Here is a 57,671-nt window from a genome sequence, read left to right on the forward strand (position 1 = left end):
CTTGTTGATTACGAATTAGTGCCATCAGACCTTTCCAAATTTAATGTGTATTATGATTTTGGCAATACTGGTAAAGATTTGTATGTCGAAAAGGCAGTTACAACTAAATCTGGAGACACTTCAAAACAAACGGTTTGGACACTGTCAAATAAGTATGTCATCAATGGTACCTACACCGTACAAACAATTGGTTATTGGGACAACGTTGATGCTAACCTTATCCCTAAAGACGGTATCGATTTAGGTGTCGTTGAAGGTATCACTGTTACTGCTAAAAACTCAACAACACGAACTGATACTTTCGTCTTACAGGCATCAACATCTTCAGGGGCTTTATCAAAAGTTAAAGGAGATGCTGATAGGCATTATACCTATGCAACGAGTGGCCATCGAATTTGTGATCAAGTCAATTTTGAAATTGACTATACCAATACTTCTGCAACAGACTTGACAAAGGTAGAACTGATTACACAGTTGCCTCGTCTTGGAGATGTCTACAATGATGGTAGTTCACGTAATTCTCAATTTGATGTTTATCTGACTTTTGCATCTACTATAGAACCTACTACTGGATGGCATGCCGTCTACACTACTGCAACCGGAGATGCCCAAAGCATTGACAAAGCCACTTGGCTAACCGCAGATCAGGTAACTGATTGGTCAGCTATTACCAATATCAAATTTATAAACGACATCCCAATACCAGCCAATACAACACTTCAATTTTTCATTAAAAATGCAGTTATCGCAAATAATGCAACGGAAGGCGAAACTGCTTATCTTTCTACAAGTGATTCCGTTGATGGTGGTGTCTATTCTGAATCAAATACTGTTTCCATAAAAATGGCAACAACTATTCCTGATGGTAACCTCTATATCAATTATCTAAACACTGACGGGAATGTCATTAAACAGCAAATTGCTATGTTTAATGACCTAGAATCTGCATATGATGTTTCAGATAAAGATACTTATTATCCAGATATTTTAACTGCTGACGATGGAACCTACTACAAATTAGTTGCGGCAAAGAGTGATAATGCACCTGTTACTGGCGTTTATTCCACAACTGATGCGGTTATGACCTATATTTATCAAAAAATGTATGGTTCTGTAGTTCTTCATTTCTTAGAGGAAGGAACAGAAAAAGAACTAGCATCTACTATTACCTATTTAGGAGAAAATACTCCAGCAGGAACATATTATGATACGGTGGGAATTGTATATTCTGACGGTATTACAAGAGCCGATGGAGTCTTTTATCCAAGTAGATTTAACTTAGTTGATGCTGATGGCACATTATACGCATTCAACTACAATAACCCAGATAATATTTCAGGTTTTGTACAAGAAGGTGTAACTGATGTTTACCTTTACTATGTAGCTCAGGACATGCGTAATAACTTGGTTGTAGAGTATTACACTCCAACTGATGATGGTGGTTTTTACCCTATCAAAGATATGGTTTTTCCTTACTCTGAATTAGGGGTATCTCCTAAAGTCAATGAATCTTACGACTTACACGATATTGGTGGTGTTAATTACCACCCAGAATACATAGTATATAACGGTACGCTTTACAAATATAGTGATTATGGTGAAATGACTTATGGTACTGATACAGGAACCTTTACAATTGACCGAAATTACTTTGATGTCGTATTGATGTACTTACCAACAACTATACAAGTCACTCAAGAAACTGTACTTCAGGATGCTGATGGTTCTGATTTAGGAGTATTATCTGAAAAAGAAGTAGTTGCGACTGATAAAAACTTTGGTGACGACTATTCTACTCTAGCTAAAAACATTCCAGAAAACACTGATGTTACAAGTGACATGGGAGATTACCTCGAGCGTGTTATTACAACATACATATTAAAAGATAATTCTGAAGCAACTGGCACTCTTCAAGATACTGACACTGAGTTAACTGAAGATGGTTCAAAAGATGTCGTATTTGTAGTTGTTAAAAATGTTGAAACTATTAAGACTATGAAACAAGGTTCTGTTACAGTTACTCATCAAATTGAAGGTAAAGAGCCATTCATCAACAATCAACCTGTTGTGTCTGATCAAGATTACGGTACTACCTTTACAACTGAGTCTCAAATTCCAGCAACAACTACTCGTAACGTTGAGGAGGCTAACCGTACTGGTGTTGAAACGACAACTTATGAGCTTGTTTCTGTCACAGGTTTAGACGATTCTTCTACTAACGATAATGGAACTGTAAGTGGTAAAGTAGATTCTACTTTAGAAAGTATTGTTTACACTTACCGTCCAGTAGTCACTACTGACTGGGTAATGAAACAAGGTACAGTTACAGTAACTCATCAAATTGATGGTCAAACACCATTTGTAGACCACGAATCAGTAGTTGACGGTGACTATGGTCAAACATTCGAGACAACAACTCGTATTCCAGAAACAACTACTAGAACAATCGATGAAGCAAACCGTACTGGTGTTGAAACAACTAAATATATCTTGGTAAGTGTAGAAGGGTATTCAACAAGTGCAACAAACACTGAGGGAACAATTGATGGGACAATTGACCAACCTAATCAAGATATTATTTATACCTATAAATCGGTTGTCAATACTAACTGGGTTGATAAAGTTGGTAGCATCACTCAAACCACTATTCTTGTGGATGAAAATGATAACCAACTAGAAGTATTATCTCCGAAAGAAACAACCAGCGAAAATGGTGTTTATGGTTCTGAATATACTACAACAATCAAAGGGGTCCCAAGCAATCCTAAACCTGAGGTGGTAGATAATGGTAATTCTATTACTACAACAATTACTACTTATGAAATCTTAGGGACACCTAGCAATGCAAATGGTACAATTCACTCAGATGTAACTGATGTCGTTTATAAAGTAGTTAAACATGTAACAACAAATACTGTCATGAAAACGGGTGATGTGACTCAAACAACAATATTGGTAGATGAAGAGGGAAATCAATTAGACACACTTTCTGAGAAAGAAACCCTACTTGATGATGCCGTTTATGGAACAACCTATACAACTTCAATTAAAGGAGTTCCCGAAAATAGTACTAAGCAAATTGATAATGGCAATTCCATCACAACAACAACCACTGCTTACACAGTAGAACCTACTCCGGCTAATGCTGAAGGGATTATTCAATCACGTGAAACAAATGTCGTCTATACTGTTGTGAGACATATTACTGTTGAAACAATAATGAAAACGGGATCTGTCACTCAAATGACCCTTTTAGTAGATGAAAATGGCGACCAACTACAAGTGCTATCTGAAAAAGAAATCGTAAAAGATCATGTTGACTATGGTACTGGCTATAAGACTTTTGCTAAAGGAGTCCCAACTAATTCTTCTACGATTGAGGATGTAAGTGATCGCATCATCACGACGACAACGACATACGATTTGCAATATTCACCTTCAAATACAATTGGCTCTGTAACTGCACCAATGACTGACGTTATCTATACCATTATTAAACGAATCACTATCAGCGAAGTCATGAAAACGGGAACAGTTTCACAACAAACGATTTTGGTAGATGATGCAGGCAATTTAGTAGAACTCCTTTCACCTTCTGAAGTCATTGCTACCGGTGATTATGGAACCAATTATTCTTCAACAATTAAAGGCATCCCATCTTCTATTTCTGAAATTAGCCTTGTCGGAAATGATACCATCCAATACACCACTTCATATAAAATCCTTAGCCAAGAAAGTGTAACAGGTAAAATCGATTCTCCGAATAAAGAGATTACCTACAAAGTCATTAAGGTGGTAACACGTGATCTTATTGGACATCAAGGTTCTGTTATTGTGAACTATGTTGACCAAGAAGGTAATAGACTAAAATCACCTGTTCTTGTTACCAATTCAGCAAAAACAGATAGTGACTATGATACTAGCGCTTATAAACTAGCTACTATAACAACTTTTGATGGTAAAGTTTACAGATTAGTTGCTGTTCAAGGCGCCGAAGTTGGAAAAGTTCGTGAAGGCGAAACTCAGGTAACTTATGTCTTTCAAGAAGTTCTGAAAGTCATTACAAAATGGACAGATGAATCTGGTCACTTTCTTAAAAGTTCGGTGACATCAACAGTTACTCTTCCTGCCGGATCAATCAATCACCCAATATCAATTTGTTAAATCAATAACTGATGAAAACGGTAATGTAACGCATATTTTCAAGAAATTATCTCAAGAAAAAACAACTATGCCAATGCCTTTAAGTCAAAATAGAATAAAAGATAGAAAAGTAGAAGGAAAAGACCTATCTCATCAATTACCATCGACAGGTGAAAATGACAATAATAGTGCTTTCCTTACTATAGCTGCCTTATCACTATTATCTGGTATCGGTTTAGCTCTACCAGGAAAAAGAAAGAAAGAAAGAAAAAATCTTAAGTCATTTTTAAGTTTAATAGACTATATTATTCTTATCCTAAAATTTTTTCTTTTTCATAACTCTCTAAAAAGCCAAGTGTTATTCTTGGCTTTTTATGTTTTTCAAAACTTTTCTATCCAAATTTCAACACAAAAAGCCCTAACTAAAGTTAGAGCTTTTTTATCAGATTAATCACTTATACCAAGGTTAAGCAGCTTCAAATTGAGAATTATAAAGGTCTGCATAAAAGCCATTTTGTAACATAAGCGCTTCGTGATTTCCTTGTTCTATAATATTGCCATCTTTCATAACTAAGATTAGATCAGCATTTCGTATAGTTGATAGACGGTGTGCAATGACAAAGGAAGTACGACCCTCCATTAATTTATCCATGGCATTTTGAATTAATTCTTCAGTTCTTGTATCAACTGAAGATGTTGCTTCATCAAGGATTAAGAGTGGGGCATCTTTCAAGAGGGCACGCGCAATAGTTAAGAGTTGTTTTTGACCAACTGACAAGGTTAAGGAATCATTTAAGACGGTATCATAGCCTTTTGGTAAGGTTCTGATGAAATGATCCACTCCAACTGCCTTCGCAGCGGCGACAACTTGTTCATCAGTAATGTGTTCTTGATTATAGATTAAATTTTCTTTGATAGTGCCTTCAAATAACCAGGTATCTTGTAAAACCATAGAGAAAGCATCATGAACTTCTTCACGAGTCATATCTTGAGTGTTGACACCATCAATAGCAATTCTACCTTGATTGATTTCATAGAAACGCATCAGCAAATTGACGATAGTTGTTTTACCAGCACCTGTTGGTCCTACTATGGCAATTTTTTGACCTGCCTCAGCAATGGCAGAAAAGTCATTAATAATCACTTTATCCGCATTATAACCAAAGGTCACATGTTCAAATGAAACATTCCCTTTAATATCTTGTAACTGACGTGTTTTCTTACTTTCTTCAAGCATTTCATCTTCATCAAGAAATTCAAAAACACGATTCATGGCAGCTGTTGCAGATTGTAATTGTGTCCCAGCTTGTGCGATTTGTGATAATGGTTGAGAGAAAATCCGTACATAAGTCATAAATGCGACAATTGTTCCTATTGTGATTTTGTTATCAATAACTAAAGAAGCACCAACGACACAAACCATGACATAACCAAAATTACCAATAAATTGCATCATCGGCATCATAATGCCAGAAAAGAATTGTGATTGCCACATTGACTTGTAAAGTTTATGATTGAGGTCAGTAAATGTTTCTTTAGATTCATTAGCAGCACTATAGGTTGTCACCAAGTTATGACCCGTATACATTTCCTCAACAAAACCATTAAGATTTGCCAAATTTGCTTGTTGCTTTTTGAAGAATGATTGTGATTTTGCCATGATAAAAATTGACAAAATAAAGCCAATTAAAACTGATCCTATCGCAGTCCACGCCATAGTTACATTAGTATGGAACATCATGATAATAGAACCTACTAATAAAATAGTAGCGGAAACAAGTGAACCCAATGATTGGTTCAAAGATTGTGTCATTAAATCCACATCATTGGTGACACGAGACAAGGTATCCCCTTGTGAGTGACTATCAAAGTAGGCTAAAGGTACCTTGTTAATTTTTAGGGCAATCGAATCTCTCATCCGTTGTGAGAAGCGTTGAATAATCGTCGTCACTAAAAAATTAGCTATATAAGCAACAACTGCACCAGTGATATATAAAATCGCTAATGATCCTGCAATTTGACCGATTTTATCTAGATCTAATTGACCGGTTAATCCTTTTGTAATAGCATCAGTAATCTCTTTTAGCTTATCAGGTCCTATCACTGTAATAATGCTAGAAATAACTGTAAAAACAATAGCAACTAAAAAGAAGATCCGGTAACCTTTGACATAAGGCATCATTTTAGAGATTAAGGATTTTTTTGTTTTATTTTCCATTTTCTAATTCCTCCTTAGAAAGTTGTGAATAAGCGATTTCTTGATAAACAGAATTTTCTGCTAACAATTCTTTATGAGTTCCTTGACCCACAACTTTACCTTCATCTAAAACCAAAATTAAATCGGCATCCATAATAGTTGAAATGCGTTGTGCCACAATAATCTTAGTCATTTCTTTCGTTTTTTGACTCAAATCATAACGTAGTTGACGATCCGTTTTATAGTCTAAGGCTGAAAATGAATCATCAAAAATAAGGATTTCTGGTTTACGTGCTAAAGCTCGAGCAATTGCTAAACGTTGCTTTTGACCTCCAGAAAAGTTGTTCCCACCTTGAGAAACTGTAGCATCCAGACCTTTTTCATTCCCTTCAATAAAGTCTTTAGCTTGAGCTAATTCTAGAGCATCCCAAATAGCAGCATCATTTATGTGACCTTGTTGACTTTGACCAAAATTCATATTAGAACGGACTGTACCACTAAAGAGCACTGCTTTTTGTGGAATATATCCGACTTTATTGTTCAATTCTTGATGTGAATAGTCTTTGATATTAATACCATCAACTAAAATGGCACCCTGAGTAACATCATAAAGGCGTGGTATCAAGTTTACAAGTGTTGATTTACCAGAACCAGTTGAGCCAATAAATGCGACAGTCTGACCAGCCTTAGCCTCAAAAGAAACATGTTCTATGACATCTTTCGATTCTTTAACATAACGGAATGAAACGTCTTGGAATGAAATAGAACCTTTTTCTACACTCTCATGAGCTTTTTCTTCTGAAAAGTTGACAGAAGGTTTTAGTGCTAGCACTTCATTGATACGGCCAGCAGAAACCATCGCACGTGGTAAGATAATGAATATGGCCACCATCATCATGAAGCCCATGATAACCTGCATTGCATAAGATGAGAATACAACCATATCACTAAAGATTGAAACACGTTCTTTTACATTAGACATAGCTAAGGCCATGCTTGTTTTTGAAATTGTCACATCATCAATTAAATGAACACCAATCCAATAAATAACAAGTGTTAAACCACTTGAAACCACTGTCATGACAGGATTCATTAATGCCATAATACGATTGACAAATAAGTTGAGGTTCGTTAAAGCAATATTTTCTTTGTTAAATTTGGCATCCTGATAATCCTCAGCATTATAAGCGCGAACTACACGAATCCCACTAAGAATTTCACGTGTTGTTCCATTGAGGTTATCGGTTAAACCTTGAATTTTACGCATCCTAGGAAAGGCTACACTTAGAATAAATAGCAACAAAATCATGACAATTACGACAGCAACACCTACTGCCATTGTCCAATGGTCACTTTTACCCCAAATCTTTGTTAAAGCCCATGCTGCCATAATGGGACCACGAGTGACAACCTGCATCCCCATGACAATCATTATCTGCAATTGCGTCAAGTCATTAGTTGTTCTTGTCAAGAGTGAAGGCACAGAAAATTGTTTAATTTCAGCATCTGAAAAATCAATGACTTGATTGAAAACATCAGAACGTAAACGTGTAGTAAAACTAGCTGCTGTACGAGAAGCTAGAAAACCAACAATAACCGCAGACATAAAAGAACCAAATGAAAATAATAGCATTTTTGAGCCTGGATCCATAATATCAGCAGCAGTTGTACCTTTGGTTTGTAAAAGTGTGGTAATTTTTGACATATAAGAAGGCGATTTTAAATCAGCCCAAACCGCCAAGCAGATAAAAAGCGTACTAAGTGCAATCATACCCCACTCTTTGGCATTTAAACGTTTAATAATCTTAAACATTAGTTTCTCCTTTTCATTTCATTCTTAATATTTGTTTTGAGAGTAAAAAGTACCTTCCTTGTAATTTCAGCATCTTCTTTAGTAATATCTTTAAGAAAAACATCATGAATATGATCTAAATATTGCTTAAGCTGGTCAGCTTTTCCTCTTCCAAAATCCGTTAAACAGATGTGTTTGACACGTTTATCTTTTTTTGAAATCTGAACTTCTACAAAACCATTACGCTCCATACGCCTTATAAGATTTGAAGTAACAGACTTCGAAATTTTCAGATGTGATTCGACATCTTTAAACGATAAATCTTTGTCAGGATTTTCGAGTAAGTACATAATAACAAAACCTTGAGGGCCACCTAGATGTTCAACATCAAAATGTTTTGCCTCTTCATAGATAAATTGTTCAACTTCGTTGATAAAATTTTTTAATTCTCGAAAGCCTGATTCCATAGCATTTGCCATGATCTCCTCCTTAAAAATTGTTATCGTGAGAACTATTATAGTTCTCATGAGAACTATTGTCAAGAAAAAAGTTCGCATGAGAACTTTTTTTATTTCTTTTTAAATACTTCTACATTCATTTATGTAATTGCGAATAATTAAGTTAATTTTAAGTTAGCCAGCTTATAGTATAAACATCCTAAAACTTTTCTTTTTCATAAATCTCTCAAAAAAGCCAAGATTTCTCTTGGCTTTTTTGCTTTTTTAAAGATAGGATTATAACTACACTACTTCTAAGGTGCTCTTATTTATAACCCAGCTCTTTTTTCTTTTTCCGTAATTTTATCCAAATAGAAGGAATTAACACAAGATAAATAAGAATTAGTAATAATAATATAATAAATAAGATGTGATCCACCATAGACTGTCTATTTTGTTGAATAAAGATATTGATGAATAATGAACATAAAATAATAACTAAAGGAATTAATCTTGTTCTACTAATGTTTGAGATCATTTTTAGTTTTGAACTATCATCTGAAAAAATTTCTTTATCTATAGCTGAATGAACTTGGTCAGCTGGCTTTCTAAAATAGTTCCAACCAACACATGAACCACAGTATTCCCATCCATAATCTTGATATAAAGTAAAGTAATCTTCACCTTGTTTTTTATTGACGTATTCTAATTGATAGATATAGTCTTCTTTTTCAGATTTTTCAAAAATAAAGAAACAAGGTAATATCACCTTCTTAAACTTCCAACCTTGTAAATGTTGCTCATGTAAAAAAGCTGTTTCTTCATCATAATCAGCAATTGTAAAGAATCTGGTTATTACTTTTTTAGTTTTTGTCATGGTACTTTTCTCCTTTGCTATTGTGATATAAGCGGTCTATTCGTCTCATTTCAATGGTCAACAATTCCTGACCCAACTGCGTTATTTTATATTTTTTGCGTTTATTTTCCTCTCCTTGGTAAGCTATAAGTCCATCTTTTTCCATTTTTGAAAGGGTTCCATACATAGTCCCAGGACTAATAACAATATCACCTTGCGTCAGATTTTCAACAAATTGTCCAATACCATAGCCATGATTTTCCTCTTGAAGTGTAAATAAGATATAAAAGGCTGTCTCTGACATCGGCATATAAATTCTACTTAATCGTTTGTCCACTATTGTTCCTTTCTATCGTTCTTCGATATATCGAGATTCGTTATATATGTCAAGTTTAATTTTACAAATAAGAAAAAAGCCTTTAATAAGGCTTTTTATTTTCAATGATTTAAATACTTCTCAAATTCCTCTTTGTAATCAGGATGCCATCGTGATAGAGCTGGTCTGTTCTCAATAATATCATACATAGCCCAATGCATCCGACGGTCATCCATTTCTTTTGTCACTTCATTATCTAAGCAAATAATATAGAATTGGTCATTTAATAAGCCTTTTTCTAATGCTTCAATGACTTGTTCAGGATACCATGGTTCTGCCGGTTTTGATGTTTTATCATTAAAATCAGCATCTTTAAAATTCATGGGTGGCCAAGTATAACCTGGAACCAACAAGTGTGCTGATACCTGATCTTCTTCTCTATTACGTAATTCATAAGCCAATTGTTCAGTCAATACTTTTACACTTGCTTTAGAAACAGAATAAGCCGCATTTCCAGGTGGTGTTGTAATGCCTTCTTTAGAACCTAAATTAACTATTGCCGATGGTGTTTTTTGTTCTAGCATTTTTGGAATAAAAAGACTTTGGATGTCAATCATTGAAAATAAATTAACAGCCATAGTCAATTTCCAATTATCAAGATTTGTCCATGGGCTTGTCTGACAACCAATACCGACATTATTAAATAGTAGATTGACCTGACCAAAATTATCATATGCTATCTCAACAAGTCTTTTTAATACTTGACTATCTGTTATATCTCCAACTAGTGTTTGACAAGGTGTTTCTAGTTCACTATACAATTTTTGAAGTGCTGAACCATTTCTATCCAATAAGACCAGTTTCATACCAGCTTTTGCAAAATAACGAGTTGCTGCTTCACCAATTCCAGAAGCAGCTCCTGTGATAACCGCTACATTATCTTTTTTAATCACATCTACCATAGATTTTCTCCTTTATTTAAAAAACACAACATTATTTGATGCTAAACAAAGTTCAGCCACATAACAATTATCTGTTTGTGTACAGACTTGAAGTAAAGCATTTCCGACATCTTCTGGTGTTAAGAAACCTGACTTGTCATTTGACTCTCTATCACGACCATGACCAATCTCAAATTCAGTGACACCAGCATGTGGACAAAAGACTGTCGTTTTGATACCTTCTGATAAGAGTTCTTGTTGCAAAGCTTGACCAAGACCACGTAAAGCAAACTTACTACAACTATAAGCTGTTTCATTTTTTTGGCCTTTTATTCCTGTGACAGATGATACTAAAATAATTTGACCAGCATGTCTTTTCAACATATCTGGAACTACTGCACGCGTATAAGCATAAGCTGATCGCACATCGGTCTCCATAATCAAATCAAAATCAGCCATACTAGTCTCCATAAGCGACTGCACGCGCCCAATTCCAGCATTATTAATTAAGATATCAATTTGTCCAAAAGCATCTAAAGCTTTTTTCACAACTTTCTCAGCCGTCTGTTCACTTCTAGCATCACCAACGACATATATAGCACTTCCACCAAGTTCTTCACATTTGGCAGCCACTTCTTTTAGTCTGTTTTCTCTTCTAGCTGTTAAAATGAGTTGACAGCCTTCTTTAGCAAATGAATAAGCTGTCCCCTCACCAAAACCTGAACTAGCACCAGTAATCAATGCTGTTTTTCCTGATAATGTTCCCATAATGACCTCCTGAAGTAATTGACAATCACGTTAATAGCTGTTTCTTATAATTTTATAATACCTTAACTCATGAATAAGTTTGATAATATTGTCATATTTTTGGTAAAATAGTGTCATGAAATCATCCATTCAAAAAGAAATTAATTATCAAGCCTATCTCAACCGTGAAATCCATTACAGACATCATCGTTACGATGAAGAATTAAAACAATATTACTACATCAAAATAGGTGACCCTGAAGGTGCTAGGAGAGCAGGTCATGAGATGTTTACCTCACAAATGACTGGAAAATTATCTGATGATGCGTTAAGAGACAAAAAATACTTATTTGTGGCATCAACTACTCTTGCGACACGATTCGCCATTCAAGGTGGTATGAGAGAAGAGGAAGCTTATAATACAAGTGATCTTTTTATCCAAACAATGGATAAATGTACAACTATTAATGAAATCAATCATTTACAAGAAAAGATGATTATTGATTTTGCTAATGCTGTTAAAAAACAAGAAAAAAAGCTAATTCAAAAATTACCTATTTTACATGCTATTCAATTCATTGAAGATCATCTTCATGAATCTATTTCCATCAAAGCTATTGCGGATGCCATCGGTTACTCTGAAAAATACCTTTCAAAAATTTTTAAAGAAGAAACACAGAACACTGTACAAGGTTATATTCAAAGTAAAAAAATTGAAGTTGCTCAAAACATGTTAAAAGATGGTGAGTTTTCAATACTTGAAGTTTCTGATACCCTTGCTTTTTCTTCTCAAAGTTATTTTAGTAAAATTTTCAAAAAACAGACTGGTATGACACCAAAACAATTCCAACTAAAAAATGACGATAATCGTATTCATGGAAAATAAAATGATTTGCTATTCATTTAGTACTATGATGATATTAAAAAAAGCCTTTAAATAAGGCTTTTTTATTTTTGAAAAGGTAACACTACAGAAAATGAACTTCCTTGTCCAATCTGACTTTCAACAAGAATATCGCCACCAAGTTGATTGGCTAATTGTTTAGCAATGTATAAACCTAAACCATGACCTCCTGTTTTCATATTTCGAGACAGTTCAACGCGGTATAGTCGTTTAAAAATTAAGGGAATATCTTTTTCTTTGATGCCCTGTCCTTGGTCAATCACATCAATCCTCACTGATTGCCCTTTTTGATAAGCTTTGATAATTAAAGCTGTATTTGCTTCTGAATACTTTATGGCATTGCTTACTAAATTTAACATGATACGGGATAAAGCATCATATTGACTTTTTATTTTGACAACTTCTGATGACACTTCAATATCAACAGGTCGATTATCTTGTTCTAAGGTTAATTGGAACTCTGATAAAATATCAATCAATAATTTTTCAAGATAAATGACTTGTAAACCTTGTTTGTCACCACTTTTTTGTTCATTTAAGCTCACAACATGTAATTCTTCAACTAATTGATTTAGGCGATACGTTTGCCTTGAGATTGTATTGAGATAATCGCTTTCTTCCTCTTTTGAAATAATACCATCCAAAATCCCTTCAACTGTTGCTTGAATAGAAGTCAGTGGTGTTTTGATGTCATGTGATAACTGAGCAATCATTATAGATTTTTCACGTTCACTCTCATTGAGCGAAGCAAAACTATTTTCCAACTCTAAAGACATTTGATTAAAAGAAACTTCTAAATCTTTAAACTCCAGCGGCGACTTAATAAGATTTTCACGATGGAAGTCTTTTTGAGAAATAGCTTGCATTTTTTCTTTTAATTTTTTGAGGGATGCAAAAACATTACTTAGAAGAAACAGATTAACAACACCACCTGCAAATGATGCCACTAGAGTCATCACTAAAATATATAACATGTTTTGTGAGGTTATCAACATTTGCTTTAATCCAATAATTAATCCAGCTATTGTGATAATCATAGACACTAAATAACCAATAATAATATATGTTCTTAATCTCATATTATCCCTCAAGTTTATAACCTAATCCCCAAACGGTCTTTATAGTTGGCGTTTTGTCAGTACTGTATTTAGCTAAGTCATTACGAAGTGAATGAATATGGACATTTAAGGTATTGGTATCATCCAAATAGTCTTCCTCCCAAACGGTTTCATACAGTTCTGTTTTTGAAAAAACATGATTTAAATGATTTGCTAAAATCCACAGTAAATCAAATGCCTTATTGGTTAAGTTGAGAGTCTGATTAGCAACGCTCACTACACGCGTACTATGGTCAATTACGAGATCTCCTATCGTTAAACGTTCTGTTTGATTACTGGTTGCCCCATATATTCTATTAAGTATATTTTTGACGCGAAGGACTAATTCGCGAGGACTAAATGGTTTTGAAATAAAATCATCTGCACCAAGGCTCAAAGAATATATTTTATCGGGTTCAGATATCTTTGCAGTAATAAAAAGAAATGGTTGGTCTGGCTTTTCAGCTAAGACTTCTCCCATAAAATCATAGCCATCCATATTAGGCATCATAATGTCACTAATAATCAAATCATATTGATGTTGGTGAAAATAGTGTAAAGCTTGATCACCATCACTAGCTACCGTCACTACATGACCCGCTTGCTCTAAGTAACGTTTATTAATATCTGTGATGGCTGTCTCATCATCTACTAATAATATCCTATAAGTCATAAACTCTCCTTACATAAAAAACTTAGTGTTATGCTTTTTCAAGTATAACACTAAGTATTAGTTGAACCAACTACTGATTTAAAGATCATTTAATGATTACGAAAAAGTATTCGTTTCCTATCCTTAAAGACTTTTTGTTTATTAATAGTTGAAGCTTGAATTTTGATTTAAAATTCCGTAGATTGAACCATGTATATAGTCTGGTAACTCTTGTTTTTGGGCATTTTTATAGATTTCTGAATCTGTTAAGTGTTGTTTTTCTTGATGGGCTTGTGGTTTTTGTGTTTCTGTATTGTCATTACCATAATTAAAGCTTGAGTTTTGATTAAGAATACCATAGATAGAACCATGAATATAATCAGGTAAATCTAGTTTTTGAGCATTTTCATAGATTTCGGAATCTGTTAATTGACGAGTCGACTGATTAGTATAATTTGCTGCAGATGCTGGAGTTACTGGATTCAGTGCTACAAAGATTCCCCCAGCAAAGATAGCTGAAACAAGTCCTAATTTTAAGTGTTTAGCAGTAGATTGTAATGTTCCTTTAGTTTTCATAAGAATACCTCTTTTCTTTAGGTTTGTTATTTTATGGTTTAAGTATACCAATCCCAAATAAAATAAACCTAAGTCAAATCTAAAATAATTCTTAAGTCTTTCTTAGCTAACTATAAAATCATACCTTACACCAAAAATAAAAAAGACACCTTAATAGGTGCCTTCATGCTATTGATCTATTGATTTTTCAATAATGTCTCCTGTTTTCGCATTAATAGTATAATCATATTCTTTATTATTTACTGTAAATTCGATTTCATAGGTGCTTGTCGCATCTTCCATGTCTTTTTTAACGGTCATCATTGAAGTTTCTTTTTCGGAAACATCAGCATCTTTTAAAGCTATTTCTTTCGCTTTATCTTGAGAAATAGACTTTTTAGTTAAATCTTTTGTTGAGGCTAAACCTTTTGTATCTGTTGATTTTTCAATAATTTTTCCATCTTTTGCATTAATGGTATAATCATAACTTTTCTTTTTAGTGTTAAAGTCAATCTCATAAGTTGAATTTCCATCGTCTTCATCTTGTTTCACACTTAAATTGGAGACTTCTTTTTTATTCAATTTAGCATCTTTTAGAGCGATACTTGTTGCTTTATCTTCAGAAATACTTCCATTTGTTGAGCCATTAGAGCATGCTGTCAATGCAATCGCCGACAATAATATGGCATTAGTAACCAGTAATTTTTTCATTTTATTTTCCACCTAATTACTTTAGATACTTTATTGTATCATAGTGACTATATTAATTCAAATAAATGCTGTCACTTAATCAAGTCTAATCTTTCTCATTTATTAAATTGATTATGTGCTTTTCAATTTCTTCCATTCATTTCTTTCATCTTGTTTTCGTTTTTGTTCCATTTTCTCTTTTATTCAATCTAGGATTTGTTGATTGATAAGAATAGTTTCATTATCAAAATAGTTTAATAATTAAATTTTATTGATTTTTTAATCTTTAGTGGTATATTAAATAACGGAGGATTACAATAAAAAACAATTTTAAACATCTTTTTATCTCGACCGCGACGATAACAAGTTTTCTTTTATTTGCCAATAACCATGTTCATGCCGATGATATTGTCGACACAACGTCAGGTTCTAACGTGACAAATACCGCAGCAGATACTACTAATACTAGTGAAGCAGTTGCTTTAACAACTACTGATAGTCAGGACACATCAGAGACAACTGTTGAGAAACCAGCTGAAACAGTTGATGGTAATATCGTTAGTAACGGTGGGCATGTTAATGTTGAAGGGCAAAATGCAACAGTCAGTGCTGATGGACAGTCTGTGACTTATTCTTATATTGTTTCTTATCAAGAAATGACAACAAGCAATAAAGATGATTCCGTAAGTGACTTAGCCATCAGAATTCCAAAAATAACTAATGCTAATGTGGCTTTTACATTAATTGGTACCAGAGATGAGAATGGTAATCCTATCTCAGTAAATGTTACTATGACCCAAATTAGCTATGAAGATGCAGCTTCAAGTGACGTTGATTTTTACGGCAATGCTGTTGACATCCCGTCAGCTGAAGCCTTATCTAATGGCGCTACTCCATATGTTGTTACAGGAAATGACGTGACTATTGATAGTGAAAGCTTTGTTAATACTTATAATTTATACACCAATACTACTGGAAGTCACGCTGTTAAAATTGATGTCACAATTAGTCTTGAAGATGCTAAGAAAATTAAATATTTAGCAATTGACGCTCGTATGGATTGGCATGGAAATGCAGAAGGTTACATCCGTGGTTTCGAAACTGGCGATCATTCTTTAGAAGATTTTCCATTACATGCTGTTACAACTACTACTGGCGATTTTAGTGGGCTAGCTAATCCTAGTTTGATTTCTGAAGATAATGTTCAAAATGGTCATTTAGTCAAATCAGTATCAAATCCTAATACCTATATCACACCAAATAATGGTGATTGGACTTGGATTCCTAATGATACTAATATTGATAGTAGTACCTTCTTTAGTTATGCTGATACTTTTAGAGTAAGGGATAACACTGACATCATTTACTACCTCTCTTTAACAGAAGATATGGCTGATCAAGATGTCTCTGCATTTTATACTGGAAATGTGTTAGTGGATTATGTTATCAAAGGAACAAATACAAGTATCAAATCAACATACACTGATACCTCAGTAAGCCCATTAGTTGATCTTAATGGACAAGCTGTTGCTTACAATACTGCTGAAAATGATACTGAAAAACCTGTCTTTATCACAGTAAATGGTATTTTATATCAGTTAGTTGGCCTTGCTAGTAATTCTGATTCTGAAACAGGCTATCTGGTAGAAGGAACAACACATGTTATTTACGAATATGTGCCTGTAAAAACACCACAACCAGATACAAAACCAAGTTCAAAACAAGAAGTTTATCACCCAACAAATCCATCTATCCAAAAAGTCACACAAGCAATTGTCTCCCAAAAACAAGCAAGCAGCAATTACAAAGCACAATTACCTCAAACTGGTGAGTCACAAAAAGACAAAACATTTAGTGTCTTAGGATTAATGACAATGATTACAGGACTCTTCGTTTTCCCAAGAAAAAAGCCAAAAAAATCATGAATAATTGATCACATTGGATAATTTAAAAAACTGTCCTTTTCATCAATCTCCCAAAAAAAGCCAAGAGATTCTCTTGGCTTTTTTAGAGTTCTTAACAATATTCAGCTACGGCTGTATGGCCAGCAATTCTACCAAATGTAAAGATGTCTGTTAGTGAATTACCACCTAGACGATTTCCTGCATGAAGTCCACCTGCAACTTCTCCTGCTGCATAAAGACCAGGGATAATCTGATTAGACTCATTAATAACATGAGTACTTGTATCAATCTTTAAACCACCCATTGTATGGTGAACAGCTGGTTTACGTGGTGTTGCATAAAATGGAGCAACTTCACATTTGAGATCAAATCCACCTTTGTTGAATTCAGCATCATAGCCTGCATCCACATAAGAATTGTAATTGTTTATAGTTGTCACAAAGGTATCAACATCCACACCAATCTTTTCTGCTAGTTCTTCAAGAGTGTCTGCTCTATATAATGTTCCAGCTTCTACTTGTGCATCTATTTTTTCTTGACTAGTGTTGTAAGCTGTTTCTTTTATTTTATCATCAGCTATTAGATAGAAAAGACCCCCATTATCGATAGCTGCTTGTGAAAGCTTATCACGACTGCCATATTCATCAACAAACCGTTTCCCTTTTTGGTTTACCATGATAAAGTTTGCTGGTGGAACTTGTAAGCCTGTAAAAAGTGCTCCTGTTACAGGATCTGACACAGGCATCATTTGTGTGAAGCCCATACCTACTAAATCAGCACCAACAGATTGACCTAAAATAATACCATCACCTGTAACTGCTGGTGTATTTGATGTTGCAATATCATCATCAATTTCTGACCAATATGTATTGTATTTTTGAAGCATCTTAGTATTGGCTCCAAATCCTCCTGAAGCCATTATAACAGCTTTTGCTTTGATAGTAATTGTTTGACCATTACGACCAGTTGCGATAATACCACGCACAATACCATCTTCTACGATTAATTCTTTAACAGGAGAATCTGTCAAGATAAGTCCACCTTCTTGACGTACATATTTATCAAGAACTGAAATAAAGGCAAATCCCATTGGTTGAACAGGTTTATGTCCACGTCGCCATAGGGCACCAACTGGCATTGTGACATCAGAATGATCAAATTCAACACCAACGTCTTGTAACCAATGGACAGAATCTAATGCATTTTCAGTTAACACTTTGATGAGATCATAATTCCCATGAATTTCATTTCCTTGTAAATCAAAGCGTTTGCCGCCAATATAAGTTTGAATACGATAAAGAAGTTTAGAATCAAATAAATAAGTTGGATCTTCTAGGTAATTCTTAACTTCTGTTTTCAATAAACGAAAATCTTCGACAAATTCAGGATCAATTTCAGACTCATCTTTGTTAATCAATTCCTGAAGATTATGAGCTTCGCCTGGATGAGCAGCAAATCCTTTTTGCCAAGCTGGATCAGGTGCATTCATTGGTCCACCTGCACGAACTGTATTACCACCAACTGCTGGGAATTTTTCAACAACAATGACTTCTTTTCCTTCTTGAAGGACAGTTGCTGCTGCCGATAAACCAGCACCTCCACCGCCAATAACAACGACATCCGTCTCATAAGTTTTATCTTCTTTGTCCAAAGCAGATGGCGCTTTACCACGTTTACGTAGAACATCGGGGTTTGCCCCTGCAAGTTTTACAGCACGTGCCACACCATCAAGAACACCATTTGATGTTACAGAAGCACCTGAAACGGCATCGACATTAAGGGTTTGACCATCAATAATTTCTGCTGGAATACGAGTGAAAACGACATCAGCAATACCTGAAGATTCTCCTGAAGAATCAATATCAATTTTTTCAATTCTTTCTTCAGAGAGTGTTACGGCCATTGGCAATTTACCATTATGCCCTTCAGTTGTTACTTGATAAGTCCCTGGTTCAAAACGAATTTCTTCTGGCACATTTAATTGATTAGCAACATCAACAAATCTTAAGAAACGATAAAAACAAGAATCTAAGAAATCTATTGTCCCTTCTGATTTTAATTGACCATTGTCATCAAAAGCTTGATGAGCTCTTCCAAGCAAGAATTCACTTCCAGGCATCACAACTGCATTAACTCCTGGTGCGTCAAGAACCTGACGTAAATGGAGTTGAGCACGTGAAGAACCTTGAATATCATATGATGCACCAACAATCATCAAAGGTTTCCCATCCAAAGGGTGAATGTTGAAGGACAACCATTCAAGAAGACTATTTAAACTAGATGGAATACTATGGTTGTGTTCTGGTGTTGCAATGATGACCCCATCTGCCTCTTGAATGTTTGTATTAAATGCTTGAATAACAGAAGAGTTTGTTTGATCATCTGTTTCATTAAACATTGGAACATCAGTAATCTCCATAATGTCAATATCCGCTTTGTCTGAAAAATGATTTTTCATAAATTGTAACAATAGACGATTATAAGATTTTTCAGCATTCGTTCCAACTATACCAATTAATTTCATTCTATCACTCCTTTTTTAGGCATCTACTTCCCATGCAAATGTCCGTTTGCGATTTGTATCTGAAGGGTTTACCAACTTATTTGTTAACTGAACAAAAGTTAAAAACTCTTCAAAGTGGTCTTCTAACTCAGCAACTTTTTCTAAATTAGATAAATTAAAATCATCATCTAATACTTGTTCAGAATGGCCAAGGAAAAATTCAGTCCCAGGCATAACTCTAGCTTTCAACTCTGGTGCATCTAAAATTTGACGCAAATGAGCTTGAGCACGTGATGTCCCTAGCAAACCCAAAGATGCCCCAACAATCATTGTTGGTTTGTTAATTAAAACTCTGCTTGTATAAGCAATCCATTCTAAAGCTGATGCTAGAGGAGCTGGAATGGTATGATCGTATTCTGGAGTAGCGATAATGACACCATCTGCAGCTTGAATTTTCTTAGAGAAGACATCAACTTCTTCAGGTGCTACTTTATCAGCAGGCTCATTAAAAGCAGGTAAATCTTTAATTTCTAAAATGTCAATCTCTGCTTGGCCTTTAAAATGTTTTGCCATAAAATAAAGTAATTTTCGGTTAGTCGAACGATCTGAATTTGTTCCAACAATTGCGGCTAATTTCATTATGTTACCTCTTTCACAAGATTTTTACAATGCAATTATACTACTTTAAAGCTATTTGTAAACGCTTAAAGTCAATAAAAGGTGTTAAAGTATTATTTTATAGTGTTATTCTATTATTTTTTCTGAAAAATAAATTTTTTAATAAAATCCTATTGACACTAGAATTTAAAATTTGGTATAGTTTGTTTGTGAATTAACAAACTATTATGTTAGCCTTCTTTTCTAAATTATAATAATCAAAACACAGAATGCTAATAATAAAGAAAGGGATTATTTATGACACATTCCATTAATAGATGGCAAGTCCTAATTGCCTCTACTGCTATTTTAGTTTGTACAGGTGCGATCTATGCTTTCAGTGTTTTTGCTGGTCCTCTGAGTGCACAGACTGGTTGGACAATGCCTCAAATCATGTTAGCTTTTGCGATTAATTCTGCTATTGGGCCAATTCCCATGATTTTGGGTGGTTATCTTGTTGATAAAGGATTCGTTAAATGGACAATTGCCATTGGTGCCATTTTATTTGCTTTAGGTTTCTTTCTTACTGGCTTAGTAACCACACCGGCAATGCTTTATTTAACGTACGGCTTAATGGCTGGTCTTGGACAAGGATTTGCCTATTCAGGAGCACTTAGTAATACTTTAAGACTTTTCCCAGATAAACGTGGTTTGGCGTCTGGTGTTCTTACTGCTGGTATGGGATTTGCTTCAGTTATTGCATCTCCAATCGCTAGTCATCTGATTGAAGCTCATAATGCTAAGTTTGCTTTTAGATTAATAGGACTCGTTTATCTAGTGGTTGTTGTCATTGCTAGCTTACTCATAAAACCTGCCCCAGCTGGTTATAAGCCTAAAGGTTGGAATCCACCAACACAATCTCGACAAGGAGCAATCAATAAAACTTGGACTGAAATGCTTAAAACACCTATCTTTTATGTCATCATTTCCATGTTCTTTATTGGTGCTTTTTCAGGACTCATGATTGCTTCTCAAGCTTCACCAATTGGACAAAGCATGTTTGGTTTATCTGTTGGAACAGCTGCTCTCTATGTTAGTCTTTATTCTATTTCTAATTCAAGTGGTCGTTTTATATGGGGGACTGTTTCAGATAAAATTGGTAGAAGTAAAACTTTAATGATTATCTTTTCTGTGGTTACCGCTGCCTTACTTGTTTTAACAATTGTACCAGGTAAAATTGGATTCACAATTGGAATCATTGGGCTAGGAATCTGCTTTGGTGGTGTTATGGGTGTTTTTCCTTCAATTGTTATGGAAAATTATGGTCCCGCTAACCAAGGGGTTAACTATGGTATTGTTTTCTCAGGTTATTCACTAGCTGCATTCTTCGCACCACGCGTAGCTGTTCAAATGGCAAGTGCTAATAAAGGAGATTATAGCCATGCTTTCTACGTCGCTATTATTCTTGCCTTTATTGGTTTAGGTTTAAATATTTTATATCTAAAAATGCACAAAAAATAAATTTTAAAACCAAACTTCTGCTTGAAGTCTGGTTTTTTTATGACTATAATGACAATAAGCTACTTTAAAAGAAGGAGAAATAAGATGTCCGATAACCAAACATATATTAAAGATAAGGCATCTGAATTTCCTTTTACATACACTTATTCACATCTGTCTCCCGAGGATCCAGAAATCATGTATCATTGGCATCCAGAGCTAGAAATGATTTATATTGTTGAAGGTTCCGCAACTTTTTATATCAATAATCAACAATTTCATAGTCAAGCTGGCGATATTATACTTATCCAACCTACTTTTCTTCATGCAATAAAACCATTAAAAAGAACTAGTCAAATCAGTAAATCTTTTTCAATACATCTTGATCAGTTAGGAAGGGCTAATGTTGAAAACTTTAGTCAACGTTATCTCCAACCATTACACACTGGGCTTTTTTTATTAAGACCTCGGATACAAGAAGGAATGGCTGGTTATGATGCTATTAAAAGTTGTCTCTTAGAGATTTACAATCTTGTGAGTGAACAAACACTTTATTATGATATGATGTTAAAAGCCAAACTGCATGAATTATTGTATCTTCTATTCAAGAATAGACATGTCTATCGTCATTACTCTGATGATAATTATCAAAAATATGAAAAATTAAAAGAACTTATTTCCTATATTAATGATCACCTTGCTGATTCACTAACTATTGAAGGACTTGCTGATTATTTTGGCTACAGCCGAAATCAGTTTATGTTGATTTTTAAAAAACATACTGGGCAAACTTGTTTTGATTTCATTCAGCAAACAAGATTAAATAAAGCCTGTGAATACTTAATTCAAACGGATTTAGCAATTGCTGAGGTAGCAAGGAAAACTGGCTTTAATAACTTATCTAATTTTAACCGTCAATTTCAAAAACATCTCAATCAAACACCTTTACATTTTCGAAAATCACAAGGAAAATAATGGTTTAAGGTTCAATTAAGTCTCTTTTCCTATACTATAGTCATCCTAAAAAACTTTTCTTTTTCATAAATCTCTCAAAACAGCCAAGATAAAATCTTGGCTGTTTTTTTTAGTCTTGTTCTAAATAATCAATATCTTCTTGACTCAATGCTATTTCTAATGCCTTAACTGTATCTGAGATACGACCAACTTTGGTTGTTCCAACCAATACCACATCAATCGGTTTTTTTGACAGTTCCCAAGCAATCAAGACATCTGCTTTCGAACACTGGTATTTTTGTGCAATACTATCTATTTTATTATTCATCTTTTTATCTTTATCAGACAAAGATTGTGTTTTAGACCGTTCTGTCTTTTCATTTTCTTTTCTCGTTAATCTACCACCAGAAAGGACTTTATAAGCCGTTAATGAAACTCCCATGTCATCTAACATCGGAAATAGCTCTCTTTCATCTAATCGTTCAAAAATATTATGAGTATTTTGAAGTGAGATAAAGCCTGCCCAACCATTTTTGGCAGCAGCATATTGGTATTTGGCAAATTGCCAAGCTCTCATATTTGAAGCACCGATGTATCTGATTTTTCCCATCTTAATCAAATCATTCAGAGCTTCCATTGTTTCTTCAATAGGTGTCGACATATCAGGATGATGGATAATATATAAATCAATATAGTCTGTTCCTAGTCTTTTTAATGATTTTTCAACTTCTGTAAAGATGAGTTTTCGTGAAAGTCCAACTGTATTTGGCTTAGGATTGGAGTCCATATTTGCACCACATTTTGTCGCAATCACAACATCCTCGCGCTTACTATACTTCTTTAAGGCTTTTCCTAATATTTCTTCAGACTCCCCATTAGAATATATATTTGCAGTATCAAAGAAATTGATACCTTGATCTAAACATTCCTTCACGATAGCTTCTGCATTTTCATAACCAATTGTCCAAGGAAACAGTTTTCCCGGTGTTCCAAATCCCATTGTACCCAAGCAAATTTGTGACACTTTTAAACCACTATGGCCAAGATTAATATACTTCATATGCTACCTCCAAAAATGATATTTCACAAAAATTATAACACAAAATCTTTTTGACTAAAGAAAATTAAAAAGACATCTTTTGAAAAATGTCTTTTTTGTCATTTAGAGATTATTCTTCTGTTCCTAGTAAGTTTTTACCAACAAGTGCTGCAAGTATTCCTCCAATAATAGGAGCAAAAATAAATACCCAAAGTTGACTAAGTGCTTTTCCACCAACAAATAAAGCTGGTGCTAAACTACGTGCTGGATTAACAGAAAGTCCTGTAATATTTAACCCTACTAAAATCATTGCTGATAAAGTTAATCCAATAATAAGACCTGCAAGTTTGGCATTTCCTTTAGTTTCAGATGTGACTGTTACAATGACTAAAATAAAGATAAAACTAGCAATCAACTCAAAAAGAAATGCGCCTGCTGCATTAACTGTTGAAAAGGCATTCTCACCAAGACTACTTGTTGATAGACCAGCATTTTTGGCTAGGAAAAAGAGTGAAGCTGAAGCTAAGATAGCACCAACTACTTGAGCAATGATATAATTTAGCAATTCTTTAGCATCCATACGTTTGTTGACATACATAGCTACTGAAACTGCTGGATTTAAATGAGCACCTGAAATAGTCCCAATTGAGTAAGCTGCTGCAACAATTGCCAAACCAAAAGCAAGTGCTATCCCTAGCTGACCAAGACCTTTTGTTCCGTTTCCAAAAACGACTGACCCCGTCCCAACAAAGACAAGGATAAAAGTACCGATCAATTCGGCTGTGAATTTTTTCATGATTATTCCTCCATTGATTAACAGTCTAACCCCTTTTCAAGAAAATTTCAAAATTTGTGTTTGTCTTCTATCCATAGAAAAGTCATTTTTTTCTAAAATGATTTTCAAAAAATGAGATTTTAAGTCTTTTTTAAGTCACTCTTTATATAGTATAAGCATCCTAAAACTTTTCTTTTTCATAAATCTCCCAAAAAAGCCAAGATAATCCTATCTTGGCTTTTTTATTTTTTCAAGCTTAACCTATACATGCTTGATACACCCAATGTCAGAATTGTCAAAACGGATATCAAAACGATATTCATAGCTATTGAGTGATTGGTTTGATTTTGACTTGAATAATATGATAATCGAAACCACAAATTTAGAACTGAAATAAAAACTTGACTGATCAAAATATATTTGAGTTTTTTTTAATGCGGAGATTTTATAGAGAGAATAAGTGCTATTAGAGAACTAATGATTGGTAAGAGCAATCCTAGCAGGAAAAAAGGTAAACTAAAAACAATTAATCCCAAACTATTATCGCCTTGGTAATGATCTGAAAAGAAGGAAAGGCAATAGCCCCACAATAATAAAACAAGTGTTAAACCTTGAATATTATTTGACCATTGATGTATGAATCTGACTATTTTCAATTTTTTCTCCTTTACTGTCTTTGTATTATAAAGGCAGATGACTACTTTGATAGAGTTGACGCAATAAATTAATTAATACTTTAATACTTGGTGTGTGATTATCCTCATGTGTCACTAAAACATAGTTAAACACTTCTGGACAATCAAAAGGAATCCAAGCAAACTGCTCTGAATGGTCATTTAAATAGCCTGGAGATAAACAAATAGCTTTGCCACTTTCAACTTGAATTAAGGTAAAATCATGTGTCGGACTATTATAGTAATGAATGGGAACATTGGCTATAACCCTTTGTTGGACCTGTCGTAAGGTCTGTGATGAACCACCATTGACTAATAAGGTTCTCTCTGCTAAATCCTGCATTTTTATTAGCTTTTTTTGAGCTAATTTATCTGTCTTCTGACACAATAAATAAATGTAACTCATATATAGAGGATGAATCCGTACACTAGACAATTTTTCAGCTTCCTCTTTTGGTAATAAGATCATATCTAATTCTTTTTTGAGAAAGGCATTGACGTAATCGTTTTGCGGTTGGATTTCTGGAACAATCTGAACAGTTGGTTGTTTTTCTTCAAATAAAGCTATTGCTTTTGGCAAATAAAATAAGGTTGATCTCGCCGGAAAGCCAATTTTTATGGAATTGCTATATTGTTGTCCCATATTTTGAGCCTGTTCAATGGAGAACTGCAGTTCTTTTGAAATACGCTGTATAGAAACTATCAGTTCTTCTCCTGCTGGTGTGAGACGGATACTCTTACCTATACGCTCAAATATCAAAAAACCAATTTCTTCTTCAATCACCTTGATTTGGTATGAGAGTGAAGGTTGCGAAATATAAAGATTTTCAGCAGCTCGACTAAGATTTAAAGTTTTTGCTGTCTCAATCAAATAAGTCATTTGTTTAGTGTTCATCACGACTCCTTATAAAATTATTTGATTAATAATAAAAAATAAATATTGGATATTTTTATTATAAAATTTTATACTATCTTTATCAATTAAAAAAGAGGTAATTTTGGTGACAGATAAAGAAGAATTAATAAAAATCTATCGACAAATTAACCAAGCTATGGTTGATCACGATACAAAGTTTCTTAGACAATTACTCAAACCAGAAACATTTCTGATACATATGACAGGTTACCAACAAGATGTCACAGAATGGTTATCACAGATTGAATCTCAAGAGATGAACTATTATTCATGGTAAGAAAAAACAATCAAATCTATTTATGTTCATGGAAATCAAGCATCTCTTATTGGCCAAAGTTTTGTTACTGCAAGTATTTGGGGAAGTCCTATTAGCGTTTGGCCATTACAGATTCAGATGTTTTTTGAGAAAAATGATAATCATAGTTGGCAAATTGTCAAACAAGTTGCAAGTACGTTTTAAAGATCGTGCAAATATTATCAAGGAGAAAAAAGATGACAAAAATAAAAATTATCGGTGCAACGGGTTCTCTAGGAAAAGCTAGCACAAAAGCTTTACTTGAACAGACAGATGCAGACCTAGTTCTTTTTTCAAGAACTGCCAATCAGTTAACTGAAAACAAGAGAACCACTAGAATTGCTGCAAGTGTATTGAATCAAGAAGCACTCGAAACTGCTCTTGATGGTGCGGATATGGCTTTTGTTGCACTATCTGGAGACTTACCCACTTATATTACTGCAGTTATTAAAGCTATGATATTTGTAGGGACAAAACGGATTATTTTCATTTCATCTTATGGAATTTATGGTGAATTACCAGGTCAAAACGGTCGTGTCTCAAGTCTATTAAGACCCTACCGTCAAGCTGTTGACATATTGGAAGAATCTGATTTAGATTACACCATTTTAAGACCAGGATGGTTTGATAATAGCGATGATCTTTCTTATCATTTAATCCCAAAGGGTGAAGTCATAGAAGGAAACCAGATTTCTCGACAAGCAATTGCAGCATTAGTGACTGAAATCGCTAAAAATAGCCAATTATATTGCAATCAAAATCTAGGAATTGTTAGATATTAGGAGGAAATAATCATGACAAAAGATGTTTTATTAGTTACTGGAGCAGGTCAAATCTCATTAGCAATCACTAGACGGATTGGCTATGGTAAAAAAATTCTACTAGGGGATAAATCTCTTGAAAATGCACAAAAACTAGCAAAGGTATTAACTGAAGCAGGATTTGACGTTGAAACTATTGAAATGGATTTATCATCACGTGACTCTATCAAAGGCATGATAGCAAGAGCACAAAGTTTTGGGCCAATAAAATATTTGATTAATGGGGCGGGTGTTTCGTCCTCACAAGCATCCATTGAAACAATATTACAAGTTGATCTCTATGGAACAGCAGTCTTACTAGAAGAAGTCGGAAAAGTAATTGAAAAAGGTGGTGCCGGTGTTACTATTTCTAGTCAATCAGGATTTCGTATGCCAGCCCTAACAGCAGTACAAGATGAACAATTGGCACTCACACCAACAGAAGACCTCTTAAAACTTGATTTTTTACAAGTTCAAAACATATCCGACAGTCTTCATGCCTATCAGCTCGCCAAAAGAGCTAATGAAAAACGGACAATGGCTCAAGCTGTAAGTTTGGGCAAACGAGGTGCTCGTATCAATGACATCGCGCCAGGAATCATTGTCACACCATTAGCATTAGACGAATTTAATGGACCACGGGGTGATTTCTACAAAGATATGTTTGCCAAATCTCCCGCTGGTCGTCCTGGTACTGCAGATGAAGTCGCAGATTTGACTGAATGAATGATCGTGCTCAGTTTATTACTGGGTCAACGTTCCTTATCGATGGAGGTGCAACCGCTACTTATTTTTATGGAGATAAATAAACAATAAAAATAAAAAAGTCCTTAATCAGGACTTTTTTGTTATTCAGCTACCAGTAGCATTGACTTGATTGTCTTGCGATCACGCATATCTTCGTAAGCTTTATTAACCTCATCTAGGCTGTAAGTATCTGTAAAGATTCTACCTGGGTTAATGTCACCATCGAGAACTGCTTTTAATAAAAATGATTTGTCATAAGTTGTCACAGAAGCTGATCCACCACCAACAATAATGTTTTGTGCAAAAGTTGAACCCAAAGCACGATCTTGATAATGAGGAACACCAACGAATCCAATACGGCCACCATTATGAAGCACACCCAAAGCTTGCTCAATAGCAGCTTCAGTACCAACACATTCTAATGCCGCATCAGCTCCACCACCAAGAATTTCCCTTACCTTGGCAATTCCTTCTTCACCACGTTCGGCAACTACTGCTGTTGCACCAGATTCAAGAGCCATTTCTTGTCTATCTTTATGACGACTCATCAATACAATTTGTGAAGCACCTCTCATTTTAGCAGCAATAACTGCACATTGTCCAACGGCACCATCACCAATAACAACGACCTTATCTCCTGGTTTTACATCAGCCACACGTGCTGCATGATAACCAGTTGGCATGACGTCTGCAAGTGATAGCAATGATTTAATCATTCCTTCTGTATAATCTGAAGGTTGTCCTGGAATTTTAATCAGAGCCCAATTTCCATAGTGAAAACGGATATATTCAGATTGAAAGCCCATTGACCAATTTGAATAACCTGGATGATTATCACAAGTTCCATCAAACCCAGCTCGACAAGCATCACAATAACCACAACCATGTGTGAAAGGTACAATGACAAAGTCTCCAGGTTTTACCGTTGTAATAGAATCCCCAATTGCTTCAACAATGCCTAACGCTTCATGGCCACTATTTTCAGAGTGACTTTCTTTATCATCCCCATGAGAATAAGACCAGAGATCTGAACCACATACACAGGCTCTGACAACCTTAATAATAACATCATCGCTAGCTTGAATGCTAGGTTTTTCGACTTCTTCTACCAACATAGAGCCAGCTTTTTCAAAAACAGCAGTTTTCATAGTAATCCCTCACTTTCTTTTTCTATTTCAGCCTTTTATATTCTAATTTTCAATCTTTTATAATCTTTTATAGAAAGCTATGGATAAGCCAATATGCTATAATGAAAGTCACCAGATAGGAGGAATTCATGAAAATTGCGATTATTGGTTATAGTGGTTCTGGTAAGTCTACTTTAGCTAGACATTTAGGACAATACTATGATTGCCAGCCTATCCACCTTGATAAACTTCATTTTTCATCAGGTTGGCATGAGCGAAACAACCAAGAAATGTCAAATGACTTAAGTCCCATCCTTCAAAAAGAACAGTGGAACATTGAAGGGAACTATAATCAATGCCTTTATGAAGAACGAATGATGCTAGCAGATCGTATTATCTTTCTAAATGGACAGCGATTTTATTGTTTGTGGAGAGTTTTTAAGCGATATCTCGCCTTTCATAACAAAACACGACCTGATATGGCAGACAATTGTCCTGAACGATTTGATTTGAATTTTATCAAATGGATACTTTGGGATGGAAGGACAATGAAAAGGAAAAAGAACTATCTCAGTGTTAAACATCAGTACCCACAAAAATTGATAACTCTAAAGAATCAAAAAGAAATTGATTTATTTCTCAAAACGATAACACAAAAAGACAATCATTACTGATTGTCTTTTTGGTTTTCTTCTAAAAATTGTGGTAATAATCTAGCAATTTCTTCTTTAGTTTTATCAAAGTGAGCTTCATTATCTAAACCTAGATCAGTTCCTTCAAATCTAGCAATATAATAATTATCAAATCCCATGATTGTTTCAAACATCTCTTTTAAATAAAAATGTGAAAACTCAAGAGGTGCATAACGAACATCACTAGAATAAACCGAACCACTAGACTGCAGATAAAGAATTTTATAATCATCGGTCATAAGACCTTCTGAACCAGTTTCAGTATAACGGTATACCTCACGGGCTACCATAACATTATCAAGATAATCTTTAAGACGACCTGTAACATTAAAATTATGCAATGGAGAAGAAATAATGATTCTATGGTGCTCTTTAAACTGTTCTAATAAGACTTTTGACCGTTTACTTCTGGCACGTTCATCTGGATTTAGTTCTATTCCAGAAGCCAATTTACGATAAATGGTAAAAGTTGTTTCATCAATCTCTGGTATATCTTCTTGATACAGATTCAAAGTAGTTATTTCTACTTGAGGGTAATCCTTTTCAAGCATTTCTCTTGTAAAATCTTCCATCCGTGTTGAATAATGTCCGCGATTGTCAACATCTGGATGAGCGTTAATAATCAAAATCTTGTGCATAACTCTCTCCTATATTTGTTCTTTTAAAAATATAACATAAAGGCTTTTATATAGGGTCCAATTTGCTTGAAATAAGTAGTGAAATAGCAATTTCTTATTATTTTAAAACCAGAAATTCTTTAACATCTTATCATTTCAGAAAAACTAAAAAGACCTATTTCTAGGTCTTTTAGCTAATAGATAATCATTATTCATTATCTTTTTTCTTTTTTGGTAACGCAATACCTACAGCTGACATTATGGCAATTGCAGCTAGACTGAAGAAAGGTAGCGTTTCAGCTTCACCTGTAGAAGGTAAAGTCTTATCTTGAACTGCTGTTTTATCAGTCGTTGTTTCAGATTTATGATTGGCATTAATAGCTAGTTGTGCAACTGTAATATCACTTTCCGTACTTGCAACAGGCTTATGTGTATCCGCTTGTGTTGGGTTAGCTGTTACAGTTACCTTAACTGGAACTTCATCTGTAGAACCGTCTGGGTAAGTAATAGTTACAGGAATAGTATAATCTCCAGTCGGTGCATCTGGATTAGGTTGCACAGTTACTGTACCGTCTGGATTTACAGTGACTGTACCCGGGAAAGTTCCTGTTGAGCCATCTGGAAGAGTTACGTCTCCACCAGGAGTATAAGTGACATCATCAGGTAGTGATGAACCATCTTTGTCAGTTGGTGCATCTACTGTTACAGTATCACCCTGCTTAACAGTTGTATCTGCTGGATATGATGGTACAAAATCTACTTTACGAAGTATAAAGCCAACACCAATTGGTCCAGTTGTTACATTGATTGTTTTAACTACAGTTGAAGGTGTATACTGCTTATCTGCTAAGAAGGCACTCGCATCTGCATTAGCCTTTGTTTGAGCATCATCATAAACCACTCTATATTGACCCTGTGGCAAGTCTAACAAAGCTACTCCATCTGTTCCTAAGTTAAATGTATAAGTTTTTGTAGGATCTTCAACACTCGTAGCAACTGCGACAGCACCTGGAACACGAACCCATTTCCCATTTTCTGGTCCATAGTTTACAGTTACAGTTACTTTTTGAGTAATAGCTGGTGAATCAGCAATTACTTTGACTGTTACTGGGACTTCCTCACTTGAGCCATCTGGGTATTTCACGACCACTGTAGCAGCTTTATCTCCTCCTGTTGATGTATCTACTGGTGACTCGTATTCAAATGTGGTACCAGTTGGAAGATCTGATACATTACCAATAGAATCTTCAGCTTTTGGTGTATCTCCTACATTAACAGTTTGATCCTTGCCTACTGGGCTATTCGTGTCAGCCTGAGTTGGGTCAGCTGTTACTGTAACCGTTACTGGGACTTCCTCACTTGAGCCATCTGGGTATTTTACAACAACTATAGACGCTTTATCTCCTGCTGTTGATGTATCTACTGGTGTTTTATAGGTGAATGTGGTTCCATCAGGTAGATCTGATACATTACCAATTGACTTCGCTGCATCAGGTGTATCACCAACTTTAACAGTTTGGTTTGTTGCTGTTGGATCAAATGTGTCTGCTGCAGACTTAACAGTGACTGTCACATTAATTGTATCTGTGGAACCATCTGGATAAGTTACTGTGACTGGGACCTCAAAGGTTCCAGAAGTTTTTCCATCTGGCAATTTGCTTGTATCTGTAACAGTTATTACTGGCTGATCTCCAGTTGTTGGGAAATTTGGTACAGAAACTTTACTGATGACTTCATCTGCCGTTGTTGCAGTTATTGTTGACTCACTTGTCGGAACATTAGTTGTCGAACCTGAATCTGTTGTTGAAACAATTCCAAGATCATTAGTATTATTTACTGTTGTTGTATCTGCTAATACAGAATGTGTACTGAACCCTAAAAATGTCAATCCAACTAAGACTGACGCAGCTCCAAATTTAAATTTTTTGATGGAGAAACGTTGCTTAGAAGATGACAAATCATTCTTTGAATTTTGATAAAACATCCAAAAAATTCCCACTTTCATTAAATTGTATATATTTTAACATATCATACTAGATTAAAAATGAACATAATCCTAATTTTTGACCTTTTTCAGAATTTTTTTATGCTATAATTGTGAAAATTTTGTATGATTAGAATGGAAATAATATGAATCACTCTAAAACCGAAGAAAAGATTATTCTAGCATTTTGTAATCTTTTACTCATCAAAAAGTTTAAAGATATTAGTATAAAGGACATCATCACAGAAGCTGGGATAGCAAGAACAACCTTTTATAATTACTATGACTCAAAAAAAGAATTCACGGAAGAAGCCGTTAATTTTATTTTTGATGAAATCACATACATCTTAAATGCTGACCTAACCTTTCAATCCGAAGTGTTATTAGAAATGCTTACTTATTTACATCATAATAAAGAAATTACCTTAGTCTTCATCAATAAGATTCCAAATATTAAAGAGATCGTTCGTGAATATATCAAAACTCAAATATTAAATTCCAATATTCCAAACCTTGACACTCAATTAACTGATGCTTATGGTTTACCATTCAACTATTCCTTAAATATTTACATCGAAACAATTGAGAGTATAATTTTTAGCTGGATCAATAATAATTTTAAAGAAACTCCTGAACAGATTGTCAAATTCATCAACCATTCCGTAAGAATTTAAAAACCTATTAATCTAAAGATAGGTTTTTTTATATTTTAAATCAAATTTATTTCCATCAAAAATATTAAAATGTACAAAATATTAGTCTGAAACCTATTGTTTTAATAATAAAAGAGAATATAATTAGATTTGAGAGATTTTTTTAGAAAAAGAAAAGGAGAAAACGATGAGATTAAAAATAAATATTTTTTTAGTTTCTGTTTTAATGCTGCTTACAACACTAACAGGTCACACGATCAAAGCAGCAACAGTTACAAACTACTCGGCAACTGCCAACTTAACCTATAATGGAACGCCAATCAATGGGACTACTGGCGATGTTAATATCCCAACATATGCTCATTTGCAATATTCTTCTACTATTACTTTTCCTGACAGTCAAGCTATTAATAGTGGTGACACTTATAGTTTTGATATTCCAAAAGAGTTTCGTTTTCCTGGAGCGTTAGCTCCATTCAATATCGTTAACAAAGCTGGAACTATCATTGGTACTGCAACTGTTAATGCTTTATCAACACCAAATAACTTGACCGTTACGTTTAATGATTTTTACTCAAAAGTTAATGAAAATAAAAACATGACCTTAAGTTTTGATCTAATTGCAAATAACAATACATTAACAAACGGTGAAAAAGTTAATACTGTTATTCCAAATACAAATCAACCTGCCAGTTTTACATTTGGAAGCAACAAAAACGTCACTCCAGGTAGTGCTATTAACAATTATACTTTCAAATATTCCTATCATGACACAATCAATCAAGATGTGATTCACTGGGTTGTCATTGCAAATGCTATCCAAGATCCAATTGAAAATTTGGTAGTTACAGATACTTTAGGTAGCAACCAATACATGACAGCTGAAGATAAAGCTGGTTTACGTTTCAGGGAACTTGAAATTAAAGAAAATGATCCAATTGATTCTGAATCTGAAGCTAAAGGACGTACTATAACTGCTAGTCTTAGAGACCAAGTGGTTTATACGCCTACTGATAATTCAACGTCATTTACTTACGCTACTACAAATAATAATTTCACAACCATTAATGGTAAAGATTATGGTCATGCTTACTATATTACATACACGACACACATCAATCGTCAGCAAGCTGGCTCACAATCAAAATTTACAAATACTGTTAACCTTTCAGGGTCAAATCTAACGCAAAAAACACAAACAGCTAATTATACTGACGATAATGCAACTGGTACGGGTGATGCTATCTGCTCAAGTTACTTTAGAAACACAAAAACAAGTCAAAGGAGCCGACCTATAAGCAAATCAATTCGAATTTGGTCTTTACAATAGCACAGATTCGACAACACCTATTCAAACAACTACTAATGCAGCAGACGGTAAAGTAATCTTTAATCCCTTAACCTTTAATCAGGAAGGGACATATCATTACTTCATTAAAGAAATTATTCCAACTGCTGATCAACAACTTGAAGGTTACACTTATGACCAAGGTCAAGAAGATATTACCATCAATGTAACTAAAGATGATAATAATGTTTACAGTGCACAGGTAACCTATGGTGACAAACAAACTTTTGTTAATACTTACGAAAGTCCAAAAACAAATATCACCGTTTCAAAAGTTTGGGATGACCAAAATAACGCCGATAAGAGTCGTCCAGAGTCTGTTAAAGTTCAACTTTATGCAGATGGAAAAGCGACTCAAGATGTCATTACACTTTCCGAAAAAAATAACTGGACTTACACCTGGAAAGCACTTGAACAAAAAGCTAATGAACAAGTTATTTCATACACTGTTAAGGAAGTTGACGTCCCACAAGGTTATACTAGTCAAGTCTCTCAACTAGATAATGGTCAATTCACTATTACAAATAGTCATACACCAACGACCCCAGAAAAACCAAAAGAGGATACACCATCTACTCCAGATATGCCAAAAGATAATACTCCGAAAAAACCAAATACTCCAAGTAAACCAAGTAAAAAACCTAAAAAAGACACGCCTAAACCTAAATCAAAAGAAACTAAAAAGGCTATTTTTAAAGCAAGTCTTCCAAAAACTGGCGAAGCAAAACATAATTTCTTATTACTTTTAGGATTACTAATCATCGGAAGTCTTAGTTTTTATCTTATTCAACATAAGAAAAACTAGGTTTATATACTAAAAAAACCCAATGTCTGGGCTTTTTTTAGTTTTCTATCATTATCAAATAATATTGTAAGAGTTGTTTAGCACTCAAGCGTTTTCTTTGATGTAACCACCATTTGATTGTTTCAACAAAGGAAGAGATGGCAAATTGCTTTAAAAATTCTTCTGGGATGGTCTCATTTGAAAGGTAGTCTTGTCGAAGTTTTGGGTAAAAATCATGTTCTAATTCCTTTTTAAACCGAAGTAAAAAATAGGGATCATCGGATAATAGTAAAGTCGCAATACTATCTTTATTTTGATCAAAATGATTTAAAATATGAATCAGATAATCTTCAAATGATATTGGCTCAACTTGCTTGAACAGATGATGAAATAAATCTTCACATAATTCCTTAAGTAGAACTTCTTTACTTTCATAATGAGCATAGAAAGTAGATCTTCCAATATTTGCAAGGTCAATAATATCACTCACTCTTATTTTAGAATAATCTTTTTCTTGTAAAAGGTTGATAAAGGCATTGTAAATAGCTGTATTGGTTTTTTGAATTTGTCTATCTTTTTCCATCGTGGACACTTTCTTAAAACTGTTCATTATTGAACAGGTGAACTGCTTTGTTTATAGTCATTTTTCAATATCTTTTAGATAATAGGATTAAAGAATCCATAACTACTATTAGTATACCAAAAGGAGAAAAGGATGACAGCAAGTAAAAAAGTGGCTATAGCATTTATTTTGAACTTTAGCTTTTCAATCATCGAATTTATTTTTGGAAACCTCTTTTTGTCAGGTGCAATCTTAGCAGATGCTGTTCATGATTTTGGTGATGCTATTGCTATTGGCATCTCTGCTATTTTAGAGAAAAAAGCAGCTCAAGGTGAAGATTCAAAATTTACATTAGGTTATAAGCGGTTTAGCCTTTTAGGAGCTATTATTACAAGTCTCATCCTGATTAGCGGTTCTACTTGGGTACTCATTGAAAATATACCAAGATTATGGCATCCAAATCCTGTGAATTATCAGGGAATGTTTCTTTTAGCTATTGTTGCCATTGTCATTAATGGCTTGGCTAGTTTTGTCATTCATTCAGGTCAGACAAAAAATGAGGAAATCTTAAGTTTACATTTTTTAGAAGACATTCTTGGTTGGTTAGTTATTATTATCTTAGCTATTATTTTAAACTGGAAATCTTGGTATATCCTTGACCCTATCCTATCCATTGCTATTTCTTTATTCATTTTTACAAAAGCTATTCCAAAATGTTGGTCTAATCTAACCATTTTCTTAGACGGTGTTCCTGAAACAATCGACTATCATTCTTTGTATCAAACACTAGCCAACCTTCCTCAAATAGATTCCATCAATCAACTTAATATTTGGTCTATGGACGGATTTGATAATCGAGCAACCATACATTGTTGTCTAAACAGCTACTGTTCTGAAGCTGATTGTAAAGAGGCAATCCGTCAAGTTTGTAAAGATTTTCAAATTCATTCCGTCACAGTTGAAATTGACCAATCTCTCTCTCAACATCAAAAGCATTGTCAAACCTAAAAAACAAGGAGCAATTTCTTTGTTTTTTTATTATTTATTAACAACCAAATCCATTTTTTCAATTTAAAAGTTGATGATAAACCGACTTCTCCATGATTAATACTAAGACTCAATACAAATTCTACTAATAATTAATTGTAGATGATGACAGCTGATAGTTGTTGTTTTGGGATACTGACTTTTTCAACTGAAAATTCCGTCATACTAATTCCAAGATATCATTTGAGTTAAACTTTCACTCTAGTCTTTTGCTAAGACCTCAATAAACAAGACTTCATTTGGAAATGCTTGAAGACTTTCCACCGATATCTTTAATTTAGAGTGAACATAGCCACCACCTACAATAATTTCTGATTGTTCTTGTACTGATTTATCTACTAGGATAGGCCAATCTTTTGGTAAACCCACAGGTGTGATACTACCAAACTCCATAGTCGTTTTTTCCAAAACTTCTTTAAGGTTAGCAAAGGACACTTTACTGGCATTTAAGGGTCTTTTTAGAGTTGCATTCATATTAATGCGCTTTTCACGAGGGACCAGAACAGCAGCTAGTTGCTTGTTTTTTTGTCTTTTTGCTTCTACTACTAGACAATTATATTCCATTTCAATTGGAACATTATAAGCTTGACTTAATGCTTTGCCATCTGCAAATTGTGGATCGATCTCAGCAACTTTAATCTGATTGGCCTTCTCTAACGAGCCAATAAATTTTGAGACGGTACTAGGTAACAAACTATCATTTTCTTTGATAGGACGGAAAAACAAATCCATAGGAAACTCCTTATCTTTTATTACGTCAAAATTAATCTTAATAATGCCATAGCAACAATTCCTGTTAATACAGTGTAAAAAAGGTTACGATAGCGTATTGTCACAAATAAAGTTGGCACCCCAGCTAGTAAATCCAACCATTTCAAACTTGGAAGTGTCCCTATTTTAACTGTAAAAAAACTTGAAAAAGTCAAGGCAAATAAAATAGATACTGGTAGAAATTTCAAGAAAGATAAAACACTGTCAGGTAATCCTTTATATTTTACAAAAATAAAAGGTAAAACCCTTGGAACCCACGAGACAAGAAAACCTAAAAAAATGGCCATTAAGATATAGTTATTTACCATCAAACATTACTCCTACACTACAACCAATCAAAGTCGCAACCAAAACAGATAAAGCACCAGATAAAAAGATTGACAATAGGTAATAACTTAATCCTACTGCGACCAAAATAGAGACTATTAATTTCTTTTCTTCAGATAACATAGCTATTAGTTGAAAAACAAATAAGCCAATAAACATTGCCACTAATGCAAAATCTAAACCAAAGACTTCAGGATTTGGAACAGCATTCCCAAGTAAGGTCCCAACCATAGTAGAAATAACCCATGTTAGGTAACTCATGACATTGTTGCCATGCATCCATTTAGCTGAAACATTCCTATTTTCAAGAGCTTCCCCCAATAAGACACCATAACTTTCATCAGTAATTAAAGTTCCAATTCCAATATTATTGACTAGGCTGGTTTTTTTAAAAATCGTTGTTGCATGTAGACTCATGAGCATATTTCTTAAATTGACAAGAAAAACGGTCAAAGTAACAGTTACTAAGTTTGCATGCGTCAGCAACAAAGCACACATCGCAAATTGGGCAGAGCCACCGTAAACCAGTGCACTCATTAATCCAACCTCAATCACAGACAAATCTGATGCTGATGCAACGATACCAAAAGCTAATCCAATGGAAACATAGCCCATCGCCGTTGGGAGAGCTGCTTTAACACCATCTTGAAATCCCTTTTCAGTCATAATTCCTCCAGAATTTTCTGTATATTCAGTAATTATAACACAAATAAATAAGCCTTTACAGACCTGTTTTTGTAAAATTTTTTTATTTTTTACTTGACATGGAACGCGTTCCATCATTTACACTTAAGTTAAATCATAATTAGGAGGCACTTGTCATGAAAACAAAACACATATTTCTTGATATGGATGGCACCTTATTAAATACCAAAGGAAGAATTTCAGCTGATAACGCACAATTGATAAGGAAGGCCAATATTCCTTTAACTTTGGTATCTGCACGTGCACCAATTGAAATGAAAGAAGCTATTGACGCTCTTAATCTGGATGGTTTGCAGGTTGGTTTTAATGGCGGACTTGTTTATCAATACAAGGACAATCAAGTTCACGTCATTAGAGAGTTACCTCTTGAAATTGCGGATACTGAACAATTACTAAACTACATCAATCAGTATTTTCCACATATTAGCCAGTCCTATTACACTAAAGACCAATGGTTAACCTACAAGATGGATGCGGGAATCGACTATGAAAGTCAACTAACTTTACAAGAACCTACTTTAATTGGTGAAGATCTTTATTTAAAACCTCAAAAAGGTGTCTTTAAAATAATGCTCATTGTGTTTGAGCCAGAAAAAATGGCATTTTTAAAAGAAAGTTTATTGGCTCTTGATTTACCAAATGTGTCTATTCAGCAATCTGGTTCTTATTACTTAGAAATAACACACAGAGAAGCTAAAAAATCAAATGGTATTGATTTTATTGTTGATTTAGAAAACCTTCCTTTCGAAAGTTTAGCTGCCTTCGGTGATGGGAATAATGATATTCCAATGTTTGAACGTGTTGCAACCCCAATTGCTATGCAAAATGCACCTGAAGAAATTCGTGTCCAAGCAAAACACGTCACCAAAACAAATGATGAAAATGGTGTAGGTCATGGCATACACGACTTTTTGTTAACATAATGCTTCAAACATGCTATAGTAGAAAAAAGGAGTCATTATGGTATCTATCAGAGAAATTGCAAAACTAACTGGATACTCCCCTTCTACTATATCACGTTATATTAATCAATCGGGATACGTCTCTAAAGAGGCTGCTGAAATGATTCAAAAGGTGATTTCTGAAAAGCACTATTACCCAAATCAATCTGCAATTGATTTAAGTAGTGGTCACACGCGCAAAATAGGGGTTGTTGTTCCACATACAAAACATTATTACTTTACTGAAATAATACGCGGTATGATTGAGATGGCTTTATCTAGTCAATATCAATTAGTTATTCTTCCTTCTGACTATGATGTCGATAAAGAATTAGCTTATCTTGATCAACTCCGTTCAAAAGCCTTAGAAGCTATTGTTTTCACATCAAGAGCTATTAGTTTAGAAACCATAGAATCTTATCAGCCATATGGTCAGATTGTTTGTCTTGAAAAAACAGATAAACCAAATCTATCGTCTGTTTACATTAATCGCTACACAGGTTATCTAGGGTTATTTTCTTACTTAAAAACAAAACCAATCAAAAGAATGGCACTATTCTTCACAAGAAATGATGAAATCAGTGAGACTTATAGAGAAACAATGTCGTATTGTCAAAATCTCCTTCCGAGCGTTTCTTGTCACACTTTTGGACACCTTTCTCAATATGAAGATGCAACAATTGCTTTTAATTATTTAAATCTGGAGGAACCTTTTGATTGTGTCTTATCTAATAGTGATGATTTGGCTGCTGGATTACTGGAAATTTATTCAGAAAAGGGACTAACCACCCCTTTGATTGTTAGCCAGGAGGCACAATTATCTGGAAAACTTCAAAAAATTCCAAGTATTAAGAACCAAACTTATCGTCTTGGTATGAAAGCATTTAAAGCTGCTATTTCTAAAGATGTTAAAACACAATCCTTATCTTCAACCTTTTTAGAGAAACGTTAAACGTCTGTATTAAGTCAAAATACAGACGTTTTTATTTATTTGAAACATTGATTAATCGCTCTTGAAAGTCCATTATGATTATTATCACTGGTAATCCAATCTGAAGCTAATTTCACGTCTTCTGGAGCATTCCCCATAGCAACTCCAACTCCTGCTAATTGAATCATCAGGATATCATTATAATTATCACCAATAGCCATGGTTTCTTCAATTGGAACATGATAGTAGGCAGCTATCTCTTTCAAAGCATTTTCTTTTGAAACTGAGTTTGTTGTTATCTCCAAATAATTATCTTTTGATAAATAGCACGAAAAATCTTCAAATGACATAGCCTTCAAAGTGAGTAATAATTCATTTATTTCCTTAGCATCAGAAATAAGAAGCAACTTATGAACCTGAGTCATTGGTTCAGCCAAAAAAGTCTTGAAATCAGTTTTTGTAGGCTTTTGCTTTGTAATGTCAGCTTCTTGCTGAACCCAATAATCATCTTTTTCAATTAGCCATTCATCATGACTATAAAGACTAACAGAGACATCCGGGAATTGTGATTCTATCTTTTCAAGTAATACATAAATGTCATTTTTTATCAGAGCGTGTTGACTCAAAATATCATAAGCTTTATCATTTTTCTTAATAATTAAGGCACCATTGTAACACACAATTGGGTTGTCCTTTAGTCCAAGCTCTTCAACAATAGGGAACATCCCTTTTGGGGAGCGTGCAGATGCCAAGACAAATGGATGCTTGGTTTGTGTTAAAGTTGCTTTTAGTTCTGAATCAATAGTATGCTCACTTGTTAGTAATGTACCATCAATATCACTTAATATTAAATTTACTGTAGACATCTGATTACCTCCTAATAAATCACTTTTAGAGTCGGGGCTAGTAATTGTTTAAATGCCTCATCAGGGGCTTGGTTAGTGACAAAATAATCAAAATTATTAATATTTCCTAATATATGATGTGATGTTTGATAACATTTTGATTTTTCTGCAACTAATATTTTGCATTTTGCATTTTGCATTACCTGTTTTTTTAGATAAGTATCAGACTCATCCTCATATGAGACCAAACCATCTTTTAATCCTGCAGCCCCAATAACCACAAAATCAAAACTCATTTTGGATAACACTTCAGCTTCAGAAAAACCAAAGTAAAAACGATTTTTGGAATAGAATTGTCCACCTAATAAGTGAAAATCTACCTCAGATCTATCTGCAAATAGTAAAGCATTATCTAGAGAGTGAGAGTAAATTGTCAACTTCTTATCTATTATTTGAGCTAATGCTAAAACTGTTGTTGACACATCAAAGAAACACAGTTTATCTGGTGTTAGTAATTGATTGGTTTGCTTTGCAATTTTAACTTTTTCAGAATTCGCTTTTGTCACTCTCTCTTTAAAAGATTCCATTGCTTGTAAGTCATGTTTTAATAGTATGCCACCATGTGTTCGTGTAGCAAGTTGTCTTTTTGCAAGAATTTCAAAGTCTCGCCGTATGGTATCTCTTGAAACATTGAATTGCGTCATCGCTTCTTTACTAGATAGTTTTTCAGATTGTCGCAATACTTGGAGCATTTTTTCTAGTCTTTCTTCTTGGTACATAATGTTCTCCTTTCTTTTATTTTATTATGATTTTTAATTGTTTTAAAGTAATATTCAATTATTTTGCTTATAAATACTTAAATAATAAAAAAAATAAAACTCCTTATAGAGCTTTATCATATTTTATTTTCGAGATAACTACTTTTTTCTTCTAAAATAGACTTCACTTCCAGAGCAAAATCTTTTCGCTGAATCACTCGACATTTTGTGACAAAATTGACGCTTGAAAATAATGAGATTGCTTTCCCCAGATAGAAAATCTCTCTTCTATCTTTATCGTAAATTAATCCTGGATATACAACATGTTGGCGATTTTTTAATTGTTCAAAGCCATAACGTTCAACTTCTCGTTTGGCTTTTATATAATCTTTCAAAAAAAATGGTGCTGTATTTGCGGAAATAAAAAGAAACTTTGTTTTCTGGTCTTTTTGGACACCATTAATTAATGCTTTTGCTGGTTCGATACTATTTTTTTGGTAAGTTTGATTTTTACGGGGATTAGCAAAAAGAATCCCAATAGCATCAATGACCCAATCTGCACCATCGAGGATTTTTTCTAATTGTCTTGTATCTTTTAAATCAATGACATGATAGTGAACTTCTTTATGCTCGCCTTTAAAAGGATGACGTGACAGACTGTGAATATCATATTGGTTTGTATCTAAACACTTGATAATCCCCTGACCAACAAAACCCGTTCCTCCAGCAATCACAATCTTTCGTTTTGTCATCTATATAGCACTCCAGAAAGTCTTTTCTTGGTAAAAATGATACCATAATCATTAAAGAAACACGAAAATTATTAACTAACTTACATTTGAAAGGATACAAAAAATGCAGATTAGAACCATCCAAGAAAAAGATTTTGATCAAGTACTTGAAATCGAAAACAGCGTCTGGACACCTTATAATTCTCCTGTATATGATAGAGTATTAACCAAAGATGATTTAAGAAAAAGGATTGGAGATAGAGCGCATATTTTAGTTGCTGACGATAATGGCATAATTGCTGGTTGTTTACCTTACAATCCAATGTATCCTTTTCCACAAGGCCAACATGTCTGCACTTTTGGTTTAGCTATCCATCCAGATTTCCAAGGCAAAGGGATTGGTCGTCAATTGATTGAAGGTCTTTTTGAGACTGCTAAACAAAACCATTTTTCACAAATTGCCATGCATGTGACAGGTGGTAATAAAACTGCTATATCACTTTATCAAAAAATGGGATTCCAATTGGAATGTCAGCTTACAAACCATCTCTGTATCAACGGGATTTATCACGATGCTTTAATTTTTAATAAATCCATTTAACAAGTAATTTCAGAATGACTTGTTTTATTTCTTTTTATTTTTAATTAACTTTTCAGTAATTTTTAAGTTAAGCTTGTTAAGCTATGCCCAATACTTTTTGGAGGGCATTCACATGAATTTTATAAAACGAGCATGGCTTGCGACAAAGTCAAAACTTGGACGAAGTTTGTTGCTAACCTTGGTAACGATAGCAATCTTACTCTTTGTATTAGCAGGTATAACAATTAAAAACGCTGCAAATGCTGCAGTCAAATCAGCAAAAAATCAAACAGGATCTACTATTTCACTACAATTGAAAAGAGAATATATGATGTCACAAATGGCACCCCCAGATCAGTCTAGTTCAAGTTCATCATCGAGCCAAAAAACAGTCTCAATACCTTTAAGTGTTGCTAAAAAATTAGCAAATAACAGTGGTATTGCTAGCTACCTTTTTACAACAACGACACAAGCAAGTGCTGGTAGCAACATTTCCCCAATTTCAACAAGTTCGTCAACTTCTTCTAGTAGTTCATCAGATAGTCAATCATCAAATGGCATGAAAAATGGTGGGCCACAAATGGCAAGTGGTGACTTTACAATCACTGGTGTTTCAAGCACTGCCAAAGTAAGTGATTTCACTTCTTCAACAAGCAAAATCTCAAAAGGGGTTGGCATCACTTCAAGTACAGCAAATAACAGTGCTGTCATTTCATCAGATTTAGCTAAAAAGAATAGTTTATCAGTTGGTGATAGCTTTACTATTAAAACAACGGTCAATGGTACAGAGAAAAGCGTTACACTGAAAGTTGTTGGTATTTACACATCAAGTGCTACTGCAAATTCTGCACAAATGCAAAGTAACAGCAGTAATCCTCAAAACAATATTTACACTAATGTCTCAACTGTTAATACCTTAAAAGGTTCAAGTGGACTTGATAGTGCTGTCTTTACCGTTTCAAATCCTTCTAAACTTTCTTCATTAGTGAAAGAAATGAAAACTAAAATCAACACTAAAAAATACTCACTTACTTCTAGTGATGAAGTCTACAAACAAATGCTTCAACCACTAAACAATATTTCATCTATTGCCAACAATATTATTATTCTTGTTGCTGTTGCTGGCGCTATTATCCTAACACTTATCATTATGTTAAGTATTCGTGAACGCCGTTATGAAATTGGTGTTCTAATGAGTCTTGGTGAAAATCGTTTGAAGATTATTGGCCAATTCTTTACAGAGCTTGCTGTTGTGACACTCATCTCACTTTGTCTAGCTAGTCTTGCAGGAGGTATGGTTGGTAATGCTCTGGGTAACCAATTATTATCCAACTCAACTAGTCAACAAGTTAGTCAAAAAGATAATAATGTGAAAACAAATCAAAAATCTTGAAATAATCCTGGACAAGGGACACCTCCTGCTGGTAATACGGGAGGCGGCCAAGGCGGTCAAGGTGGTATGATGTCAATGGTTAAATCATCAGCATCCGTTAACAAACTCAACATCAATACTGGCGCAAGTGACATTGCAAAACTAGGTGGTATTGCTCTTGTGATATCCTTTATAGCTACATTCCTTGCAAGCATTGGCATATTAAGAATGAAACCAAAAGATATCTTATCTTCAAATTAGGAGGACTTTATGACACTACAAACCAAAGAACTAGGCTATTGGTACACTAATCCTGATGATTACCTGTTCAAAGATATTTCAATTAACTTTGAAAAAGGTAATGTCTATGCCATCTTAGGCCAATCAGGTAGTGGTAAAACTACATTTTTATCTCTTTTAGCAGGTCTTGATACCCCAAAAGAAGGTTCTATTTTGCTAAATCAAAAAGTTATTGAAAAAGACAAATTAAGACATTATCGTCAATCAAATGTTTCTACAATCTTTCAAGCTTATAATCTAATTCCTTATATGACTGCTATTGAGAATGTCCAAATAGCCCTTGAAATTTCAGGAAAGACTTTATCTAAAGAATCTATAAGTCAATTATTTGAGAAAGTTGGAATCAGTCGACAATTGATCGACAAGCCAATATTAAAACTATCAGGTGGTCAACAACAACGTGTAGCAATTGTTCGTGCACTTGCTACAAATCATGAAGTTATTATCGCCGATGAACCTACAGGTAACCTTGATGAGGAAACAACTCAAGATATTGTTAATATTTTTAAAGATATTGCACATAAAGAAGATAAGGTTGTCATCATCGTGACACATGAACGAGCTGTTGCTGAACAAGCAGATCTCGTCTTTGAGCTGAAACACAAAGTTTTAAGTCAACGCTAAAAAAAGCTAGAGAAATCTCTAGCTTTTTTTAGTTTTTACCCTTAACTAAATCAAAAATCAGCCAAGCTAGTAAAATGACAATTAATATAATCAGACCACTTGAAATCACATGACTCAAGACAACTTCTCGATGTGAAAGCTTTTCTCCAAAAAATGATGCTATTTGATCTGGTAATCCCTTTAAGTTTAGAAATGTTAATACAATAACTGAAAACCAACCAAGACCGTTTATCCAAGTATTATTTTTAAATGTTTTTCCCATAACAGACTCATCACCTGTAAATAATAACAATGGAATAATTGAAAACGGTAGCGCAAATGCCAAGAATACTTGAGAATTAATCATCAATTGATTTACTGCTATATTTTCTTTGACAACACCTTGAGAACTCGTTATTAGTACACAAATCATCACAGGCAAGACAGACAATAATCTCGTTATTAATCGACGTAACCAAGCTGGTAATTTTAGATGAATGTAGCCTTCCATAATGATTTGACCTGTTAAAGTTCCTGTAATAGTTGAATTCTGTCCTGAAGCTAATAACGCAATTGCAAATAAGACTGAAAGCGCACCAGAACTTGCAATTTGTGATAAGAGTGTATTACTCATCATATGAGGATTTGACAGAGCTTCATAAAGGCCTAGAAATGACGGATCTTTTACACTTCCAGCTTTAAAGACTGAAACCCCTACTATCAGTAATAAACAATTCACAAAAAAGGCCATAGTCAATTGAATGTTTGAATCCAATGTTAAAAATCGAAGTGCTCTTGCTATTTCTTTTGGGTTATCTCTATCAATCTGTCTGCTTTGTACGATAGAAGAGTGCAAGTAAAGATTATGTGGCATCACTGTTGCACCTATAATACCAAGTGCTCCTGTTAAAGGCACTTGTCCACTGACACTAGGATAACTAGCAAAAGCTTTTCCAGAAGGAATTAAACCTTGAAAAACTGCTGACCAATCAGGATGAGAAAGGATTACTTGATAACTAAAGACCGCAAAGATCACAAGTATCAAAGCAACCACCAGTGCTTCAATCTTTCTAACGCCTATCTTCATTAATAATAATAACAAGAATACATCCAGTATTGTTATCAGAACAGCTATTGTCAGTGGAATACGAAACAGTAAATTTAATGCAATTGCGCCACCAATCACTTCTGCAATGTCGGTCGCCATTATTGCCATTTCGGTTATTATCCATAAAATAATACCTAAACGTTTACTTGTTCTTGATCTAATTGCTTGGGCCAGATCCATCTGACTCACAATACCTAATTTTGCAGATAAATATTGTAATAACATGGCCACCAAACTAGATAATAAGATGACTGACATAAGAGTATACTGAAAATTCTGTCCACCTGTAATTGATGTCGACCAATTTCCAGGATCCATATAACCAACAGCTACCAAAGCACCTGGTCCAGAATAAAGAAAAAGTGTTTTCCAAAAAGACATGTTTTGAGGAATAGCGACACTTGAATTAATTTCTTCTAAAGAGGTCTTTATTTGATTTGATTTGTGATAATTAGCCACGTTCTACCTCCTTATGTATACTTAATTATTCCCTTAACAACAATTAATTTCTTCTAGTTTAACACAAAAAAAGAATCCTCACTAGAAGAATTCTTATTTTCTTTTATTTCTAATCAAGACAAAAGCGACTAGCACAATAATCAGTCCAAGAATAATGAGCAAAATAGAAGATTGTTCGCCAGTGATAGGTAAACTTGCATTTTCTTTCCATGTTGACTTGAGTTAGGTTTCCCTTGTGCTGAGCTTGAATTACTTGTTGGCTGAGCTTGCTTCTTGTCATTTGAATTATTCTTATCAGATTTAGTATCGTTCAATGGCTCAGAAGTTGTTTTATCTGTAGAGTCAGTTGTTGATGGTTGTGTAGAGCTTTCAGTTGAACTATCACTTGTGCTTGTAGATGCACTTGATGAGCTTGGCTCTGGTGTTGGCGTAGGCTGTACAGCTTCTGTGTTAAAGATTAGCAGTTGATAGGTTGTAACGGTATCCACTGTTCCACCTGTTTGGGCTCTACCAGAGCGACCACCACCACTTGTGACTTGTTCAACATCTTTTGATGGTCTTATTTTAGTACTATAGTTGGTAACAGGATCAACTGTAAAAGTATAGTTAATTTCTGAACCATCTGCATTTAAGGCATCTAACTTAATTTGGTTCATTGACCACTGTGATGGGTTACCTTGATTTTGGTTTGCGATACTTATGTCTTGTTTCTTAACCAAAACGCCATCAGCAAAGATATTAACAGTGACGCTATTTGGTCTTAGCTGATCTGCATTATTATCAAACCAGACATTTGATATATCAAGTGTTGTCGTGCTTTGAGCTGACACACTGACTGGGATGACAAATAGAAAAACTGCTATAACACCTAAGAGTAATGTTTTAATTTGTTTAATCATATTTTCTCCTTCATTTTTTCAGGATTTTTATTATAGCATCAGAAAACTCATTTTACAACAATAATTACTTAATTTTAATTTTTAGTCATAACAATAACTCAATTTTTAATAAATTAATGTGATTTTTTGACTTTATCATTATTCAAAAAAATAAAAAAACCTAGATTTTACTAGGTTTTTTTTATAATAATTGTTTCAAGTCGGTTACCGTTACAACTAAGACCGAACGAATAAAAGAATATTTTTCTTTCATTTCATCAAAATAGTCACCTTCAGAAATGATTTCACCTTTTCCAAGAATTCTAAATCCTGTTCCTTGATATCCATTAAACCCTTCAACTTCTCTAGATGCAAGAGTTAGGATAAGTTGATCATTAACCTTTAAATCTGACTCTGTTCCATGCATTCCTGCTACAGGAATGAGTAATGTATTGTCATTTTTTAGCACCAAAAAGCTATTCCAAGTACAAGTGACATGAGGTTCTTCATTCCCCCAAGAGGTGATAGATACTGTTCCTTCATGAGTTAAGACTTCTAAAAATTTATCAGTAAACATGATTAATTCCTTTCTAATCATAAGTTGTTTTCTCATCATTTTCCAAATCTATTATGACATAATTTTCTAAAAAGTTCAGACTAAAAAAATATTTTATTTTTGAAAACTTTAACCTTGACTTCCATAGGAGCCTATGATATTATTCCATAGTTCCCTATGAAAGGAGACAAGGTTTGGATATAAAATCGAATATTCCAGTTCTTATAAAGCGGGTTTCTTTAAAATTTGAAAAAGAAGCCAATCATATTTTAACTGAATATAATGTAACTGCTTCTCAATTGAAAACCTTAAAATTTCTATTTGGTCACCCAAATCTCACTGTCACTCAACATGACATTGAACTTTTCTTTTCCATGACAAATCCAACTGTCACAGGAATATTGCAAAACTTAGAGAAGAAAAACTTTATTTTTCGACAGCAAAACCCAAATGATGCTAGAAGTAAGGTCATCGGTTTTACAGAGCAAAGTTTGCAATTTAAGACTAAATTAGAACAGTTATCTCATCAATTGGAGACTGATTTAACCAAACAGTTAACAAATGATGAACACCAAACACTTATATACCTTCTCACGAAATTATTAAATGATAATGATAAGGTAGACTAAGTTGCAATGAACTCATCATTCATTGCAAAGAAAAATAGAATGGAGACAAAACATAATGCAAACACATGATATCCATGGCAAGCCTTATAGTAGAACTGCCTTAATATCACTTTTATTGATTGCAACTTTTGCGGGTGTCTTAAACCAAACAAGTCTTGGGACAGCTATCCCAACCCTTATGAAAAGTTTTGACATCTCACTTGCAACAGCACAAAAAGCTACTACTTATTTCCTTTTAGCTAATGGGATTATGATTCCTGTTTCAGCCTTTTTAGCAACACGATTTTCTACAAAATGGCTATATTTTGTATCTTATGCATTTCTTATTACAGGTTTGTTATTAGATACTTTTGCACCAACTTCAAACTGGACCATCTTTTTAATCGGACGTATCATCCAAGCCTGTGCAGTAGGTGTTACAATGCCATTAATGCAGGTCGTTATTGTAAATATCTTCCCAGCAGAACAGCGTGGTGCTGCAATGGGGCTTAATGGTCTTGTTGTTGGTTTGGCACCTGCCATTGGGCCTACACTAGCTGGTTGGATCTTAAAACAAGATTTTCATGCATTTGGGACTGTTCTCACTTGGCGTGCTATCTTTATTTTACCTCTAGCTATCTTAATAATTGCTTTTATCTTGACACCATTCTTAGTCAAAGATGTTCTTGAAAACCGTCCAGTATCACTTGATATCTTATCATTTGTTCTATCAATCCTTGGTTTTGGTAGTTTCCTTTGGGGCTTCACAAATGTAGCAACAGATGGCTGGGGCGATATGTCACACGTTATCTTACCAATCATTATTGGTATCATTATCATTACACTCTTTGTTCTACGTCAATTAAAACTTGAAACTCCTTTCCTTGATATTAATGTCTTTAAAGTAAAACAATTCTCTATCACAACACTTGCTATTGCGCTATCCATGATGGCCATGATGGGTGTTGAAATGATGCTTCCACTTTATCTTCAAAATGTGCACGGTCTTTCAGCTTTTGATTCTGGACTAGTCCTACTTCCAGGAGCTCTTATGATGGGACTTGTCAGTCCTATTGCTGGTAAAGTGTATGATAAGGTTGGTTCTCGTCGAATTGCTCTTATTGGATTTGTAATCTTAACTATTGGTACTGTTCCATTTATTCATCTAACTGCTTCAACTCCTGATAACTTTATCACAATACTCTATGCTGTTCGTATGTTTGGTATTGCGATGGTTATGATGCCACTTACAGCAAGTGCCATGAGTGCTCTTCCTCCTCATGAAGCAGCACATGGTACCGCAGCAAACAACACTGTAAGACAAATTGCTTCTGCTATTGTTGTTGCCATTCTTTCAAGTGTAACGCAAAATGTCATTAACAATAATAAACCTGCAGCATCTATGAAAGTAGATAATCCACTACATTATGCTTATAAAATGATCAATGCTAGTTTAGATGGTTTCCACGTCTCATTCACTATTGGACTTGGCTTTGCTATTATTGGTTTCTTTGTTGCCTTGTTATTAAGAAAAGGAAAAGTTATTGAGACAGAAAAAGGAGGTCAAAAATGATTATATTAGTCATTGCCCTAGCAACGATTTTAACATTTGTGACTTGGATACTCATTGATAATAATGTGTTATGTTACGTACTTGCTATCCTTTCAATTATCTTTTTAGGATGGTCCGTTTACATCTTAACCGATCATTTTGTTAATCATACAGGTATGGAAGTGAGATCAAAAACAACAACTAAACAAGTTTACTCTGCAGGAAGCTCTAGTGTCCCTTATGGTATGGTGATTACAAAAGAAGTTGGTAAAACTTCTGGTAATTACGTTCTTGTTTATAAAGATAAATCTTCTGATAAAAAAGCAAGTGCTCATTTCATTCCAAATACAAAAAATGTAACTGAAGCTGTCAAAAAAACAGCAAGTTATAAAACGGCCAATGTAAAAAAAGCAACTGTTAAAACAACAACTAAAAGATATGTTTGGAAATCAGATTTTTATGAATCTCTCTTTGGTTTTGCTGGAGAAGAGGGTGATTTAGTTTCTAAAAAATCAGTGTTAACTGTTCCAAAGGATACATGGCTTGTTCTCAGTCAAAGCCAAGCTAAAAAATTACAAACTTTGGTACCCAAACTAAAAGCACAATCACAAGCACAAATGAAAGCTAACCCTCAAGCTGCTAAAGCTATGATGACTTTAGCTAAAACAAATCCAGATAAATATGCAGCAATGCAAGTTCAAACAATTAAAAAAGCTTTAAACATTAAATAAAAAGTTGCTATTTGATAAATAATATCTGCCATTTCCTCTGGTGATTCCTGACCACCTTCAATAACCCACTTAGATATAATAGACTCAATGGAAGCCACATATGCTGTTCTGGCAAACTTTTCTGGAACTATGAGCTCTTGACTAATCAAGTCATCAAAATTTGAAATCCCATCTAAAATATAATTGATAAACTCACGGATTGACTTTGGAAGATTGACATACGTAGATGAGGCAATAACAGAGATAAAATCAAAATCTTCAGCTATATATTGGAGAGCAGCTAAAATAACTTCTCTTGTTAATGCTTTTGTATCTTCTGAAATGATAGCATAAATATGAGAAAAGGTTTCTTCCTTTAATTTGTCCATCATATCATACTTATCTAAATAATGAAGGTAAAAAGTACCTCTATTGATGGCAGCTTCTCTACAAATCATGGTTACTGAAATTTCTTCAAAAGAATGTTGCTCTAAAAGCTTAGCAATTGCCCATCTGATAAATTGTTTTGTCTCTGTGTTTCTCGTATTTTTTGACATATTTTTTCTCCTGTAATATTAAATCAACAGAAAATTATCATTTGATTATTGTGTTTTTAAAGATTTCTAGGTTATAATCATATCATAAAATCAACATGTTGTTTATTTAATAGAATAAAAGGAGACCTTATGTCTTATATAGAAGTTAAGAATACCTCGAAACGTTATCATATGGGTGAAAATATTATTTCTGCCAATGAAGATGTCAATTTTAAGATTGAAAAAGGTGAATTGGTCATTATCTTAGGCTCATCTGGAGCTGGTAAATCAACCTTATTAAATATATTAGGTGGTATGGATACTACTGATGAGGGTCAAGTGATTATAGATGGAAATGATATTGCTCAATACAATTCTCACCAAAGAACAGACTATCGTCGTGATGATGTAGGTTTTGTTTTTCAATTTTATAATTTGGTAGCTAATTTAACAGCAAAGGAAAACGTTGAATTGGCTTCAGAAATTGTTAAGGAAGCTATGGATGCTGAAGACATCTTAAAAAGAGTTGGCTTAGAAAAACGCATCAACAATTTTCCTGCACAGCTTTCTGGTGGTGAACAACAGCGTGTTTCCATTGCACGCGCAGTTGCTAAAAAGCCCAAATTACTTCTTTGTGATGAACCAACTGGAGCACTAGATTATCAAACGGGAAAACAAGTGCTCAGTTTACTACAGAATGTTTCCAAACAGTTTGGAACAACTGTCATTATTGTAACTCACAATTCTGCACTTGCTCCCATTGCTAATCGTGTCATTCATATGAGAGATGCTACTGTTAAAGAAGTAACTTTGAACTCTCAACCACAAGCTATAGAATCATTAGAATACTAGGTGTAATATGTCCTTAAAAGTATATCGCAAAGACATCAAACAATCCTTTAGTTCTTCAATAGGTCGCTTTTTATCCCTCTTTTCATTGATGATGATAGGGGCAATTGCTTTAATTGGTCTCAAAGTAACTGCTCCAAATATGGAAAGAACAGCTCAAACTTTTATTGAAAAATACCATACCATGGATCTTTCCATCATTGGCTCTCAAGGATTTAACCAAGATGACAAAAATGACTTAAAAAAACTGAAAGATACTAAAATCGAATACAGTTATCTTTTAGATGTAACCACCAATAATGGCCAAAAGGCCATTCGACTTTTTTCAACTCCCAAAAACATCTCAAAAGCACAGCTCTCATCAGGTCATTTCCCAAAAACCAAAAATGAAATTGCACTTGCTAAATCCTTTTCTAAGCAATATCACATAGGGGATACAATAAGCTTTTCAGATACAAGTAATTTATTGTCAACAAAAACCTATCAGATTACAGGTTTTATTCAATCATCTGAAATGTGGTCAACAAAAAATCTAGGTAGTTCAAGTAAAGGTTCTGGTGAACTTCAAGGCTACGGTATTATACCATCTGCTTCTTTCAAATTACCTTATCACAATATCGCACGTATTCAAATTAAATCATTAAATCAAAAGCCCTATTACTCTGATACTTACAAAGATAAAGTTACTTCTTTTAAATCAAAAATCAAGAAGAGATTATCTGATAATGGTGAGAAGCGTCAAAAACACGAAGTATCTGAAGCAAATGAAAAAATTAATAAGGCCAAGTCTCAATTATCAAAACAAGAAAAGACAATCAAACAATTACCAGAAAGTCCTCAGAAATCACAACTCACAAGTCAGTTAAATCAAGAAAAAGCTAAGATAAGTCGTCAAGAAACAAAAATAAGTCAAATCAAAGCAGCAACTTATTCTGTCTATAATCGCAAAACCTATCCTGGTAGTGACGGCTATACCGCCTATGATAGTTCAACAGAAAGTATCAGCGCTGTTGGAAATATTTTCCCAGTTGTCCTATATATTGTTGCGGCTTTAGTAACCTTAACGACTATGACACGTTTTGTAGATGAAGAAAGACAAACAGCTGGACTCTTTAAAGCTCTAGGTTATAGCAATAAACAAATCATACGTAAATTTATTATTTATGGTTTTATAACAAGTATGGCAGGAACCTTAGCTGGTGTCATCATTGGCCATATCTTCTTATCACCAATGATTAGTAATATTATTACTAATACATCAGTCATTGGAGAATCACACCGTTATTTCTATCTTTCATGGACTTTATTAGCACTTCTTTTTGCTTTTATTTCTGCTGTACTACCAACCTATTTGGTTGCACGCAAAGAACTAAGTGATGAAGCTGCACCATTATTATTAGCTAAACCACCTGTTGCTGGAGAAACAATACTTCTTGAAAAATGGCATTTTATCTGGAATAAACTAAGTTTCACTCAAAAAATAACTGCTCGGAATATCTTCAGATACAAACAAAGAATGTTTATGACTATTTTTGGTGTAGCGGGTTCAGTTGCACTCTTGTTTGCTGGTTTAGGTATTCAAACTTCCATCTCAGGTGTTTCAAAAACACAATTTCAAGACATTCTCAATTATCAACTAATTGTTTCTGAAAATCAAAATGCTACTAAATCTGAACAGGAAAAATTAAACAATGCTTTAGAAAGTTCAGATATTACCCATAAATTACCAATTGAAGTTAAAACTAGTAAAAATAAGATCTCAACTGTCAATGAAGAACAATCTATCACGATGTTTATTAGTGATCAAGATCAATTAAGTCCCTATATTAACTTAAGAGAACGACATGCTTCAAAAGCAATTTCACTTCCAAAAAATGGAATTGTCATTTCTGAAAAATTAGCTCAATTATACAAAGCTGATATTGGAGATACGATCAAGATAACATTGAATCACAAAAAAGTGACTGTTAAAATAGCAGCTATTACTGAAATGTATGCTGGGCATTTTATCTTCTTTTCAAAACAGTATTATGAAAACATTAGTCATCAAACATTTAAAGAAAATGCAAAGCTGGTTCAATTAAACTCTAAGAAGATTCGTGATATTAGTTACCAAGCAGCATCATTTAACAAGCTAAAAGCCGTTGCTGGAGTCTCACAAAATGCTTCATTGATAGCCCAATTAAATGCCGTTGCAAACTCACTTCAATCTGTCATGTTGATCCTCGTAATATTATCTGTTTTATTGGCAATCGTTATCCTATATAATTTAACTAATATTAATGTTGCAGAACGCATCAGAGAATTATCAACAATCAAAGTTCTTGGTTTTCATAATAAAGAAGTCACACTTTATATATATAGAGAAACCATTGTTTTATCTATTATTGGAATCATAGCAGGTTTAATATCTGGTATTGGGTTGCATGCACTTCTGCTCAATATGATTGGTTCAGATGTTATTATGTTTAATCCAAGTGTTCCCCTAAAAGTTTATATTATTCCAATCATAGCCATTTCTGCTATATTGATTTGTCTTGGTTTAGTTGTCAATCGCCATTTAAGAAAAGTCGATATGTTAGAAGCTTTAAAATCTGTTGATTAATTTATTTTGGAATTTTTACAGTTATTGATTGACAGACTATGGATAAAGTATTATATTAAGTATAGTTAACTATTTGATTAGGTGCAACTAATTTATAGTTATGATTATTTCCTATTCTGTTGTAAGTTTCAGACTACTTTGATGTGAGAAATACTGTTTTCCTTACATTTCTCTTTTCATTAATAAACTTATTATACTTTCTACCATTTTTCCAATGTAGTCTATCAATCTTACACAACAAAAAAGCCCCAAATGGGGCCTTTTTTGTTGTTATTCATTTGTTTCATCAATAAGATGTGAGTAAAGACTACTTAACTCTCCTAGATAAGATTTTTGTTCTTCAATAGAATCACTAATTTTATGTTGAATTTCGGTAAAAGCAACAATATTTTGATAAAGATTTATAAAGCGCTCAGCATTAGCTGATGAAGCAACGGTGACACCACTACCATGTTTAAAATCTAATACCCCATGACTTTCTAATAACTTTAAGCCTTTTCTTGCAGTCTCACGAGAAACAGAATATTCATCCCCAATTTTAGGGATAGGATTCAGTTTTTCATGCTCTTTAAATTGACCTTTGGCAATTTTTTTGGCAATCAATAATGCTAGTTGCTCATACTGTGTTATGGCATTTCTCTCTTCCAATAGTATCACCTAGTTTCTCTTTATGAATATTAGGTGAACATTATTTCAGTAGCTAATTATTGATTTGATTTAGCACTTTCAACTTGTGACTTAATTTTATCCGAAGCCTTGGTTGATTGTTCTGAAACAAATTCACCTGTTGCTTTTCCAGCGTCTGTTAAACGATCTTGAACGGTAACTGAACTTGCTTGATAATCTTCACGAGTCATAATGTCAACGACTTCAACATTCACTTCAACAACTTTCAAGTGTGTCAAATCTTTGACTTCTTCACTCACGACTTCTTTAATATTTTCGACAATTTCTAGGATGTCTTTACTGTATTCAACGATAATGCGTAAATCAACAGCAACTTCTTTTGTACCAACTTCAACATTGACACCTTCAGTAACATCATCGCTATTTACGACTTTATTTTTAAGTCCGGTAAAAGCACCACCAGTAACCCCAAGTAAGCCGTTTATTGACTCTAACGATTGTCCTACTATTTTTTCAATAACTTTGTCATCGTATGTGACTTGACCTTTTTTTACTTCTGTATTCGTTTTTTCTGACATATTAATTCTCATTTCTACGATCTCGATAAACAATTGCAAAACCAAGTCCTAACAAGAAACCTACTATTAAAAAGTAGATTTCTTTTGTTAAAACATATCCCAACAACCCTACAAGTGTCCCAATAAAAACTCTTATGGTCGCTATAACAAATAAGGTGAGGTTTCTATCATCAGGAATCTTTACCATTTATTAGTTTCTCCTAGATAACACGAGGTTCTTTGTCACCAGAATCTGTAGCATCTTTAACACCGTTTACAGCTTGGTTATATTTAGTTAATGTGTATTCACCAGCAGCTTTAGCTGAACTTGTTACACGTTCTTGAACTGAAACACTGTCAGCTTCATATTGTGCACGTGTTTTAATATCAACAACGTTAACATTTACTTCAACGACTTCTAAATCAGTCATTGTTTTAACTTCACTTTCTACAATGGCTTTAATATCTTTAAAGATTTTTGGAACATTTTTACGATATTCTGCAATGATATCTAAATCAACAGCGACTTGACGTTTACCAACTTCAACGTTGACACCATCTGTTTTTGAATCAGAATTAACGAGTTTACCTTTCATATTAGAAAAGAAACCTCCGTCAACACCAAGTAAACCATCAACACTATCAATTGCTAGTCCTACTATTTTTTCAATAACTTTGTCTTCGTAGGTTAATTCACCTTTAACATTTTCTACTACTGGAGCTGTTGTTTTTGTTTCTACCATAATAAATACCTCATTCTTTATTTTATGAATTTATCCAATCCCACTTTTATTTAAAGAGACGATCTAGATAACCTGTTTTTTTAAGATAAGATGCTAAATAAACACCTAATACAATGAAAATAATAACTAAGATTGTTTTGAAAAAGCCATATGTTACTAAGAATAATCCTAGTA

Annotated in this window: 58 protein-coding genes and 2 pseudogenes (2 of these 60 running past the window's edge); 24 read left to right on the forward strand and 36 right to left on the reverse strand. The window is 34.0% G+C overall.

Annotated features, from left to right (window positions below):
- Positions 1-4,164, forward strand: partial view of a MucBP domain-containing protein gene (locus STRUR_RS09650; RefSeq protein WP_006738531.1) — the 3' portion only. It extends 2,274 nt beyond the left edge of the window; 4,164 of the gene's 6,438 nt are visible here — the last part of the coding sequence; its start codon lies off the left edge, out of view; it ends in the stop codon at positions 4,162-4,164.
- A 73-nt stretch (positions 4,165-4,237) separates the two neighbouring features.
- Entirely contained in the window at positions 4,238-4,594 is a 357-nt protein-coding gene (locus tag STRUR_RS09655) for an LPXTG cell wall anchor domain-containing protein (RefSeq protein WP_006740729.1), read from the forward strand.
- Positions 4,595-4,609: 15 nt separating this feature from the next.
- Here the strand turns inward: STRUR_RS09655 and STRUR_RS09660 are convergent, their stop codons facing one another.
- From STRUR_RS09660 to STRUR_RS09690, 7 genes are all read right to left on the reverse strand, one after another.
- A complete protein-coding gene (locus STRUR_RS09660; protein ID WP_006739588.1) occupies positions 4,610-6,361 on the reverse strand; it encodes an ABC transporter ATP-binding protein in 1,752 nt (583 codons plus the stop codon).
- Positions 6,351-8,153, reverse strand: a complete 1,803-nt coding sequence (locus STRUR_RS09665) for an ABC transporter ATP-binding protein (RefSeq protein WP_006739455.1) — start codon at positions 8,151-8,153, stop codon at positions 6,351-6,353. The genes STRUR_RS09660 and STRUR_RS09665 overlap by 11 nt, the downstream gene beginning before the upstream one ends.
- On the reverse strand, positions 8,153-8,611 hold the full coding sequence (locus STRUR_RS09670) for a MarR family winged helix-turn-helix transcriptional regulator (protein ID WP_006738845.1): 459 nt from the start codon (positions 8,609-8,611) through the stop codon (positions 8,153-8,155). Before STRUR_RS09670 ends, STRUR_RS09665 begins: the two co-directional genes overlap by 1 nt.
- A gap of 283 nt (positions 8,612-8,894) precedes the next feature.
- Entirely contained in the window at positions 8,895-9,446 is a 552-nt protein-coding gene (locus STRUR_RS09675) for a DUF2812 domain-containing protein (RefSeq protein ID WP_006740374.1), read from the reverse strand.
- The gene (locus STRUR_RS09680; protein WP_006740728.1) at positions 9,433-9,762 is read right to left on the reverse strand and encodes a PadR family transcriptional regulator; all 330 of its coding nucleotides are present in this window, start codon (positions 9,760-9,762) and stop codon (positions 9,433-9,435) included. The genes STRUR_RS09675 and STRUR_RS09680 overlap by 14 nt, the downstream gene beginning before the upstream one ends.
- 101 nt (positions 9,763-9,863) lie before the next feature.
- On the reverse strand, positions 9,864-10,703 hold the full coding sequence (locus tag STRUR_RS09685) for an SDR family NAD(P)-dependent oxidoreductase (RefSeq protein ID WP_006739437.1): 840 nt from the start codon (positions 10,701-10,703) through the stop codon (positions 9,864-9,866).
- A 12-nt stretch (positions 10,704-10,715) separates the two neighbouring features.
- Entirely contained in the window at positions 10,716-11,450 is a 735-nt protein-coding gene (locus STRUR_RS09690) for an SDR family oxidoreductase (protein ID WP_006738834.1), read from the reverse strand.
- A 115-nt stretch (positions 11,451-11,565) separates the two neighbouring features.
- On the opposite strand from STRUR_RS09690, the gene STRUR_RS09695 reads away from it, so the two are divergent.
- Positions 11,566-12,315 carry an AraC family transcriptional regulator gene (locus STRUR_RS09695; RefSeq protein WP_006740264.1) on the forward strand — a complete coding sequence of 250 codons (750 nt, stop codon included), beginning with the start codon at positions 11,566-11,568 and terminating at the stop codon, positions 12,313-12,315.
- A gap of 62 nt (positions 12,316-12,377) precedes the next feature.
- Here the strand turns inward: STRUR_RS09695 and STRUR_RS09700 are convergent, their stop codons facing one another.
- From STRUR_RS09700 to STRUR_RS09715, 4 genes are all read right to left on the reverse strand, one after another.
- Positions 12,378-13,412 (reverse strand): sensor histidine kinase, encoded by a 1,035-nt coding sequence (locus tag STRUR_RS09700; protein WP_006740203.1) that lies wholly within the window; start codon positions 13,410-13,412, stop codon positions 12,378-12,380.
- Position 13,413: 1 nt separating this feature from the next.
- Positions 13,414-14,103, reverse strand: a complete 690-nt coding sequence (locus STRUR_RS09705; protein ID WP_006739407.1) for a response regulator transcription factor — start codon at positions 14,101-14,103, stop codon at positions 13,414-13,416.
- Positions 14,104-14,244: 141 nt separating this feature from the next.
- The gene (locus STRUR_RS09710) at positions 14,245-14,658 is read right to left on the reverse strand and encodes a hypothetical protein (RefSeq protein WP_006739887.1); all 414 of its coding nucleotides are present in this window, start codon (positions 14,656-14,658) and stop codon (positions 14,245-14,247) included.
- A 168-nt stretch (positions 14,659-14,826) separates the two neighbouring features.
- Entirely contained in the window at positions 14,827-15,348 is a 522-nt protein-coding gene (locus STRUR_RS09715) for a PepSY domain-containing protein (RefSeq protein ID WP_006740053.1), read from the reverse strand.
- 413 nt (positions 15,349-15,761) lie between these two features.
- Here STRUR_RS09715 and STRUR_RS09720 point away from each other — a divergent pair, with 413 nt between their 5' ends.
- Entirely contained in the window at positions 15,762-17,252 is a 1,491-nt protein-coding gene (locus STRUR_RS09720; RefSeq protein ID WP_006738897.1) for an LPXTG cell wall anchor domain-containing protein, read from the forward strand.
- Positions 17,253-17,343: 91 nt separating this feature from the next.
- Here STRUR_RS09720 and STRUR_RS09725 read toward each other — a convergent pair whose 3' ends face one another.
- Both STRUR_RS09725 and STRUR_RS09730 read right to left on the reverse strand, forming a co-directional pair.
- The gene (locus STRUR_RS09725) at positions 17,344-19,755 is read right to left on the reverse strand and encodes a flavocytochrome c (RefSeq protein WP_006739124.1); all 2,412 of its coding nucleotides are present in this window, start codon (positions 19,753-19,755) and stop codon (positions 17,344-17,346) included.
- A gap of 15 nt (positions 19,756-19,770) precedes the next feature.
- Positions 19,771-20,373 carry an NADPH-dependent FMN reductase gene (locus STRUR_RS09730; RefSeq protein WP_006739611.1) on the reverse strand — a complete coding sequence of 201 codons (603 nt, stop codon included), beginning with the start codon at positions 20,371-20,373 and terminating at the stop codon, positions 19,771-19,773.
- A 276-nt stretch (positions 20,374-20,649) separates the two neighbouring features.
- On the opposite strand from STRUR_RS09730, the gene STRUR_RS09735 reads away from it, so the two are divergent.
- Positions 20,650-21,852 carry an L-lactate MFS transporter gene (locus tag STRUR_RS09735; protein ID WP_006738736.1) on the forward strand — a complete coding sequence of 401 codons (1,203 nt, stop codon included), beginning with the start codon at positions 20,650-20,652 and terminating at the stop codon, positions 21,850-21,852.
- Between the two features lie 84 nt (positions 21,853-21,936).
- A complete protein-coding gene (locus STRUR_RS09740) occupies positions 21,937-22,806 on the forward strand; it encodes an AraC family transcriptional regulator (protein ID WP_006739220.1) in 870 nt (289 codons plus the stop codon).
- Between the two features lie 109 nt (positions 22,807-22,915).
- Here the strand turns inward: STRUR_RS09740 and STRUR_RS09745 are convergent, their stop codons facing one another.
- The 3 genes from STRUR_RS09745 to STRUR_RS09755 all read right to left on the reverse strand — a co-directional run bounded on the left by STRUR_RS09745 (position 22,916) and on the right by STRUR_RS09755 (position 26,168).
- A complete protein-coding gene (locus tag STRUR_RS09745) occupies positions 22,916-23,845 on the reverse strand; it encodes an aldo/keto reductase (RefSeq protein WP_006738466.1) in 930 nt (309 codons plus the stop codon).
- A gap of 109 nt (positions 23,846-23,954) precedes the next feature.
- Positions 23,955-24,620 (reverse strand): MIP/aquaporin family protein, encoded by a 666-nt coding sequence (locus tag STRUR_RS09750; RefSeq protein ID WP_006739026.1) that lies wholly within the window; start codon positions 24,618-24,620, stop codon positions 23,955-23,957.
- Between the two features lie 660 nt (positions 24,621-25,280).
- A complete protein-coding gene (locus tag STRUR_RS09755) occupies positions 25,281-26,168 on the reverse strand; it encodes a LysR family transcriptional regulator (RefSeq protein WP_006739882.1) in 888 nt (295 codons plus the stop codon).
- A gap of 106 nt (positions 26,169-26,274) precedes the next feature.
- Between STRUR_RS09755 and STRUR_RS12060 the strand changes: the two genes are divergently transcribed.
- From STRUR_RS12060 to STRUR_RS09770, 3 genes and pseudogenes are all read left to right on the forward strand, one after another.
- Entirely contained in the window at positions 26,275-26,466 is a 192-nt protein-coding gene (locus tag STRUR_RS12060; protein ID WP_006740727.1) for a nuclear transport factor 2 family protein, read from the forward strand.
- 215 nt (positions 26,467-26,681) lie between these two features.
- Positions 26,682-27,266, forward strand: coding sequence for an NAD(P)H-binding protein (locus STRUR_RS09765; RefSeq protein ID WP_006740254.1), 585 nt, complete (start codon positions 26,682-26,684; stop codon positions 27,264-27,266).
- Positions 27,267-27,278: 12 nt separating this feature from the next.
- Positions 27,279-28,093 (forward strand): annotated as a pseudogene (locus STRUR_RS09770) (SDR family oxidoreductase).
- A gap of 39 nt (positions 28,094-28,132) precedes the next feature.
- Here STRUR_RS09770 and STRUR_RS09775 read toward each other — a convergent pair.
- Positions 28,133-29,179, reverse strand: a complete 1,047-nt coding sequence (locus STRUR_RS09775; protein ID WP_006739037.1) for a zinc-binding dehydrogenase — start codon at positions 29,177-29,179, stop codon at positions 28,133-28,135.
- A 128-nt stretch (positions 29,180-29,307) separates the two neighbouring features.
- Between STRUR_RS09775 and STRUR_RS09780 the strand changes: the two genes are divergently transcribed.
- Positions 29,308-29,832, forward strand: coding sequence for a DNA topology modulation protein (locus STRUR_RS09780; protein WP_006740014.1), 525 nt, complete (start codon positions 29,308-29,310; stop codon positions 29,830-29,832).
- On the opposite strand, the gene STRUR_RS09785 is transcribed toward STRUR_RS09780, so the two are convergent.
- Positions 29,826-30,488, reverse strand: a complete 663-nt coding sequence (locus STRUR_RS09785) for an FMN-dependent NADH-azoreductase (RefSeq protein WP_006739674.1) — start codon at positions 30,486-30,488, stop codon at positions 29,826-29,828. The two genes, STRUR_RS09780 and STRUR_RS09785, sit on opposite strands and share 7 nt — an antisense overlap.
- A 187-nt stretch (positions 30,489-30,675) precedes the next feature.
- A complete protein-coding gene (locus STRUR_RS09790; protein ID WP_006738895.1) occupies positions 30,676-32,451 on the reverse strand; it encodes a Rib/alpha-like domain-containing protein in 1,776 nt (591 codons plus the stop codon).
- Between the two features lie 146 nt (positions 32,452-32,597).
- Between STRUR_RS09790 and STRUR_RS09795 the strand changes: the two genes are divergently transcribed.
- From STRUR_RS09795 to STRUR_RS12135, 3 genes are all read left to right on the forward strand, one after another.
- Positions 32,598-33,125, forward strand: coding sequence for a TetR/AcrR family transcriptional regulator (locus STRUR_RS09795; protein ID WP_006739963.1), 528 nt, complete (start codon positions 32,598-32,600; stop codon positions 33,123-33,125).
- A 166-nt stretch (positions 33,126-33,291) separates the two neighbouring features.
- Positions 33,292-34,434 (forward strand): collagen binding domain-containing protein, encoded by a 1,143-nt coding sequence (locus STRUR_RS09800; protein ID WP_006739174.1) that lies wholly within the window; start codon positions 33,292-33,294, stop codon positions 34,432-34,434.
- Between the two features lie 19 nt (positions 34,435-34,453).
- Positions 34,454-35,257, forward strand: a complete 804-nt coding sequence (locus tag STRUR_RS12135; protein ID WP_406874642.1) for a Cna B-type domain-containing protein — start codon at positions 34,454-34,456, stop codon at positions 35,255-35,257.
- A gap of 37 nt (positions 35,258-35,294) precedes the next feature.
- Here the strand turns inward: STRUR_RS12135 and STRUR_RS09815 are convergent, their stop codons facing one another.
- On the reverse strand, positions 35,295-35,819 hold the full coding sequence (locus STRUR_RS09815) for a TetR/AcrR family transcriptional regulator (RefSeq protein WP_006740099.1): 525 nt from the start codon (positions 35,817-35,819) through the stop codon (positions 35,295-35,297).
- A 132-nt stretch (positions 35,820-35,951) separates the two neighbouring features.
- Here STRUR_RS09815 and STRUR_RS09820 point away from each other — a divergent pair, with 132 nt between their 5' ends.
- Entirely contained in the window at positions 35,952-36,806 is an 855-nt protein-coding gene (locus STRUR_RS09820) for a cation diffusion facilitator family transporter (protein WP_006739487.1), read from the forward strand.
- Positions 36,807-37,046: 240 nt separating this feature from the next.
- Here the strand turns inward: STRUR_RS09820 and STRUR_RS09825 are convergent, their stop codons facing one another.
- From STRUR_RS09825 to STRUR_RS09835, 3 genes are read right to left on the reverse strand one after another with little or no spacing between them, the layout of a single operon-like run.
- Positions 37,047-37,577, reverse strand: a complete 531-nt coding sequence (locus STRUR_RS09825) for a YbaK/EbsC family protein (protein ID WP_006739118.1) — start codon at positions 37,575-37,577, stop codon at positions 37,047-37,049.
- A 20-nt stretch (positions 37,578-37,597) separates the two neighbouring features.
- Positions 37,598-37,924, reverse strand: coding sequence for an AzlD domain-containing protein (locus STRUR_RS09830; protein WP_006738622.1), 327 nt, complete (start codon positions 37,922-37,924; stop codon positions 37,598-37,600).
- The gene (locus tag STRUR_RS09835; protein ID WP_037595889.1) at positions 37,914-38,609 is read right to left on the reverse strand and encodes an AzlC family ABC transporter permease; all 696 of its coding nucleotides are present in this window, start codon (positions 38,607-38,609) and stop codon (positions 37,914-37,916) included. Before STRUR_RS09835 ends, STRUR_RS09830 begins: the two co-directional genes overlap by 11 nt.
- 155 nt (positions 38,610-38,764) lie before the next feature.
- On the opposite strand from STRUR_RS09835, the gene STRUR_RS09840 reads away from it, so the two are divergent.
- Complete coding sequence (locus tag STRUR_RS09840; RefSeq protein WP_006739542.1) at positions 38,765-39,571, forward strand: Cof-type HAD-IIB family hydrolase; 807 nt, start codon at positions 38,765-38,767, stop codon at positions 39,569-39,571.
- Between the two features lie 37 nt (positions 39,572-39,608).
- Positions 39,609-40,541: a LacI family DNA-binding transcriptional regulator gene (locus STRUR_RS09845; protein ID WP_006739892.1), complete on the forward strand. Its 933-nt coding sequence runs from the start codon at positions 39,609-39,611 to the stop codon at positions 40,539-40,541.
- 35 nt (positions 40,542-40,576) lie between these two features.
- Here the strand turns inward: STRUR_RS09845 and STRUR_RS09850 are convergent, their stop codons facing one another.
- The 3 genes from STRUR_RS09850 to STRUR_RS09860 form a co-directional block, all read right to left on the reverse strand.
- Positions 40,577-41,386 carry a Cof-type HAD-IIB family hydrolase gene (locus tag STRUR_RS09850; protein ID WP_006740086.1) on the reverse strand — a complete coding sequence of 270 codons (810 nt, stop codon included), beginning with the start codon at positions 41,384-41,386 and terminating at the stop codon, positions 40,577-40,579.
- An 11-nt stretch (positions 41,387-41,397) separates the two neighbouring features.
- On the reverse strand, positions 41,398-42,144 hold the full coding sequence (locus tag STRUR_RS09855; protein ID WP_006739334.1) for a DeoR/GlpR family DNA-binding transcription regulator: 747 nt from the start codon (positions 42,142-42,144) through the stop codon (positions 41,398-41,400).
- A 116-nt stretch (positions 42,145-42,260) separates the two neighbouring features.
- Positions 42,261-42,875: an NAD-dependent epimerase/dehydratase family protein gene (locus tag STRUR_RS09860; RefSeq protein WP_006738867.1), complete on the reverse strand. Its 615-nt coding sequence runs from the start codon at positions 42,873-42,875 to the stop codon at positions 42,261-42,263.
- Positions 42,876-42,978: 103 nt separating this feature from the next.
- On the opposite strand from STRUR_RS09860, the gene STRUR_RS09865 reads away from it, so the two are divergent.
- The 3 genes and pseudogenes from STRUR_RS09865 (at position 42,979) to STRUR_RS09875 (ending at position 45,730) form a co-directional block, all read left to right on the forward strand.
- Positions 42,979-43,455 (forward strand): GNAT family N-acetyltransferase, encoded by a 477-nt coding sequence (locus STRUR_RS09865; RefSeq protein ID WP_006739803.1) that lies wholly within the window; start codon positions 42,979-42,981, stop codon positions 43,453-43,455.
- A 112-nt stretch (positions 43,456-43,567) separates the two neighbouring features.
- Positions 43,568-45,067, forward strand: a pseudogene (locus STRUR_RS09870) (ABC transporter permease).
- Positions 45,068-45,076: 9 nt separating this feature from the next.
- Positions 45,077-45,730, forward strand: coding sequence for an ABC transporter ATP-binding protein (locus tag STRUR_RS09875; protein ID WP_006740208.1), 654 nt, complete (start codon positions 45,077-45,079; stop codon positions 45,728-45,730).
- A 28-nt stretch (positions 45,731-45,758) separates the two neighbouring features.
- On the opposite strand, the gene STRUR_RS09880 is transcribed toward STRUR_RS09875, so the two are convergent.
- The 4 genes from STRUR_RS09880 to STRUR_RS09890 all read right to left on the reverse strand — a co-directional run bounded on the left by STRUR_RS09880 (position 45,759) and on the right by STRUR_RS09890 (position 48,731).
- Positions 45,759-47,276 (reverse strand): Nramp family divalent metal transporter, encoded by a 1,518-nt coding sequence (locus STRUR_RS09880; protein ID WP_006738538.1) that lies wholly within the window; start codon positions 47,274-47,276, stop codon positions 45,759-45,761.
- Positions 47,277-47,369: 93 nt separating this feature from the next.
- Positions 47,370-47,438 (reverse strand): hypothetical protein, encoded by a 69-nt coding sequence (locus STRUR_RS12140; RefSeq protein ID WP_406874643.1) that lies wholly within the window; start codon positions 47,436-47,438, stop codon positions 47,370-47,372.
- A complete protein-coding gene (locus STRUR_RS09885; protein WP_006739005.1) occupies positions 47,417-48,175 on the reverse strand; it encodes a Cna B-type domain-containing protein in 759 nt (252 codons plus the stop codon). Before STRUR_RS09885 ends, STRUR_RS12140 begins: the two co-directional genes overlap by 22 nt.
- 181 nt (positions 48,176-48,356) lie before the next feature.
- Positions 48,357-48,731, reverse strand: coding sequence for a pyridoxamine 5'-phosphate oxidase family protein (locus tag STRUR_RS09890; protein ID WP_006740718.1), 375 nt, complete (start codon positions 48,729-48,731; stop codon positions 48,357-48,359).
- 173 nt (positions 48,732-48,904) lie between these two features.
- Here STRUR_RS09890 and STRUR_RS09895 point away from each other — a divergent pair, with 173 nt between their 5' ends.
- The 3 genes from STRUR_RS09895 to STRUR_RS09905 are packed head-to-tail and all read left to right on the forward strand — an operon-like array spanning position 48,905 to position 51,601.
- Positions 48,905-49,339, forward strand: coding sequence for a MarR family winged helix-turn-helix transcriptional regulator (locus STRUR_RS09895; RefSeq protein WP_006740343.1), 435 nt, complete (start codon positions 48,905-48,907; stop codon positions 49,337-49,339).
- A 55-nt stretch (positions 49,340-49,394) separates the two neighbouring features.
- The gene (locus tag STRUR_RS09900; protein ID WP_006739282.1) at positions 49,395-50,891 is read left to right on the forward strand and encodes an MDR family MFS transporter; all 1,497 of its coding nucleotides are present in this window, start codon (positions 49,395-49,397) and stop codon (positions 50,889-50,891) included.
- Complete coding sequence (locus STRUR_RS09905) at positions 50,888-51,601, forward strand: DUF4811 domain-containing protein (protein ID WP_006740244.1); 714 nt, start codon at positions 50,888-50,890, stop codon at positions 51,599-51,601. Before STRUR_RS09900 ends, STRUR_RS09905 begins: the two co-directional genes overlap by 4 nt.
- Here STRUR_RS09905 and STRUR_RS09910 read toward each other — a convergent pair.
- Positions 51,568-52,137, reverse strand: coding sequence for a TetR/AcrR family transcriptional regulator (locus tag STRUR_RS09910; RefSeq protein WP_006739770.1), 570 nt, complete (start codon positions 52,135-52,137; stop codon positions 51,568-51,570). The two genes, STRUR_RS09905 and STRUR_RS09910, sit on opposite strands and share 34 nt — an antisense overlap.
- 129 nt (positions 52,138-52,266) lie before the next feature.
- Here STRUR_RS09910 and STRUR_RS09915 point away from each other — a divergent pair, with 129 nt between their 5' ends.
- Both STRUR_RS09915 and STRUR_RS09920 read left to right on the forward strand, forming a co-directional pair.
- A complete protein-coding gene (locus STRUR_RS09915; RefSeq protein ID WP_006738467.1) occupies positions 52,267-52,968 on the forward strand; it encodes an ABC transporter ATP-binding protein in 702 nt (233 codons plus the stop codon).
- A gap of 7 nt (positions 52,969-52,975) precedes the next feature.
- Entirely contained in the window at positions 52,976-55,570 is a 2,595-nt protein-coding gene (locus tag STRUR_RS09920) for an ABC transporter permease (protein ID WP_006738976.1), read from the forward strand.
- 270 nt (positions 55,571-55,840) lie between these two features.
- Here the strand turns inward: STRUR_RS09920 and STRUR_RS09925 are convergent, their stop codons facing one another.
- The 5 genes in view from STRUR_RS09925 to STRUR_RS09945 are tightly spaced (at most 47 nt apart) and all read right to left on the reverse strand, a layout consistent with a single transcriptional unit that may run on beyond the window.
- A complete protein-coding gene (locus tag STRUR_RS09925; protein WP_006740717.1) occupies positions 55,841-56,227 on the reverse strand; it encodes a winged helix-turn-helix domain-containing protein in 387 nt (128 codons plus the stop codon).
- A 47-nt stretch (positions 56,228-56,274) separates the two neighbouring features.
- The gene (locus STRUR_RS09930; protein WP_006740033.1) at positions 56,275-56,775 is read right to left on the reverse strand and encodes an Asp23/Gls24 family envelope stress response protein; all 501 of its coding nucleotides are present in this window, start codon (positions 56,773-56,775) and stop codon (positions 56,275-56,277) included.
- Between the two features lies 1 nt (position 56,776).
- Complete coding sequence (locus tag STRUR_RS09935; protein ID WP_006738475.1) at positions 56,777-56,962, reverse strand: hypothetical protein; 186 nt, start codon at positions 56,960-56,962, stop codon at positions 56,777-56,779.
- Positions 56,963-56,975: 13 nt separating this feature from the next.
- Positions 56,976-57,497, reverse strand: a complete 522-nt coding sequence (locus tag STRUR_RS09940; RefSeq protein WP_006738801.1) for an Asp23/Gls24 family envelope stress response protein — start codon at positions 57,495-57,497, stop codon at positions 56,976-56,978.
- A gap of 46 nt (positions 57,498-57,543) precedes the next feature.
- Positions 57,544-57,671, reverse strand: the 3' portion of a protein-coding gene (locus tag STRUR_RS09945; protein WP_006739403.1) for a DUF2273 domain-containing protein. Its footprint extends 64 nt past the window's final position; 128 of the gene's 192 nt are visible here — the last part of the coding sequence; its start codon lies off the right edge, out of view; it ends in the stop codon at positions 57,544-57,546.

Source organism: Streptococcus urinalis 2285-97, from assembly GCF_000188055.2.
GTDB lineage: Bacteria > Bacillota > Bacilli > Lactobacillales > Streptococcaceae > Streptococcus > Streptococcus urinalis.

What these genes read in the sequence shown, in the direction of transcription:
- STRUR_RS09860 (WP_006738867.1), bottom strand. Translation starts at nt 42,875, where the DNA reads ATGACAAAACGAAAGATTGTGATTGCTGGAGGAACGGGTTTTGTTGGT.
- STRUR_RS09790 (WP_006738895.1), bottom strand. Translation starts at nt 32,451, where the DNA reads ATGTTTTATCAAAATTCAAAGAATGATTTGTCATCTTCTAAGCAACGT.
- STRUR_RS09755 (WP_006739882.1), bottom strand. Translation starts at nt 26,168, where the DNA reads ATGAACACTAAACAAATGACTTATTTGATTGAGACAGCAAAAACTTTA.
- STRUR_RS09675 (WP_006740374.1), bottom strand. Translation starts at nt 9,446, where the DNA reads ATGACAAAAACTAAAAAAGTAATAACCAGATTCTTTACAATTGCTGAT.
- STRUR_RS09935 (WP_006738475.1), bottom strand. Translation starts at nt 56,962, where the DNA reads ATGGTAAAGATTCCTGATGATAGAAACCTCACCTTATTTGTTATAGCG.
- STRUR_RS09670 (WP_006738845.1), bottom strand. Translation starts at nt 8,611, where the DNA reads ATGGCAAATGCTATGGAATCAGGCTTTCGAGAATTAAAAAATTTTATC.
- STRUR_RS09715 (WP_006740053.1), bottom strand. Translation starts at nt 15,348, where the DNA reads ATGAAAAAATTACTGGTTACTAATGCCATATTATTGTCGGCGATTGCA.
- STRUR_RS09940 (WP_006738801.1), bottom strand. Translation starts at nt 57,497, where the DNA reads ATGGTAGAAACAAAAACAACAGCTCCAGTAGTAGAAAATGTTAAAGGT.
- STRUR_RS09845 (WP_006739892.1), top strand. Translation starts at nt 39,609, where the DNA reads ATGGTATCTATCAGAGAAATTGCAAAACTAACTGGATACTCCCCTTCT.
- STRUR_RS09775 (WP_006739037.1), bottom strand. Translation starts at nt 29,179, where the DNA reads ATGAAAACTGCTGTTTTTGAAAAAGCTGGCTCTATGTTGGTAGAAGAA.
- STRUR_RS09885 (WP_006739005.1), bottom strand. Translation starts at nt 48,175, where the DNA reads ATGATTAAACAAATTAAAACATTACTCTTAGGTGTTATAGCAGTTTTT.
- STRUR_RS09830 (WP_006738622.1), bottom strand. Translation starts at nt 37,924, where the DNA reads ATGGTAAATAACTATATCTTAATGGCCATTTTTTTAGGTTTTCTTGTC.
- STRUR_RS09835 (WP_037595889.1), bottom strand. Translation starts at nt 38,609, where the DNA reads ATGACTGAAAAGGGATTTCAAGATGGTGTTAAAGCAGCTCTCCCAACG.
- STRUR_RS09730 (WP_006739611.1), bottom strand. Translation starts at nt 20,373, where the DNA reads ATGAAATTAGCCGCAATTGTTGGAACAAATTCAGATCGTTCGACTAAC.
- STRUR_RS09725 (WP_006739124.1), bottom strand. Translation starts at nt 19,755, where the DNA reads ATGAAATTAATTGGTATAGTTGGAACGAATGCTGAAAAATCTTATAAT.
- STRUR_RS09865 (WP_006739803.1), top strand. Translation starts at nt 42,979, where the DNA reads ATGCAGATTAGAACCATCCAAGAAAAAGATTTTGATCAAGTACTTGAA.
- STRUR_RS09890 (WP_006740718.1), bottom strand. Translation starts at nt 48,731, where the DNA reads ATGTTTACTGATAAATTTTTAGAAGTCTTAACTCATGAAGGAACAGTA.
- STRUR_RS09875 (WP_006740208.1), top strand. Translation starts at nt 45,077, where the DNA reads ATGACACTACAAACCAAAGAACTAGGCTATTGGTACACTAATCCTGAT.
- STRUR_RS09700 (WP_006740203.1), bottom strand. Translation starts at nt 13,412, where the DNA reads ATGAGATTAAGAACATATATTATTATTGGTTATTTAGTGTCTATGATT.
- STRUR_RS09820 (WP_006739487.1), top strand. Translation starts at nt 35,952, where the DNA reads ATGACAGCAAGTAAAAAAGTGGCTATAGCATTTATTTTGAACTTTAGC.
- STRUR_RS09785 (WP_006739674.1), bottom strand. Translation starts at nt 30,488, where the DNA reads ATGCACAAGATTTTGATTATTAACGCTCATCCAGATGTTGACAATCGC.
- STRUR_RS09930 (WP_006740033.1), bottom strand. Translation starts at nt 56,775, where the DNA reads ATGTCAGAAAAAACGAATACAGAAGTAAAAAAAGGTCAAGTCACATAC.
- STRUR_RS09840 (WP_006739542.1), top strand. Translation starts at nt 38,765, where the DNA reads ATGAAAACAAAACACATATTTCTTGATATGGATGGCACCTTATTAAAT.
- STRUR_RS09815 (WP_006740099.1), bottom strand. Translation starts at nt 35,819, where the DNA reads ATGGAAAAAGATAGACAAATTCAAAAAACCAATACAGCTATTTACAAT.
- STRUR_RS09765 (WP_006740254.1), top strand. Translation starts at nt 26,682, where the DNA reads ATGACAAAAATAAAAATTATCGGTGCAACGGGTTCTCTAGGAAAAGCT.
- STRUR_RS09905 (WP_006740244.1), top strand. Translation starts at nt 50,888, where the DNA reads ATGATTATATTAGTCATTGCCCTAGCAACGATTTTAACATTTGTGACT.
- STRUR_RS09745 (WP_006738466.1), bottom strand. Translation starts at nt 23,845, where the DNA reads ATGAAGTATATTAATCTTGGCCATAGTGGTTTAAAAGTGTCACAAATT.
- STRUR_RS09660 (WP_006739588.1), bottom strand. Translation starts at nt 6,361, where the DNA reads ATGGAAAATAAAACAAAAAAATCCTTAATCTCTAAAATGATGCCTTAT.
- STRUR_RS09795 (WP_006739963.1), top strand. Translation starts at nt 32,598, where the DNA reads ATGAATCACTCTAAAACCGAAGAAAAGATTATTCTAGCATTTTGTAAT.
- STRUR_RS09850 (WP_006740086.1), bottom strand. Translation starts at nt 41,386, where the DNA reads ATGTCTACAGTAAATTTAATATTAAGTGATATTGATGGTACATTACTA.
- STRUR_RS09900 (WP_006739282.1), top strand. Translation starts at nt 49,395, where the DNA reads ATGCAAACACATGATATCCATGGCAAGCCTTATAGTAGAACTGCCTTA.
- STRUR_RS09780 (WP_006740014.1), top strand. Translation starts at nt 29,308, where the DNA reads ATGAAAATTGCGATTATTGGTTATAGTGGTTCTGGTAAGTCTACTTTA.
- STRUR_RS09750 (WP_006739026.1), bottom strand. Translation starts at nt 24,620, where the DNA reads ATGAAAAAATTCACAGCCGAATTGATCGGTACTTTTATCCTTGTCTTT.
- STRUR_RS09695 (WP_006740264.1), top strand. Translation starts at nt 11,566, where the DNA reads ATGAAATCATCCATTCAAAAAGAAATTAATTATCAAGCCTATCTCAAC.
- STRUR_RS09910 (WP_006739770.1), bottom strand. Translation starts at nt 52,137, where the DNA reads ATGTCAAAAAATACGAGAAACACAGAGACAAAACAATTTATCAGATGG.
- STRUR_RS09655 (WP_006740729.1), top strand. Translation starts at nt 4,238, where the DNA reads ATGCCTTTAAGTCAAAATAGAATAAAAGATAGAAAAGTAGAAGGAAAA.
- STRUR_RS09685 (WP_006739437.1), bottom strand. Translation starts at nt 10,703, where the DNA reads ATGGTAGATGTGATTAAAAAAGATAATGTAGCGGTTATCACAGGAGCT.
- STRUR_RS09825 (WP_006739118.1), bottom strand. Translation starts at nt 37,577, where the DNA reads ATGGATTTGTTTTTCCGTCCTATCAAAGAAAATGATAGTTTGTTACCT.
- STRUR_RS09740 (WP_006739220.1), top strand. Translation starts at nt 21,937, where the DNA reads ATGTCCGATAACCAAACATATATTAAAGATAAGGCATCTGAATTTCCT.
- STRUR_RS09915 (WP_006738467.1), top strand. Translation starts at nt 52,267, where the DNA reads ATGTCTTATATAGAAGTTAAGAATACCTCGAAACGTTATCATATGGGT.
- STRUR_RS09705 (WP_006739407.1), bottom strand. Translation starts at nt 14,103, where the DNA reads ATGACTTATAGGATATTATTAGTAGATGATGAGACAGCCATCACAGAT.
- STRUR_RS09920 (WP_006738976.1), top strand. Translation starts at nt 52,976, where the DNA reads ATGTCCTTAAAAGTATATCGCAAAGACATCAAACAATCCTTTAGTTCT.
- STRUR_RS09800 (WP_006739174.1), top strand. Translation starts at nt 33,292, where the DNA reads ATGAGATTAAAAATAAATATTTTTTTAGTTTCTGTTTTAATGCTGCTT.
- STRUR_RS09855 (WP_006739334.1), bottom strand. Translation starts at nt 42,144, where the DNA reads ATGTACCAAGAAGAAAGACTAGAAAAAATGCTCCAAGTATTGCGACAA.
- STRUR_RS09710 (WP_006739887.1), bottom strand. Translation starts at nt 14,658, where the DNA reads ATGAAAACTAAAGGAACATTACAATCTACTGCTAAACACTTAAAATTA.
- STRUR_RS09735 (WP_006738736.1), top strand. Translation starts at nt 20,650, where the DNA reads ATGACACATTCCATTAATAGATGGCAAGTCCTAATTGCCTCTACTGCT.
- STRUR_RS09690 (WP_006738834.1), bottom strand. Translation starts at nt 11,450, where the DNA reads ATGGGAACATTATCAGGAAAAACAGCATTGATTACTGGTGCTAGTTCA.
- STRUR_RS09665 (WP_006739455.1), bottom strand. Translation starts at nt 8,153, where the DNA reads ATGTTTAAGATTATTAAACGTTTAAATGCCAAAGAGTGGGGTATGATT.